A 57,671-nucleotide genomic window follows, 5' to 3' on the forward strand; every position below is an offset into this window, starting at 1 on the left:
GCCGGATGTACTCCTGGGGGATTTTGACTCGATACCGAAGGGGGACTTTGATTGTTTACTGGAGCAGGGGGTGGAGATAGTAAAATACCCCTCCGAAAAAGATATGACCGATGCTGAAATCGCTGCAGAGCTGGCGATGGAAAAAGGGTATGATGAAATAGTATTCATTGGCGCTACGGGTACCAGACTGGATCATTCCCTCTCCAATATCATGATGCTAAAATCCTTGTTGGAGCGTGGTGTAAAGGGTATCATAGTCAATGAGCATAATGAAGTCATGGTTATCGATAAGCATGTGACCCTTATCAGGGAAGAAAACTATAAGGTTACCCTGCTTCCTTTGACTGAAATAGTGGAAGGGGTCAGCACAAAGGGACTTTATTATGAATTGAAGGATGCAACCCTGAAAATGGGTTCGAGCCTTGGAGTGAGCAACGAGTTTTCCGAAGATGCGGCGGAAGTGACGATAAAAAAAGGATTGATGCTGGTGATTAAAGCCAGGGATTAAGAAGGAGTGCTTCCATTATCAGCCGAGTTCATTTCTAAATTAACTCATTGTGCTGCCATTTTTTAAGCATAGATTCCAAGTCCAACATCTACCTGGCACAGTAAATTAAACTTATAGCTTATATGACAAAAACAGCAGCTTTTTTAGCTGCTGTTTTTTGAACAAATCTGCTCATATGCCAATCCTTTGTGTCTGAAACCTTCCAAACAAAGATTATGTCCAGCTGGCTTTATTTGAAATACTCCTTTGCAAGGGCTTCAAAGGCCGGCAGTGAATTTTCGATCGTTTCAAGGCTTATGCAGTAGGACAGCCTTACATGGCCGGGGAAGCCGAATCCGGTTCCGGGTACCAGGAGAAGGTTGTATTTCAAAGCATGGTTTACAAACTCAACATCATCATCTATTGGAGTTTTGGGAAAAAGGTAAAAGGCTCCTTGCGGTTTAACACAGCTAAATCCAAGGCTGACCAGCTTATTATACAGTATATCCCTCTTTTTCCTGTAGGATTCAATATCAACGGCCTCATCGAGGCTTTCGGCGATAACCTTCTGCATAAGGGAAGGAGCGTTGACAAAGCCCAGGACACGGTTGGAGTATATCATCGCATTAATCAGCAAGTCCACATCCTTTATATTGGGGCTTGCTGCTATATATCCTATCCTTTCGCCCGGCAGCGCCAGCGATTTGCTGAAGGAATTTACTATTATGGCATTTTTGAATATCCTGAGAATCCCTGGAACCTTAACCCCGTCATATACTATCTTGGCATAGGGCTCGTCGGAAAGAACAAAGATTTCGGTGCCGAATTCCTTCCCTTTTTGCTCCAGCACATCTGCCAGCTTTTTGAGGATTTCCTCGCTGTATATAACCCCTGTAGGGTTATTGGGAGAATTGAGTATGATCGCCTTTGTAGCAGGAGTGATGGCCTTTTCTATCGCATCTATGTCGGGTTCAAAATCACCAGAATTGGTTTTTACAACGACAGGCTTGCCTCCGCAATTGTCTATATAAAAGAGATATTCTACGAAGTAGGGGGCGAGGACAATAACCTCCTCATCAGGGTTCAATATGGACTTAAGCACAACATTAAGGGCTCCGGCAGCACCAACTGTCATTATTATATTGTTAAAGGGCACTTCCATGCCGTTTTCCCTGCTTATGTATTCTGCTACCTTCCGACGCACATCGGTATGTCCGGCATTGCTCATATACCTGTGCAATCCCGGCTCATTGCTTTCCACCAGATTTTTAAGGGTTTGCCGTACTTTCATGGGAGGCTCTATATCAGGATTCCCTATGCTGAAATCATAAACCTTGTCTGCTCCATATATTTTGCGAAGCTTTTCACCTTGCTCAAACATAGCCCTGATCCATGATGATTTGCTTAGATTCTCCACAACCTTTTTAGAAAACACAAAAACCACTCCTTTATCTAATATATTTATTTATGGTATAAGCTCTCGCAGCTCTCATTATGTTTATATTCAATTCATACCGGTTCTGAGTTTTTCTATTATGCTCTCATCCGGAGTTATATTGATTGTTTTGTAGTTTTCATATATGACCATTCCGGGTTTTGCTCCCCCGGGTTTTTTTACATGTTTTACATTGGTATAATCTACAGGCACATTGGAGGACATTTTCGCCTTGCTGTGATATGCAGCGAGGGCTGCCGCCTCCATCAATGTCCTTTCCGGTATATCCTGGCGGCTCTTTTTTATGATAACATGGGAGCCGGGAATATTTTTCGTATGAAGCCATATATCATTGGGTGATGCCAGCCTGAGCGTCAGGTAGTCGTTCTGCTTGTTATTTTTCCCTACATAAATGTCAATACCGTCACTGGATTTAAAATGCAGAGGAGATGTGGAGGCATCCTTCCCTTTGGTATTAGCCTTTTTCCTGAGGGACATATACCCCTGCTCAGCCAGCTCATTCCTTATCTCATCAATTTCCTGCGGGCTTGTGCAGTTCTCCAGCATCTGAAGCACACTCTCCAGATATTCCAGTTCCCGGAGGCTTTCTTCCAGCTGCTTGCTGGTATTGAGGTAGGTGCTTTTGGCTTTGGCGTACTGCCTGTAATACTTCTGTGCGTTCTGCTGGGCAGTCAGGTTTTCATCCAGAGGGATTTCCACATATTCTCCTTTTTCGCTGTAATAGTTTTGCAGGGACACGCTTTTGGCATTTTCAGGTATGCAGTAGATATTGGCTGTGATCAGTTCGCCAAAAAGCCTGAGCTTTTCCCTGTCGGCGACATCTCTCAGAGTATCCTGCTGTATGGCAATCTTCTTGTTGCATCGGTCAATGCTGTTATTAAGCACTTTGATGATATTGGATTTTTTCTGCTTGAGATGCTCGATTCTGTCCTTTGTGGAGTAATACATGTCCAAAACCTGACTCATTGACGGCAGATATTTTGCATTTTGCCAGTGGGTGATCTTAAGGCAGTGAAAGTCCGCAGGTTCAGACTCAAATCCCTGCTTTTCTCCCAGGAGTATGCAGGGATAAAACTCATCGTGGGCTGCAGGATATATAATATCGGCCAGGGCGGTTTTCAAACGGTTCAAAGCATCCTCGCCGAGTTCCGAAGCAGGCATTTTGCCTTCTACTCCCGCGCGGAAGCATACTTCTCTGCACAAAAGAGGACTGAAGCCTTTTATTCCGTTCAATAGGTATTTTTCAATGTTCATGCCGGAATTTACGGCAGAATTTATGAACTGCTCGACGTCCAGACCTTCCGGACTTTGCTTGTCCTGTGAAGGAGGCAGAACATAAGGCCTTGCAGGCATAACTTCCCTGACTCTGCTTATATCAGAGTCCACGTGCTTTATGGAATCCAGGATTTTATCTTCATTGTTGGTCAAAATAATGTTGCTGTGGCGTCCCATGATTTCTATGATCAATTTTTTTTCCAGCATGTCTCCCAGTTCGTTTACCGATTCTATGCGCAGGACGACTATTCTTTCATAATCCATGAAGTTTACGTCAATAATTCTACCTCCGGAAATATGCTTTCTCAAAAACATGCAAAATACGGGAGGAACAGCCGGATTATCCTTTACCGTGTTGGTTAAATGAATTCTTGGGTAATTTGCGCTGGCGCTAAGCAAAAGCCTGAGATTCTGGCCTTTTGCTCTTATATTCAGTATGATCTCATCCGCTTCGGGCTGAAATATTTTTTCTATACGTCCTCCGGGAAGCATATCCGATAACTCACGGACAATGCATTTAGTTACAACCCCATCAAAAGGCACGGTTCCACCCCTTCTCCAAACAAATATATGTAATTTCGATGTTATACTAAGATAGTATACCATGTTATATAAAGGTTATCAAAGTGTAATAAAACAGTAAAGTTCATGGAAATACCCCGGGAATATGCATGTTACAAGAAGGATTCGGGCATTGCAGGCAATTGGATGCTTCCTGCATATGGAAATAAATGTAATTTACTATGCAGGATTTTCTTGTTACAAGTAGAATAAGTATATATGGATAATATAACCAGTTTGACAAGAAAATAGCATAAATTGCAGCAGAAAATTTTTATGTGAAGTAGGTATGGATATGAAAGGAAAGCAAAAAATTGTTTTAAGAGTTATATTTGTATCATTTATCCCGGTCTTACTCAATTATCTTGCAAAATCAGAGAATTGCCTGGATGATTTACAAAAAAGCGGTTTCATAGGCCAAAATATAAACATTCGTCTATGGAAGGATATTTTCCTGTTAATTTCCGCTCTATTTACAACCATATTCTTAAGCATAAAGCTTGCCTGTTTGGAAGCCAATCAAAAAATTATTGCCAATCAGAGGGAATCGTTAATAAAATATAATAAGGAAATTTTCTTTAAAGCACTGGGCAATAAACTGATGACAACCGATAAAAATATAAATGTTAGAATATTTGTACAAAAGAAGGGAATATTATTACATGTAAAAAAAATACTTGCAAAAATTACTAATGGATATATACAATATAAGGAGATATTTACGATTAGAAATATCGAAGGACTGGCGGATACTGGAATTACCAAAAACCTGTCCTTTGAGGTTTGTCCCGAACCTCAGGGTCTGGTTGGACAATGCTACAAGTTACGCACAATAATATTTGAGGATAACTTTAAAAGAAATTGTATAAACTATAATATTACAGAATATCAGAAAAGCAAATTGAACGACATTGAATTTTGGCTTTGCGCACCTATTTTTAATGAAAAGGGAGAGATAATTTCGATAGTATCTTTTGATAGTGCACAAAAGGTAAATATATCGAAAGCCAATAAATCAGTATGGATAGATATGGTTACAAATTACTGTCAATTTTTGTACGAGTATTTGCCGGAATTGTTTGGGTAGGGGGTAACTATTAGAATGAGACTTTTGCTTAAAAGGATGCATAAGAGAGCTAACAGAAATAAAACTGAGAAATTTATGACGGATCTTGGTATTACAGCTTTTTATGAGAAATCGGACAAAAAGAGCAAGAATGAAATGAACCAGCAAGCACTTTTGGATGAAAAGGAAAAATCCTCGAAACAGTGCATAGAAAAAAGCATCACGATCACTAACTTAAGCACTAAGGCCGGGTTATTAAGTGAAGGATCAAATATAATATAACCTTATAGGCTTAAATTTCATTAACTTGCGCGAATAAAGCAGCTTTTATAGCTGCTTTATTTGTGCTTTCTATGAGGAATTGTTCTTCCGCATGCCGGTGTCAGGACGGCTTAATGCCCAAATAGCAAAGAAGAAACAGACAATGGCCAAAAAAAGACATGTTGCGTGAAGAGGCAACATATCTTACAATAAAGATAAACGGTTTAAGCAATAATATGAGAAATCATGCTTGGAATATTAGAAATATTGCGTTGAAAAGCATATAATAAAACAGCTGGATTTTAATTAATAAGCTGCCAAATTGAAGGGATTTCAAAACCTCAATCAAAGATAGCTTAATAAATGATGCATGCTGCCGGAATTTCAAGCCGTTTTTGGGAGTGATAACATGGTTATAGGTATCTGTAGGATTGTTTTATCAATAGATGAAGCTTTCTCCCTCAAAGAGAAAAGGCATATTGTCAAAAGCATAACAGAAAGATTGAAATCAAGGTTCAATGCCTCGGTGGCTGAGGTTGGGCTTAATGATATATGGAAAAATTCCGTAATTGGAATAGCCTGCGTATCCAACGAAGCGGCGCATGCAGACAGAATGATGTCCGGTATGGTGAACTTCGTAGAAAATGACGGCAGGGCGGAAATAATAGATTACAGCACCGAGCTTATACATGTGGATTAGGCACAATATCAATGGATTATATTCAAGGGTACTGAATTAATACCGGCAAATTTACGATAAAATTGCAAGATGCCTTTTATATTTTTTCTTTACTTCTGCTGCGGTCATTCGAAGGGTTGCTGGCGTTTAGGCAATATATTTCGAAGCCTTGACATTTAAAATTTCCAGGAGTAATATTAAGGTAATACGGGGGATTAACTCAGTGGGAGAGTGCTACCTTCACACGGTAGAAGTCGTTGGTTCGAATCCAACATTCCCTACCAATTTAAGATTATATGCCCTGACATCAGGGCATTATTTTTGCTTTCAAAGGTCAGACAGCAAAGTTTTATAAACAAAGAAACTTTTCCTATTGACTATTATAGCTTTGTGTATTAAAATAAGAATGCAGTTTTTATTAGACAGCTTTGAAATGCAGATATTGCGCAGGTGGAAGCGTATTCTGCATAATGTGTACAACATAGAGAGTAGACAGCTTAATGATGTAAGTTTAGAAAATAAATATAAGAATTTAAAATACGTGGGGGTATAGCTCAGCTGGGAGAGCGCTTGAATGGCATTCAAGAGGTCAGCGGTTCGATCCCGCTTATCTCCACCATAGCAAAAAGTCACAAAGTCAATGCTTTGTGACTTTTTTGCTATTTGGAAATATAATGAGATAAAATGAGATAATATGAAGAATGTGCCGATAGAATACAGCCGCCAGTCCTTATCAATAAGCAAAAAGTGATAAGTAAGTGAAAGACTGCACATACAAGACATTTTATCTGAAAAATGGTAATATTAACATGGGGTGCTCATTGAACACAGGTTGTGGTGAAAAGCATTTTTGAAAGGAGGAGGTCAACACGGAAAAAATATTGGTGATCGAAGATGATGAGAGCATACGGAAGGAGTTGGTGACGCTGCTTCGGTCCAACGGGTATCTTACCGTGGACGAGCCTCCCTGCGATCTTGCCCTTTTGGACATCAATCTGCCGGGGGAAAGCGGCTATGAGATTTGCAGGAAGTTAAGGCAGAACTCTGATGTGCCGGTGATTTTTCTCACCGCCAGGGATTCGGCTGAGGATGAGATCCTAGGCTTTGGCTTTGGCGCGGATGACTATATCCGCAAGCCGTATAATTCCTCCGTTCTCCTGGCCCGCATCGCCCGTCTGCTGAAGAGGAAAAGCACCCAGACGATGACTGTACGGGGCCTTACGTTGAATCTGTCGGATATGACAGTCAGCTACGAGGGAAACATTGAGGAGCTGACAAAAAACGAGACCCGGATTTTGTACTGCCTGATGCAAAAGGAACTGTGCACCCGGGAGGAGCTCATTGAGGATTTATGGAACAACAGTCTGTATATCGATGAAAACACCCTATATGTCAATATTAACCGGCTGAGGGAAAAATTAAAACGCTTGGGCGCTGAAAATTACATCCGCACGGTCCGGGGCGTGGGGTACAGACTATGAAATTAAGGGAGTATATCTATTCTAAAGCCGTAACCTTGTGCTTTATTGCCATTGGCGCCTTGATATCGAGCATCTTCATGCTCCTTGCCGGAACCGATGTATTGCTTATTTGTACGGCGGAGTTGTTTCTTGTGATGATGGTCCTGTTGTGGCTTTTTGTCAGCTATTTTATAGAGCGGGCCAGGTTGAATAAGCTGGAACGGATCATGGAAGAACTGCCGGAAAAATACCTTCTGGGAGAAGTGCTGCCGACCCCCACCAGCGCAGTAGAAAAGCAGTATTTCAGAATTATGAAGACAGTATCCCGTTCCGCAATTGGTGCTGTGGAACAGGCCCAACGGGAAAAAAATGAATATTGCAGCTATGTGGAAAGCTGGATTCATGAAATAAAAACTCCCCTGACAGCTTGCTCCCTGATTTTATCCAACGGCGGTGATGTCCGCAAACTGAAACGGGAGTTGAAACGGGCCGACAATCTTACTGAAAGCATCCTCTACTACGCCAGGATGCGCAGCATTGAAAAGGACACCCAGATCAGGGAAATCCGTGTGTCGGAAGTAATGAATGATGCGGTAAAAAGCCAGATGGAGCTGTTGATCGCAGCAGGAATCAGTGTGGAGCTGCAGGGCGATTTTTCTGTACATACCGACAGCAAATCTTTGGGATTCATTTTGAAGCAGTTGCTCATCAACTGCGCCAAGTATTGCCCCGGATGCCATGTGACCATGACGGCAGAGAATGGTGTGATTACGGTTCAGGACAATGGTATCGGCATCCCTGCCAATGAGCTTCGCCGCGTCACAGAGAGGGGGTTCACCGGGACGAATGGCCGCCGCTTGGGCGGAAGTACCGGTATGGGGCTTTACATAGTCAGCGAACTGTGCCGTCAGCTTGGGGTCATGCTGGAAATAGAATCAGAGCTGTCAAAATACACGCGTATTCGACTTTCTTTCGATAATCTTACAAAATCGTAAGAAAAGTTTTATACATATGTTAGAAATATTAACTCCGTTTAATGCTATAATAAGGGCGAAACGGAGGTATTTTATGAAAGAGGTATTGCAGGTAAAAAATGTGACTAAATACTACGGCAACGGAAGTGTTGTGACAAGAGCCCTGAATGGAATTTCCTTTAAGGTGTACCAAGGAGAGTTCACCGCCATCATGGGTGCATCCGGATCCGGCAAAAGCACGTTGCTGAATGTGATTTCCACAATAGATCGGGCGAGTGCCGGAGACATATATTTGGAAGGCAAAAATCTGGCAGAATTGAAGGAAAACCAACTGTCAGCCTTTCGTCGGGATAAGCTGGGTTTTATCTTTCAGGAATACAATCTTCTGGACACTTTAACTGTCGCTGAGAATATCACCTTGCCTCTGAACTTGAAAAAGATGGATGTAGAGACAACCAATAAGGAACTGATGCGGGTTTCAGACGCACTGGGTATCACCGATCAGTTGAGCAAATTTCCATATGAACTGTCCGGTGGCCAGCGTCAGCGGGTGGCCTGTGCCAGAGCCATCATCACAAGACCTGCACTGGTGTTGGCGGATGAGCCTACCGGAGCATTGGATTCCCAGAACTCAAAGCAGTTGATGAAAACCTTCGTTCAGATGAACGAGTCCCTGGGCTCCACCATTCTGATGGTGACCCATGATCCGGTGGTAGGTTCCTATGCTAAGCGAGTACTGTTCCTGAAGGACGGAAAGATCTGGAGTGAAATAGATAACAGCGGACGAGACAGACAAGCTATGTACCGGGAAATCTTGTCGGTTATGGCAGCACTGGGAGGTGACACGTTTGTTCATTAAACTGGCCTCACGCAATGTCAAACGGCAGATCGGCAATTATATGATATATTTCATCACCGTGTCGCTGACGGTGGCGTTAATGTTTGCAATAAATAATGTGATTTTCTCCAAAAAGCTGCAGGAATATGCCGCTCAAATGGAAATGCTGAGAACAGGCCTTATAGGCATCACCATTTTCATCTCCCTGATCGTGTCCTTTGTCCTGAGCTATGGGACTTCCTTCATTCTTAAGCTGCGAAAGAGGGAATTCGGCACCTATTTGACCCTGGGTATGACCAGAAAGAACATACTGACCATTTTTGTTCTGGAGACCCTTATTTTATGCATTGCTGCTCTGGCGACGGGTATTGTCCTGGGATTGTTCATTTATCAGGGGTTAATGGGGCTTTTAACCTATCTGATGGAAGTCGAGTATGTCTTTGCTGACTATTCCATGGAAGGCATGACTTTTACCATTGTGATGGTGACTGCCGTATTCCTTCTGTCCTCTGTGACATCTGCCATTTATCTGAAACGGGTCAGCATCTATCAGCTAATCCATGGGGACAGGATGGTGGAAAAAAGAGTGAAGCATCCGGTATTCTGGATGACGCTCACCTTGATTTCCCTGGCCGGTATCGTGGGAAGCTGTATAGCTTTTTATAAAGTCATTGAACATTTGTTTTTAAGTGATGGTAATGCATCCGAATGGCCTATCATGGGTTGCATGGTGGTACTGGCCGTGACCGTTGTGACCTTCCATACGGGTTTTGCCCGCAGTGTGGTCAATCTTATGCTGAAGAACAGGAAATTATGTTGCAGGGGTACAAATATATTTGTCCTGAGGCAGTTATCCGGCAAGTTGAGCGCAAACTCCATCATGGCCGGCGCTCTGGCTTTTTTGATAGCTTTTGCCGCTATCGGGGCCAATGTGTCTTTTTCACAGAAAATTACCGAGCAGGCAGTCTTGAATAAATTTTATCCCTTTGATATAAGCGCAATTCTCGATGCATACGAGGAAAACCCCATAGGTTTGGAGGAAGCAAGAGAGATCATCCTTCGATATGCCGGGATTGAGAAAGAGATTGATTTCAATATCTATACCACCGGCGACAATTATCTCCACGGTTTCACTATATGGAGCGGAGAGAATTTTAAGAGGGTGAAGGATTCCTTCATCAGGGAAAGCGATATCAATCGGCTGAATGCTGCTTTGGGATGGGAACCGATAGATTTAAAAGGCGGCTTTGTGATCATGTCCGACATTCCGCAGGTTATGAATATGGATTTTTCCTCCGCTGAGCTGACATTAAACGGAAAGACCTATTCCTGTACCGGAAAAACAGATGTCATGCCCTTGCGCGCCTACTTTTTCTTCGCCGCCATTGTACCGGACGAGGCGGTGGAGGGGCTTGATATCCAGACTCAGTGCGCATCCTTTGATTTGAAGGATGAAAAATTCGATGCTCACGGGCTTCAAAGTGAATTGTCCTATTCCACTAACGGTAATGGCTTTACTTTCATGCGCAGCGATTATAAAATAAAGGAATATGAAAGGCTGCAGCGCAGCAGTTCGACGGCCATCTTCATCATCAGCACCCTTTACATGGCAGTAGTGTTTGTGTTCATGTCCATGGCCATCCTGGCGCTGAAAACTTTGTCCGGCATGTCTGAAGATAGGAGAAGATACGATGTTTTGTTCCGCCTGGGTGCCGGGGAACGGGAGCAAAGCAAAACCCTCTTTTTGCAGATATTCAGCTTCTTCTTCCTGCCTTTTGCGATACCCTTGCTGCTGAACATTCCTGCCGGCATCACATGCTCACGGATTATGGAGCTGGGAGGTCTAATGAAGCAATCAGGTGAAATTCTGGTCACCACCGTTCTCATCACCACCGTAATGGCTGCCATTTACCTTTTGTATTTTGGTGCGACCTACTTGATTGCCAAACACAATATTGTACGTACAAATATCTGAAAGGAACTAATTATGACTGAGAAACAGAAAAAGCAAATAGCAGGAGCCAGCATCATCATATTGGTTCTGCTTTCATTGATCATATCCTGGTTTGTTGGAAAGCCGCTGCTAAAGTTTGTGTCTCAACCGGAACACTTCCGAGCATGGGTAGATCGCCATGGCTTATGGGGTAGGCTGGCTTTTATGGGAATGATGATTCTGCAGGTTGTAGTTGCCATCATTCCCGGTGAACCATTGGAAATTGGAGCAGGTTATGCTTTTGGCGCTGTGGAAGGTACCTTACTGTGCATAATAGGCGCGACTGTTGGAAGCATGCTGGTATTTTTATTTGTACGGAAGTTCGGAGTTAAGGCTGTGGAGATTTTTTTCTCCCGGGAAAAAATAGACTCTGTCCGTTTCCTGCAAAATACAAAAAATTTAAATTTTTTGGTGTTCACTGTGTTTTTTATACCGGGAACGCCGAAGGATATCCTTACTTATTGCGTCGGACTTACAAAAATAAGGTTTCGAACCTGGCTTTTTATTTCCGGCGTGGCAAGAATTCCGTCCATCATAACTTCTACCATAGGTGGCGATGCGCTGGGTATTAAAAATCACGGATTCGCAATCCTTGTGTTTATCGTCACATTGGTGGTTAGCGCCATAGGATTACTGGTTTACAGAAAATTCAGCATACGGCAGGAAGCAAAAGCCGATGAAGAGGTTGGACAAGGATAAATTCTGCGGCTTTCTCATTGCCAGGCAGATTCGGCAGGGAACCTTGAGGGAGCGGAAAACAGGACTTAATCAGCAATCAAAATGAATATATATTGCTCAAAAGTAAGTAAAAATCAAAAATAACAAAATAAGAATCGTTATTGACAATCAAAACTGAATAGAGTACAATTGTGAACAACATTAAAAGAAAAAAGCAATGACCGGGAAATAGTAACAGCAGTTCCATCCTTAAGAGAGCTTTCGTTTGGTGCGAGAAAGTAGGATACGGACGCTGTGAATTCATCCTGATAGCTGCACACTCAAAGGTGAGTGCCGAGTAGGCTGTGCCGGAATCCATCCGTTATAGTGGAGGGGCAATAATTGTTGCTCGCTGAGGTTGCATATGCAACGAAGACAAGGTGGTACCGCGAATAATAATTCGCCCCTGTTATACAGGAGGCGTTTTTTTATACCTAAAAAAGTGCACTTTTACTTGGAAAGGTTTTTTGAATGAATTGAAAATAAGGGGGATTAACCATGAGAAAGTCTTTTAGAATTCTGGCTTTTGTGTTGTCAGGATTATTAATTCTGACTGCAGCAGGCTGTTCAAAGAAAAATGAAGGCAATGATAATAAGAAAGGCACTTCCAAAAAATTAAGCGTCGGTATCATCCAATATATGGAGCATGTGGCTCTTGATGATGCCCGCAAGGGATTTATTGACGCGCTGAAGGACAACGGCTATGTCGATGGGGAAAACATCACCATCGATGTGCAAAATGCCCAGGGGGATCAGTCCAATCTATCCACCATCAGTGACCGTTTTGTCAGCAACAAGGTGGATTTGGTGCTGGCCATCGCTACTCCTGCAGCCCAGTCCATAGCGGGAAAAACCAAAGATATTCCGATTTTGGCGACAGCAGTTACCGATTTTGTAACAGCCAAACTGGTAAACTCCAATGAAGCTCCCGGCGGAAATGTCAGCGGTACAACGGACATGAATCCTATCAAGGAGCAGATCGACCTTCTTGTCAAACTGGTACCTGATGCAAAAACTGTTGGAGTGCTTTACACATCCAGCGAGGACAATTCCATCCTGCAGGCTTCAATTGCTAAGGAAGCGATAGAAAATCTTGGCCTCAAATATGTGGAAGTGACTGTTACCAACTCCAACGATGTTCAGCAGGCTACCCAGTCCATCGTAGAACAATGCGATGCGATATATATACCTACGGATAATACGTTCGCATCGGCTATGCCTGTAGTTCATGGCATAACATCCCAATCCAAAACTCCTGTCATCTGTGGAGAGTCCGGGATGGTTAACAATGGCGGACTGGCTACTCTGGGCATCAACTATTATAATTTGGGATATCAAACCGGCCTTATGGCAATAAGGATCTTCAAAGGCGAGGCTACACCAGCTACCATGCCCATTGAAGCTTCAAAAGAGTTTGACTTTGCCATAAACGGAGCTGTGGCAGAAGAGATAGGCATAGAGATTCCGGAGGATCTCAAGGAGTATATAATCAAGGGCGAATGATTTTATGATGCGACCCGCTTAATTAGACTAAATTACACTGAAATAATCGGAAAACCGGCTGAATTTTATACCTTTCCCTTGTTGAGAAAAAGGTTGGAAGCAGCTGTAAAAATATAGAATTGGGTGGATGAAATGTTGCAGATAATCTTAGGTGCGGTCTCCCTAGGCCTGTTGTGGGCTGTAATGACCATCGGTGTTTATATAACCTATCGCATATTGGACATAGCAGATCTGACGGTAGAAGGCAGTATTGCCATGGGCGCTGCAATCGCTGCCCAGGCCATTACTGGAGGAATAAATCCCTATATTGCCGTAGGATTGGCATTGCTGGGAGGAATGGCTGCGGGGCTTGTGACAGGTTTGCTGCATACACAGCTGAAAATTCCTGCTTTGCTGTCGGGTATCCTTACGATGATAGCTCTGTATTCCATCAACCTGCGCATAATGGGTAAGGCTAATGTATCCTTGCTCAAAATGAACACGGTGTATACGGTGTTTGAAAACCTTGGATTAAGCCGTAATAATGCTGTCATAGCTTTGGGGTTGATATGCGTATTGGCAGTGATATCCATTTTATACTGGTTCTTTGGGACGGAAATAGGCTGCGCCATTAGGGCTACAGGCAATAATCCCCATATGGTGCGTGCCCAGGGTATAAATACTGATATTACTAAAATTCTGGGTTTGGTAATAAGCAATGGTCTGGTGGCGTTAAGCGGTGCATTGATCGCACAAAGCCAGAGCTTTGCAGATGTGCAGATGGGTACAGGATCCATAGTAATAGGATTGGCTTCTGTTATAATAGGTGAAGTGCTGTTCGGCAAGAGAAACTTTTACAGCAGGCTGGTTTCATTGGCATTAGGAGCGATAACTTACCGCATAATCATAGCTTTTGTGCTTAAGATGGGCATGCCTGCCAATGATTTGAAGCTCTTTACGGCAATTACGGTGGCAGTGGCATTAGCATTGCCCACCATAAAGAACTATATTCACCCTGCAAGGATAACCATTAAGGAGGGTGAGTGAAATGCTGCAGGTTAATGGCATATACAAGGTATTCAATCCAGGAACAGTAAATCAAAAGGTAGCTTTGAGAAATGTCAGTGTAAAGTTGGAAGAAGGCGATTTTGTCACATTAATCGGTGGAAACGGTGCAGGCAAATCCACGCTTCTGAATTGCATAGCCGGGGTATATCCGATAGACAGAGGCTCTATCATAATTGATGGTGTCGATGTAACAAAGCTTTCTGAACATAAGCGTGCATCAATCCTTGGCCGTGTTTTCCAGGACCCCATGATGGGTACTGCATCCAACATGGGAATTGAGGAAAATCTGGCTTTAGCTTTTCGCCGTGGCCAGAGGCGTGGCTTAAAATGGGGGATAAGCAATAAGGAAAGGGAAATGTACAGAGAACTGTTAAAACAGCTGGATCTGGGTTTGGAAAACAGATTAAGCACCAAAGTGGGGCTTTTATCAGGCGGCCAGCGGCAGGCTCTGACGCTTTTGATGGCAACATTGAAAAAGCCGAAGCTTTTGCTGCTGGATGAGCACACGGCAGCTCTTGATCCCAAGACCGCGGAAAAGGTGCTGCAGCAGACGGATAAGCTCATAGGAGAGAATAAACTGACTGCTTTGATGGTTACCCATAATATGCGCGATGCCATAAGGCATGGTAACCGTCTGATTATGATGTATGATGGACAGATTATTCTGGATATCAAGGGAGAGGAAAAGCAAAAGCTTACGGTGGAGGATTTGTTAAAACGCTTTGGCAAGGCCAGTGGAGAGGAATTTGCAAATGACCGGGCGCTGCTTTCCTAACATAATCCCCTATAAATATTCATCAAATTAATAATGAAATGATAAAGGGTACCCATCTCTAACGGTTGAGGGTACCCTGCTGTTTTCAAGTCTAAGGGTATACCTCCACTGGATTGAAACCAAGCAAGTGTGAGGGACCTCTCCCGCAACTGGAGACTTCTACCCAAAACCTCCATTTAAACTTCAAAAGAATCAGGTTTGCTAAACCCTCAGCCCAAAACAGCGGTATCAAACCGAAGACTTTTGGTTTTGGCAGCTTTCCCATAACCTTGACTATTGAATACCAGTATTATAAAATATACATAAATAGTCGGCATAAAGCTTGACATGCAGGAAAGAGTAACTCATATAGGCTTGAGAACCATACTGTGACACCTTTGTTCAGTTTAAATTAAGACTGTTCATGGTTTTGCAGGTTTTTTATGAGGCGCTTATTTGTTTTGGTAAGAGAGGTTTGCTTGAATTAAGCAGACTTTTTTATTTGCTGCTTTGGTGGAATGGCTTTTTCCAGAGAACATGACAAATCACTGTATGAAAATCCCGACATGGTATTTATCAATGGTCAATGGGGGGGATTTTATTTTGAAAATCCGAAGGCAATTTGGTTCATTCTTTCGAAAAATCGCACCTCGGGGGATGGCTAACAAATTATTTGCCATTATCAGTGTTATCGGTATATTTCTGGCTTTTTCCCTGGCATACATTGCCACCAGTATTTCAGGCAGCTTTCTATATGAGGCCGCAAAAAACCTGTTGGACAACCAGGCAAAACAGACTGTCAACATATTCGACCAGTACATGGACATCCTTAAAAATACAGTCATGACTACAAGCAGGGAAGGAAGTGTTCAGTCGCTGATAAAAGGCAATTATGACGCATATGGATCCTATCTGGTTCATCATAATTCCTATGCTTATCTGAAGAACATCCATGAATTTTATGATTGGATTAATATTTATGTGATAGCGAAAAAAGATCATTATATTATGTCCTCAAATCCGGAAGACGTCACCTCGGATTTCCGCAAAAAAGGTGTTGAAAAAATGGAGTGGTATGGGAGGATGGAGAATGCCCTGGAGGGAACTTTCATCATGTCGGATTTCATTCCTCCGGCGTCCTCCGATAAAGAGCATTTTGCTTATGCCCTGAAGGTCAGAGATGTTTATGACTGGGAGACCGACGGATACATTATTGCAGCCATTGACAAAGCCATATTGGATGACCTTCTCCGCGGTACCAGCTTTGAGGAAAACGGGTTTTTGCTGGTGTTAAATGATAAGGGCGAGATTGCATATGCTTCTGATTCTTCTGTTTTCAAAAGCGATTTTTCACTGGAAGAACTGCGAAGCGAGCTGAGGAGCAGCGGCAATTATGCCTTTGGCAGCAGCAGGGATTATTATTACTCTTCTTGGAAATCAAAGGCTTCCGGATGGAGTTTCATAGCTTTTGCAGACAAGAACCATGCCAAAGCGCAGATTCTAAACCTCCAACTGCTGGTAATTGTCATAGCCGCTCTGGCAGTTATGCTCCTCATTGTAGCGGCGCGTTTTATATCCAATGCCTATACACGGCCGGTGAAGACCTTGATTAAATTCATTCATGAAGTGGAAGAAAAAGAATTTGCAGGACAAATCGACTTAAAGCTGGAGGATGAGATGGGGGATCTGATCAATTCCTTTAATGCGCTGATCGCCTCCGTAAGGCAGAACCAGGTGCTGAGGAAAAGAGCGGAGATAGATGCGCTGCAAAAGCAGATAAATCCGCATTTTCTATTCAACACGTTCCAGTCCATCAAAGCCCTTGCGCAGCAAAAGGATACCCGAAGCGTGGTTGAGATGATCGAAAAGCTGAGTGACATATTTCATTACAATATCAACAGAAGCAACAGCTCTATGACGGAGATACGCAATGAGATAGATCATATACGGAACTACCTGGATATCCAGAGGGTTCGCTTCGGCAACAGGATGCAGGTTTTCTACGATATCGACGAAAGAGTGCTTTCCTATTGGACGATGCGATTTATCCTCCAGCCGATTGTTGAAAATTCCATAAGCCACAGCATGGAACTGATGGACGGCGGATACAGGCTTGATATACGAGGCGGTTTTGACGATGAAGATATTTTATTTATAATCCGGGATAACGGAGTGGGCATTCCGGAAGAAAAGCTTGAAAAACTCAAGGAATATATATATGATAACGAAGGCACCATATCCAACGACGATTTCGGCATAGGCTTAAAGAACATACAGGAAAGGCTGTACCTACTGTATGGAGAAGGCTATGGACTTACTATCCGGAGTGTGCCGGATGAGTATACGGAAATTCGGATAAGGATTGCGAAAATGACAAAAGAGGAGGCAATTAAAAGATGATAACTGTTTTAGTTGTTGATGATGAGCCGCTGGTGAGAAGCAGCATACGGTTTTCCTTAGAAGAGATAGATATCAGGGCGCGTGTTGTAGGAGAGGCTGAAAATGGCAAAGAGGCCCTGGAATGCTATAAAAAGCTTTTACCGGATGTGGTGATTACCGACGTAAAAATGCCTGTGATGGATGGATTGAGGTTTATCGAGGAAGTGCGGAAAATAGACCGTGTTACCCAGTTCATAATAATCAGCGGATATGCAGAATTTGACTATGCTCAGCAAGCTATGAGATTTGGTGTAAACAGTTATGTCTTAAAGCCGGTTAAAAACTCCGAATTGGAGGAAGCGCTGAAGAAGTGTGTACTTAAGCTGGAAGGCAAATATTCGGAAATGCTGCCGGAAAGCGAACGTATAATCCAATATATCGAGCAGAACTTTTCTTCTCCGCTGACCTTGGAAATATTGGCGGAAAAGTTCAATTTCAGTCCTAAATATATTTCCAGCTTGATCAAGAATAAGCTGGGATACAACTTTACCGATTACCTGACGGCACTGCGGATGAAAAAGGCGGTGGAGCTTATGACCAAAACCAGTCAGAGTGTAAAATCCATAGCCCTTTCCGTCGGATATGAAGACCAGCATTATTTTAACCGAATTTTCAAGAAGAAAACCGGCAAAACACCCTCCGAATTCAGAAATGGCATAGGAAATTAATGCTGCTCCGGCAAAGAACTTTCTTGCTGCAGGGGAACACCGGGAAGGAAATGCAAGGCTATTCTAATGTCAATGCTTTGCTAAAGTTATGTTTAAATAAATAATAAAATATGGAGATTCTCCACATACCTCCTCCCATTGTCCAACTACAAATCAAGTTGACAATGCTATAGTAAAAATAGATATGAGTGCTCTATCCGCTTTTGCTATAAGGGGAGAAGTAAAGGGGAGAAGCTTAATGAAGAAGATATTGCTTTCAGACCAGACAAGACATCTAATGAAGAAATATCGCACACTTTACCTGTTTTTGATACCCGGAGCTATTATAATGATTTTGTTCGCCTACCTTCCCATGGGTGGCCTGGTAATGGTATTTCAGCTATACGATCCTGTATCGGGCTTCTTTGGAAGTAAATGGGTAGGCTTCGAAAACTTTGCCCGAGTGTTCAGTACACCAGTATTCGGCCGTGCATTGCGTAATACACTGGTGATCAGTGGTTTAAAGCTGCTTATAGGTTTTCCCATGCCGGTTATTTTTGCACTGATGCTTAATGAATTGCGCCATCAGCGCTTCAAAAAAACAGTGCAGACTATTACTTATATACCCAATTTTGTTTCCTGGGTTATAGTTTCCGGTATATGGTACAGCATGCTTTCGTCTTCGGGCGTGGTCAATGAAATCCTTTTGAAGCTTGGACTGATCAGTGATCCGATTCTTTTCATGCAGAATAAGGCTCTTTTCTATCCGATCATAATATTTACGGAATTATGGAAATCTTTGGGTTACAATACCATATTCTATATATCTTCAATAGCAACAATACCTACTGAAATATATGAAGCCGCAGAAATAGACGGGGCCAGCCGATTCAAGCAGGCCATATATATAACCATACCGTCTATTTCAGGCACCATTGCCCTTCTTTTTATAATGCAGGTGGGCGGGCTGCTGAATGCAGGATTCGATCAGCTGTGGACCATGGGCAACGTTGCAGTAAGGGATATGGCAGATATTCTGGATACCGCCGTGCTTCGCACACTGACCAGCGGCTCCATATATGACCTTTCCACCGGTGCTGCCCTTGGAATGTTCAAATCCGTCGTAGGCCTGCTGCTGTTTTTCATCACAAACTGGGTATCCAAGAAATTCATTGACGAATCGATTGTCTAGGGGGTGAGGCTATGAAATTGTCTAGAGGGGAAAGAACCTTTGATATATTCAATGTTGTGGTAATGACTTTGTTTGCTGCCATCTGCCTGTATCCTTTCATATACGTTATTGCCCTGTCCTTTAATGATGGTACGGATGCAATGCGCGGAGGCATATATTTTTTCCCGCGGAAATTCACCCTGGAGAATTATGCTAAGCTGTTTGAGGATAACAGAATTATTGGCAGCTTTTTCATTTCAGTTTTCAGAACTGTCATGGTTGCTACCTTCGGAACCCTTGTCAATGCCATGTTTGCCTATGGAATAAGCAAGTCCGATATGCCGTTCAGGAAGTTCTTTAACTGGATGATTGTCATCCCGATGTATTTCGGAGGGGGAATAATTCCTTATTTCCTTATATGCAAGTCCCTGGGGCTGACGAATACAATATGGGTTTATGTGATTCCCTGGCTGGCAACTCCTTTCCATATTATGCTGCTGCGAGTGAGCATAAAAGAATTGCCGGAATCATTGGAAGAGAGTGCATTCCTGGACGGAGCAGGATATTGGATCATATTCGTGCGCATTATACTGCCCCTTCTCAAGCCTGCCCTCGCCACTGTCATACTGCTGGCAGGAATCGGACAGTGGAATGACTGGATGGATGGTACCATTATGGTGAGTAATTCAAAGCTCTGGCCGTTACAGACTCTTCTTCTTAGTATACTGCAGGGAACGGATATGATGGCCTTTTTCAAGGAAAAGAATCTTTCCACCGCCGGCGGCGCTATGGCGAGGAAGATCAGTATTACTCCTGAATCATTAAAAATGGCCATGCTGGTTATCACTGTAGTTCCTATTTTCATGATTTACCCATTTGCCCAAAAATATTTTATAAAGGGTATTATGGTAGGTTCGGTAAAAGGCTGATGCGAAAGCATTGTCTTTTAATAAATTGCCAAAAATAACGGTAAAAGAAAGGAAGAGAACATTATGAACAAAAAGTTTCAACGTGTTGTTGCTCTATCCGCAGCTATGCTGCTGACAGTGGGCGTTTTGGCTTCCTGCGGAAACAAGGGTGAGAACAAGAATGCTCCATCCACCACCCAGGAAACCAACGGAGAGGTTCCTGAGCTGGCATCCCAGTGGCCTGAATTTGCCAAGCACCATAGCATAGAGGTGACCTTTTTCGAACAGGGCTGGACGGGACCGGAAGAGGATAAGGACTTCGTCACTCCTGAAATCGAAAAACGCACCAATTTCGGTATTAAGTATATCCCAATGACTGTTCCCACTTCTGATGACTATACTCAGAAGCTGAATCTCATGGTGGCTTCCGACGAAGTGCCGGAAATCTTCTTTGGCGCAAACGACAGCTATACCAGGACTATCTATGAGAAGCTGGGGCAAAGCGGCAAGATATGGGATGTAGCTGATATCATCAAAGATTATGAGAACATATATAACCTGGTATATCCTGAGCTGAACCTTTTCAAAACCAAGGATGGCAAGAACTATTTTATTCCAACCCAGACGGGACGCGGAAATGATGTGCTGCATGACATCCCTAACGGCTTGTTCGTGCGTAAGGATTTCCTCGACCAATTGGGTATGGATTATCCGGATACTCCCGAAGAATTTAAGGAGTATTTGAAGCGCAGCATAAATGAGATTAAAGTAAACGGTCAGCCTGTAACCGGCCTTGTTTTGGGTGAAAACTTAGACGGTATTCAAAAGCTGTATGAACCTTTCTTCCCATTGGTAGGACAGCATGAAAGCTACAAACTGCCCTTTGATCCCAAGGATGGATATAAGATAAAGAATTATCTGTATAACGACAGCCCTGAACTGATAGAGGCTGCAAAATATATCTACAGTCTGGCTAAAGAGGGATTGCTGGACAAGGAGACCCTTACCTTGAAGCAGGCCATGATTCAGGAAAAAGCATCATCAGGGCTGGCTGCAGCTATCTCCGTCGCATACTGGGATATGAATACTTACGGTGACAATGCAAAACAGACCGTGCCGAACATTATGTATGTAGCACCACCAACAATGTATGCTTCCGAAAAAGTAAAAGAGAGCCGTTTGGCAGACTGGACAAACTGGGTTGGCAGCTGGTCAACGGTCATTATAAACAAAAAAGTGGATGAGGAAGCTCTCCGCCATTTCCTGGCCGTAATGGATTATATGGCAACCGAGGAAGGGCAGCTTCTCGTGCAGTACGGCATCGAAGGAGAGTCCTATGTTTTAAATGCGGAAGGCAAGGTGGAAATGACATCTGAGTTCCTGGAAAAGACCAACAACATGGACTGGAACAAAGCCGCCGCATATGGTGTCGGTTACTATGCCCAGTTGGTATATAATTTGCCTGCCATTCTGGATAAGCAGGGCACTCCGGCATCCCTTTTAAGAGAGGACAATAAGTTAAGCTGGGAAAATCAGAAGGAATATCGCGATCATTATGTTGCAAATATGGAGCCTACCCTGGATTATTATTTCCTCCCGGGCGAGATAGAGACTCAGAAGTTTACTGCCATAAAGGATGGAGAGGTAGAATTGTGGGTTAGGGTATTGACTGCAAATTCCGAGGATGAAGTAGAAAAGATCGTCCATGAATGGGGAGAGACTTGCAGAAAACTCGGAATAAATGAAATAATAGCCGAGAGAGAGCAGTATATTAAGAATTTTAAGGTTAGCAAATAATATATAATTAATAACAAGTAACTTCTCTTAAACATATCCCCCGCCTTGGGCAGGGGATATGTTTTATCACAGGGAAAGGAGATAAAAAGATGAATCTGGTTTACAGGATACGATACAATGCTATGGACTATCTGCATGAGCTGGCAGCGCATACCACAGAAAAGCTGAAAGATGGTTCCCGGAAAGAGTTGTACAGGCGTTTCTTGGAGCTCAACCTGCGGGTGGAAATCATAGCTCTGCGCGATCCGGATTTTGCAGTGACTAAATACACTGCAGTCTTCTATAATGAAACTGACAGGCCGGTGAGGCTGTACCAGTTGGATACCGGGGTATCCATAGCTTCCGATAGTATGAACCTTAGATATTTTACTTCTGATTGGGGCTCTGAGTTTTATCCCCATGAACAGGAGATAAGCGGCGAGTTTTCTTTTGGCTCCGTTTCCGGGCGATCCAGCAAAGGCTTTTCTCCCTGGGCAGGGTTGGTGACTTCCGGTCGCTGTTATTCGGCGGCGCTGGCCTGGTCCGGATCGTGGAACTGTACGGTGACTCCTGAAGAAGGGCGTTTCCATTTTACTATGGGACATTCGTATGACGGATTTTTCACCGATGTGCCACCCGGGGGACGGTTCGAGTCCGCGTCAGTTTATCTGGCTGAAGGTAAAACACTGGAAGACGCTTCGCTGGAAATGCGCCGTTTCTTCCGCAGGCGGTTAAGCCTGCTAAATGACGGCGGGATTGCTGATGTGCCACTGGAATACAATGAATGGTGGCCTTACGAAGACAAATACATCAATGAAAACATATATTTAGAGAATGCAAAGATTGCCAAGGAACTGGGCTGCCGGTATGCAATGATGGACGCCGGATGGTTCGGTGGAAATGAAGACGGGCAAAGCTGGTATGAAAAGCGTGGCGACTGGAGTATAGTGAATAAGAAGGATTTCCCTTCAGGAATGAAATCCCTTTGTGACAATGCGAAAAAGATTGGAATTCTGCCGGGCATATGGTGTGAAATAGAAGCGGTGGGCAAGGATGCAAAGCTCAACGATACCCATGGTCATATTATAGCTAAAAGGGACGGCAAGTCACTGGGCTATGTCTGCTTTGGCAGTGAGGAAGGCAGAGCATGGGCGATGTCTGTGGTGGATCAGATCCTTGGGGAATATGGTGCCAAATGGATCAAATTTGATTTTAACCTGGACCCTGCTCCCGGTTGTAACGCTCAAGGACATGGGCACGGTCCGGGAGATGGATTGCATGCCCACTATGTAGGATATTACCGGCTGCTGGAGGAAATCCATAGGAAATACCCTGATGTGGTTATTGAAAATTGCGCTTCCGGAGGTCTGAGGGACGATATAAAGATAGCATCCCTCACCCACTGGAGCCATTTAAGCGATCCTGACTATACTGAATTCCATTTGCAGGTATATTGGGGAGCCCTTTCTTATCTGCATCAGAGTGCGCTGCTTCATTTCAGCTGGTCTCAAGTACTTCAAACCCACAATTTGGGGATATTGAATCCCATCAGTGAGGACATGGAACGATACAAATTTGATTACATGATCCGGGCGGTTCTGATGGGGGTTCCGGGATTCTCCTATCGCCTGCCGGAAATGCCGGATTGGTGCAAAGAAAGGCTTAAGGAATTAGGCCAATTCTATGAGGAGATATACAAAGACTATATCTTAAACGGGGATGCACACCGCCTTACCCCCCAACCGGTAGTGGGCTGTATGGGTGAGCGGTTTCCGGTATTCCAGTTTAACAATGCCCGGGGGGAGGCCATTGTCTTTGCTTTCAGGCTGCAAAAGGCCAGAGAGGAACAGACAGTATACCCCAGAGGGCTTGTAGGGGATGCGCTCTATGAGGTTGTGTATACGGACGCGGAAAAATCCATGACTGCTTCAGGCAGGGATCTGGAATCAAAAGGACTGGTATTCTCCAATATGCCGGAGGAAAGCTCCGAGGTTGTGCGGATACGTCTAAAGATGGACGGAGAGGAGTAAAAGCATGGAGACTATGAAAGCTGCAGTGTGGACGGAGATAGGTAAAATCAAGGTAATGGATGTGGAAGTGCCGCGGATTACACGGGATCAGGTGCTCGTTAAAGTCATGAGTGCCGGATTGTGCGCCACTGACCTCCATGTATATACCGGAAGGTTTAGGTACGGTGAACCGCCCCACATTCTCGGGCATGAAGTGGCCGGAGAAATTTGTCAGGTGGGTGATGCAGTTGAGGGATGGAATATTGGTGACCGGGTAGTGGTGGAGACTTCCATAGGTTGCGGTAGATGCCGCTTTTGCATCTCCGGGCAGCGGCATCTGTGCCCGGAGATGACGGAAATCGGGTTTACTCCCAACAATGGTGCTTACGCCCAGTATATGGCGGCTCCAGCTAAAAACCTGTTCCGGATACCCGATGAGTTGTCCGACGATGGTGCTGGAATTATGGAAAGCGTTGTATGCCCGGTGGGAGCATTGTACCGCCTTGGGGTGCGCTTTTCCGAGACAGTGGTGGTGTTTGGCGTTGGACCAGCTGGAATCGGTTTTATTCAGGGAGCCAAGGCAATGGGAGCAGGGAAAATTATCGCAGTAGCCAGGAATGACTTTCGTCTTGAGCGGGCGAGGGGATTTGGTGCGGATATTTTAATCAACACAAAAAAGGAAAATGCTGAAGAAGCTATAATGAAAGAGACCGGCGGCATCGGTGCCGACCTGGTAATTGATGCTACCGGATCCCCCGGCATTATTGCGCTGATGCCCGGTGTTACCAGGCGGGCCGGACGCATGATACTTTATGGCCTGCCTGAGGATGATGCCAGCATGGACTATCCTGTTAAGGAGATAATAATGAAGCAGTTGGAAGTATATGGCGCGGTGGGAAACCCGTCAGTGTGGGAGCCGCTTCTTCGTATGGCGGCATCCGGGGTTATCAGGCTGGACGATATGGTGACTCACACCTTTCCGCTGGAGAGAATTGAAGAAGCTTTTGCATGTCTTGAGAACCCGGATGAAAATGTTCTGAAGGCTGTCATCCATCCATGGGATTGACCGGTAAACAAGCCAATCGACGTTGCTTTCCGTATGGAAAGCTTCTGATACCACCGGCGAAGGAATTGATAATTTGCAATTTGGCACCAAGCTTATATGAAAGGTGATGATGAACATAGACCGTAGAGAAAACATGATAAAAACTTTAAACTGCGAAATCACGGAGCAAATTCCTGTCACTCCCCACTGGTGGGGGTTGTATAAGTTTGAATATGCCGGTTTTCTCAAAGACTATGACAGGGAAGCTGAAGCCTGGAGCTTGACCGGTCGTGATTTGGCTGATATAGATAGCCTCTTTTATGAAGAATTCAAGCCCGATATGTTCCATCTTACCACCGGCGCATCAAGAACTGAAGAGAGCGAAGCTGTAAAAAAGGAAAAAAGGCGGATATTTGAAGCCGTATATGAGCTCGAATCCTATTCGGTCATTGACGAATATATTGAATCCAACTATCCCGCCAAGGACGAGATAATAAAAAGCGGAGTTTTTGACCACATACGCATACTTTTTGAAAGGTATGGAAGGGAATGTGTTCTGATGCTCAACGAAGGAAATCCCATCAGCTGGATACTGGATCCCCATGGCTGCGTTGGTTTTGAGAATGGACTCATTTCCCTTATGGATAAGCCGGACAGAATGGAATATCTCATACACAGGAGCTATGAAGCCTTGCTGCCCCGCATGGAAGCCTTGAAGGAGATGGGGGGAGATGGCTATATCGGTTCAGAGACATATTGCTCAGCCGATATCATGTCACCAAGCCTGTATCGGGGCATTATCTTCGAAGCGCAGAAGAAATTTTACACGGCAGTGGCGAAAATGGGGTTGATTCCGGTGACTTATTTTACCGGTGACATCAATCCCCTTTTGGAGGATATAAAAGAACTGGGGGTAAAGGGGCTGATGGTGGAGGAAAGCAAGAAAAACTTCAATCTGGATGTCGGTACCCTATACAGGAGGCTGGAAGGACAGGTTTGCCTGTTTGGAAATCTTGACAGTGTTTACACTTTGCAATTAGGGAGCAAGGAAGATGTTGTGAAGGAAACCCTAAGGCAAATTTCAGCATGCGGACAAGGAGGCTTCGTTATGGCTAACGGTTGTCCCCTTTCTTTCACAACTCCCCCGGAAAATATCCATGCTATGATAGACACAGTGCGAAATAAAAAAGGTTGAAGGCATAAAGAATTAAAAAATTCCTTTATTGCAAAAAAACTCTTGACGGGTATAATTTGATATGTTAAAATCTTATAAAAGTAAATTTTAGGATTAGAAGAGTGGCAACGGCGTTATTCAGAAGAACTGGATAACGCTATTTTATATAGATATATATAATTAAGTTCATACTGATGTTCTTGGTGGTGACGAAGGCGTTATTCGTAAACATTACGAATGACGCCTCTTTTAAATTGAATATTTTTAAAGTAATGACAGCGGCGTTATTTGGATAAACCGGATAACGCCGTTTTTACATATACAGTTTTATATATACGGTCTCCAAAAAACTTCATTAAATTATATTTGCAGGCGGAATTCAGTCCATTGCTGTCAAACCGCGTCATAAAATTACAGCTGAGATGCTGCAATCAGCTTATCATCCTTTGAAAAGGGAGTTATCCCTGCATTGAGCTAAATACCCTTTTGGCAGTGACAACGGCGTTATTCGGAAATATCCCGGATAGCGCTGTTTTAATATAGATACTTTTATTCTATTGATATCCAGATTTTAACAATGATTGATGAATTTAAAAAGAAAGGGATGGTGCTATGAGACAAGTTGCTATTTACGGCAAAGGTGGTATTGGAAAATCCACCACAACACAGAATTTAACGGCTGCCCTGGCTGAAATGGGCAACAAGATCATGATAGTGGGGTGCGACCCTAAAGCGGACTCAACAAGGCTGATTCTTAACGGACTGGCTCAAAAAACCGTATTGGATACTTTGCGGGAGGAAGGAGAAGATGTGGATCTGGACCTAGTTATGAAGGAAGGATTCGGAGGCATAAAATGCGTGGAATCCGGAGGCCCTGAACCGGGAGTAGGATGTGCAGGAAGAGGAATTATCACTTCCATCAACCTGCTGGAGCAGCTGGGAGCGTATACCGACGACTTGGATTTTGTGTTTTATGATGTGTTGGGGGACGTGGTATGTGGTGGCTTTGCGATGCCCATACGGGAAGGCAAGGCTGATGAAATCTATATAGTAGCCAGCGGGGAGATGATGGCCATGTATGCCGCCAACAATATTTGCAAAGGTATTCAAAAATATGCCAATACAGGCGGAACAAGGCTGGGAGGAATAATATGCAACAGCAGAAATGTGGACAATGAGTTTGAAATGCTTAAAGCCTTCGCCAGCGAGCTGGGCAGTCAGTTAATCCACTTCATTCCAAGAAACAATGTGGTTCAAAGAGCGGAAATCAATAAAAAAACCGTCATAGAGTTCGATCCTACCGACAGCCAGGCGGATGAATACAGAGCATTGGCCAGAGCAGTACAGGACAATGATATGTTTGTAATTCCAAAACCGATGACCCAGGACAGGTTGGAGGAGATATTGATGGAATACGGCTTTATAGGATGAGCAATGCCCGCAATACGGCCAAAGGGTGAAATGGGGAATCGGACAGGGAGGTTATCCAAGGCATGCCAGCGCATAAATACCTGGAGAATAGGATCATAAATAAATGAATTTTGGTAGTGTCAAAAGTTCTATGAAAGAATAAAATTTTGACGCCAGAAATGAGAGTATTTACCAAATATGCACATTGGAAACCAAATAAGCAACAAGAAAAACCATGGGAATATAATACCTGTGGATTTGATGGATAACCCGCCCGAGGCATGGATAACAAGTGGATAAAGCATTGGCAACGAAAAGCGTGTTGCCAACACTTTATCACACAAGTTACCCACACCCCTCAAATCAGCGGGTTACCCACAAACTCCACAGGTTCGGCGGCGACTGTTTTGCTATGCTATGCTACAAAAATAAGAGGATGAATTTCGTTCCTTAAGCAGATTGTTGGGCTTTGATGTATTCTTGGGACATTTTAATGAGTGTAACCCACCTGGCAGGCATATTAGGCCGGTCTTTGAGCTCTTCTAAGACCACCGGCACCCTGCCTTCCAGAGAGGAATGAGGCCTTAGGAAGTTGAAGTAGGCTACAAACAGTGTAAGGAAGGATACTGAACCTGCATAGTTGTTAAAACCGTTGGTGGGTCTGTAGTTTCCCTTGAAGGTGCGGTTTAACCTTTCGATGATCTGCTTTAAAGGCCTGTATTCTTCGGAGATAGGGTCGTCGTTGGTAAGACCGATTACCTGCTTTATGTCAAAGTGGATGCCGTACTGGGCGAAATAGTGTTGAGCAAGCATGTAAATAGGGTTCCCGTCAAAGATCAGGGTAAGATCCTCAGGAAGCTTATCGAACTTGGACAATGCTTCGTCAAGAGCATAAATTGCAGCTTTAACATCACGGTTGGCAGAGACGGGGTATGAGAGGATAATCTTCTTTACTGCGTCGAATATAAAGAATACGTAATGCCATTTGCCCAGAACCTTTATGTACGTCTCATCCCCGCAGATGGAATCTGAGAGATCATACTTGTAGTTGTCAATGAAGGGTTTAATGTTTGTGGCAACAGCATCGGCATAATTTGATACCGACTGATGAGAAACACTTACACCATGTACTTCACGCATAAGGGCAGCTGTCATCCGGGTAGAAAGGCCAAAATTGACATGGTATGTAAGTATCAGCCCCAGGACGTGAGGAGAGACATAAAGCCTTGATATATCTACACTCGGAGGCTGGGAAGGCTTTCTTACCAAAGGCTCAAAGTCAATATCAAACTCCCTGTAGATGTAATGGAGCTTGAAATCATGTGGAGAAGACTTGTAGCGCTGCTTGTCTTCCTCGGACATGGAATTGAGCCTGTCAAGGTAATAGGGGCACTTGGAGTTGGTGCACTTATGTACGTTGAAGTCCTTACGCTCTTTCTTAAGTTCCAGTGTCCTTCCACAGTGGGGGCAGAGGAAGATGAGATTTTTTAGGTAACGGTTTTTCTTGTTGAAAGTGCACTTGCAGACTTTGCATAAGTACTGGCCTTTACCACCGGTATTGTCGTAAAGGTATTCATGAGGAGCTCCACATCTTGGGCAGGCCATAGTATCAGGGACTGTAGAAGCTTTTCTCCTTGTAATAGGGGTTATAAGCTTACCGGTTTCCTTGAGATGATTTGAAATAAGCTGCTTATAATCAAGCTTCTCAAGTGTCTCAATAATCGGCATGGTATCCACCACAAGCTTGCGGTAAGGCTTCCTAACAGGCTCATCGTAGTACTTGCGGACGGATCCTTTACTAAAGAGTGCACACATGAGGTAAATGATAATTTTAGCTTGTATTTGAATGTATAGTAGTAAAACTGTTATAATGTTGTTCAAAGGTACTTAACTCCTTTCTTTGGGGGTTGTCCAGCAACAACATTATACCAAAAAAAGGGCAAGTACCTTTGCCTTTCTATACATTCTTAATTTCCAGTTAAATGAGGGTAAAACCCTTAATAATATAAAAGCAAGTAAAACCAAGGGTTAGAGGTCAAAAGCATATCAAAACTTTTGACACTACCTGAATTTTAAAAGGAGTGATTTTATGAAAATGATCAGAGCCATTGTAAGGCCTGAGAAGTCTTCATTGATATTAAACGAGCTGATGGATGCAGGTTATCCAGCGGTCACTAAGATAGATGTGGTAGGAAGGGGAAAGCAAAGGGGGATCAAGGTAGGCAACATTCACTACGATGAGCTTCAAAAGGAGATGCTGATGATGGTGGTGGAGGATGAAGATAAGGACGAGGTAGTAAAAATTATTGCAAAAAATGCCAGAACCGGTGACAGTGGAGCATACGGCGACGGAAAGATATTCGTGAGCACGGTGGAAGAGGTATATACCATCAGCAGCGGCCAAAATAAGTTGTAAAGGGGTTTTGCCAATGAAAGAGATCGTATCCATTATCAGAATCAACAAGATTGGTGATACAAAGCAAGCTCTGGCTGAAGCCGGCTATCCAGCCTTTGTCTGCAAGAAGGTTAATGGGAGGGGCAAAAAGATGCTGAAGCCGGAAATATTCCAGAAACTTGTCGCAGAAGAGGAGATAAGCCCGCCGGAGCTGATGGAGAGCATAGCAGGAAATGACAGATTATTGGCTAAGAGGATGTTGTCCCTTGTGGTAGCCGATGAAGATGTAAAAAAGGTAGTAGACATAATAATTGAGACCAACCAGACGGGCAGTATGGGAGATGGAAAAATCTTCGTCTGTCCTGTCGATGAGGTCATCAGGGTTAGAACAGGAGAAACAGGAATTGATGCAATCTAAAGGGAGGGAACGCTGTTATGAAGGATGATATGAACAAGATTGTTGACAGGATATTGTTCAGATACCCGGCTAAGGTTATGAAAAACAGGAAGGAGCATATTTTGGTCAAAGAACCGGAAGGCCCAAAAGAGATATCTGCCAATACAAGAACCTTGCCAGGCATTATAACAAACAGAGGTTGTGCTTATGCCGGCTGCAAGGGTGTTGTGATCGGGCCCATAATCGATATGGTGCATATTACCCACGGTCCGGTGGGATGTTCCTACTACACATGGGCAGCCAGGAGAAATAAAGGAAAAGCCAGGGAAGGCGGCAAGAGTTTTTTAGAATATGCCTTTACCACCGACTTGCAGGAGAGTGACATAGTCTTTGGGGGCATAAAAAAATTAGCCCAGGCCATCAAGGAAGCGGTGGAAATTTTTCATCCGAAAGCCATATCGATAGCCGCTACCTGCCCCGTAGGCCTAATAGGGGATGACATCCATGCGGTAGCCAAGAAAGCCCAGGAGGAATACGGAATACCCGTTCTGGCCTTCAGCTGCGAGGGGTATAAGGGTGTAAGCCAGTCAGCAGGCCACCATATCGCCAACAACAAACTGATGAAGGATGTGGTGGGAACGGAGGACATACCCGAAGCCCAAAGGAAAAAATACTCTGTCAATATATTGGGCGAATACAACATAGGTGGGGATGAATGGGAGATAAAAAGAGTGCTTAACAAGATTGGTTATACGGTAATTGCAACCCTCACCGGAGATGCGGAGTATGGCGATATAGCCAAGGCCCATAATGCGGATTTGAATCTGGTGCAGTGCCACAGATCAATAAATTATATAGCCGACATGATAGAAATAAAATACGGATTGCCGTGGATGAAAGTCAATTTCATAGGGATAGAAAACTTCTCCAACAGCCTTAGGAACATGGCAAAATACTTCGGAGATGCAGAGTTGATGGAAAGGACAGAAAGGGTTATCCAGGAGGAAATAGAGGATATAAAGGATGAAATCAACCGCTATAAGGAAATGTGTAAAGGAAAAACGGCAGTTTTATTCGTGGGTGGGTCAAGAGCCCACCACTACCAGGGGTTGCTTAAGGAAATAGGCATGGAAACCGTTATGGCCGGTTATGAATTCGGACACCGTGATGATTATGAGGGAAGGGATATCCTCCCGTATATAAAGCTGGATGCGGACACAAGAAACATTGAAGAACTGACGGTGGAGAAGGACGAGAGGAAATATAGGCTGAGGATGTCGCCGGAGAAGCTGGAAGAACTGAAAAAGGAGATACCTATAAACCAATACAAGGGCATGATTCATGATATGAAAGACAACACCATCATCATAGATGATCTGAACCACTTCGAAACAGAAATGTTCATCAAGGCATTGAAACCGGCATTTTTCGGCTCGGGTATAAAAGATAAATACATCGTGGAGAAAATGGGGGTTTACTCCAAGCAAATGCATTCTTATGATTACTCCGGACCTTACGCCGGATTCAGGGGAGCAGTGAATTTTGCAAGGGATACGGCTGCCGGAATCCATACTCCGGCATGGAGCTATATAGTTCCTCCGTGGAAGAAGGAGCCCATATTGAAAGGGAAAATTGAGAAGGAAGGAGTGGAGGAAGCATGCTGAACAATACCCCGAAGGAAATATCCGAAAGAAGCGCCTTAGTAGTAAATCCCGCCAAAACATGCCAGCCCATCGGAGCCATGTATGCCGCCCTGGGAATACACGGTTGCCTTCCTCACAGTCATGGCTCCCAAGGCTGCTGTTCCTTTCACAGGATGCACCTGACAAGGCATTTCAGGGAACCTATTGTGGCATCCACCAGTTCCTTCACTGAAGGAGCCTGTGTTTTTGGAGGCAAGACCAACTTGAAAAAGGGCCTTGAAACCGTATTCGAGATATACAACCCGGAGATAGTGGCTGTTAATACCACTTGCTTGTCGGAGACCATAGGAGATGATTTGAGCGAAATCATTTCCAGCACAAACATACCAAAAGGTAAAACAGTGATATATGCAAACACTCCCAGCTATGTAGGCTCCCATATCACCGGATTTTCCAACATGACCAAGGCAATGGTAACCCATCTGGCAAGCAAGGATGAAAACGGCGGCAATAATAAGCTGGCTATAATACCAGGATTTGTCGAACCCAGTGATATGGCGGAAATAAAGAGAATACTGAAACTTATCGGAATACCTTTTATAATGTTTCCGGACACGAGCGGCGTGTTGAACTCTCCCAACACCGGCAAGTATGTAATGTATCCGAAAGGAGGAGTTACGGTGGAGGAGCTTAAGGATCTGGGCAACTGCTTTGGTACCATCGCCCTGGGAAAGTTTGCATCGGAAGCGGCAGCTTATGAGCTGGAAAAGAAATGCGAAGTGGAAGCTCATGTTTTGAAGGTGCCCATAGGCATAAAAGCAACCGATGACTTTATAATGGAGCTCCTGCAAATGACCGTAAAGGAAGTTCCCAAGGAGCTGGAGGAAGAACGGGGACAGCTGGTAGACCTTATGGTGGACATTCATAATCATTACCATGGCAAGAAGGTGGCAATTTTTGGGGACCCCGATATCGTGACCTCCATGACAGAATTTGCCGTCAGCCTGGGGATGATTCCTAAGTACGTTTTAACCGGTACTCCGGGCAGCGCTTTTGAAAAGGATGTGACAGATATCCTGAAATCCGCCGGCATAGAGGATTTCAGGGTGAAGGCCGCTGGTGATTTGATGGAGCTGCACCAGTGGATAAAAAATGACAAGGTGGATTTGCTTATCGGCAATACCTATGGCAAATACATTTCCAGAGCTGAAAACATACCTTTGGTGCGGATGGGTTTCCCCATTCTGGACAGGGTAGGCCACAGTTATTTCCCTGTGGTCGGATACAAGGGCGCCATGAGGATAATCGAAAAGATAAGCACTGCCCTATTGGATAAATACGACAGGGAATGCCCGGAGGAGGACTTTGAACTGGTTATGTGAGGGAAATTACCTCTATAATACAATTTTCATTTTTGTCCGGCAGTTGCCAAAACACTTTAGAAAGGAGGAGCCGGTATGAAATCATTGGAAGCTTACCCGCTGGAAGAACGAAAAAGCCATATTTTGGTGAAGGAAAAAGATCAGATTCAGGGCATAAGCTGTGATAGGCACAGTGTTTCCGGTGTAGTAAGCCAGAGGGCATGTGTGTATTGCGGGGCCAGGGTGGTGTTAAATCCGATAACGGATGCGTTTCATATTGTTCACGGCCCCATCGGCTGCTCCAGCTACACATGGGATATAAGAGGGAGCCTCAGCAGCGGTTCGGAAATGTTCAGGAACAGCTTTTCCACAGACCTGGAGGAGAAGGATATCATTTTTGGCGGAGAAAAGAAGCTGTCTGAGGCCATTGATGAAATCGTAAGGGCAAAATTTCCGAAGGCGGTATTTGTTTATTCCACCTGTGTTGTGGGGGTTATAGGTGACGATATAGAAGCGGTCTGCAGAGCGGCCGAAAGGAAATACGGCATCAGGGTCATACCGGTGAAGTCCACCGGATTTGCAGGAAGCAAAAAAGATGGCTACAAGGCAGCTTGTGACGCTATTATCAGCCTGATGGATGGCGGAAAATATGAAAGGGGCGTCAAGGACCCCAGATCCTTTAATTATCTCGGAGACTTCAATCTGGCCGGTGAAATCTGGGTGGTGAACAATTACTTCAAAGAGATAGGCCTTAATATGATAACCGGAGTGACCGGTGATTCAACTGTCGAGAAATTGAGAAAAGCCCGGAATGCCTCCTTCAATATAGTGCAGTGTGCAGGATCCAGCATTTATCTGGCTGAAAGGATGAAGGAGAAGTTCGGTATACCTTATGAGAAGGTCAGCTTTTTCGGTATTCAGGATACCGTAAGCTCATTGATAAAATTGGCTGAGCTTTCAGGGGATGAGGAAGTAAAGAAAAAGACGGAAAAACTGATAAGGATTATGGTGGCGGAGGTTGAACCTGTCCTTGAAAAATACAGAAAAAAATGCAGAGGGAAGAAAGTTGCCATATATGTAGGCGGAGGGTTCAAAGCCGTTTCTTTGATAAAGCAGTTCAGTGAGCTGGGCATGAAGACTGTAATGGTAGGAACCCAGACAGGAAGAAAGCAAGAATATGAAACCATCAGGGAGCTGGTGGAGGAAGGCACTGTGATATTGGATGATACAAACCCATCGGAACTGGAGAAATTCATGAAGGAAAAGGGAGCGGACCTGCTGGTAGGCGGAGTCAAGGAAAGACCTCTGGCTTATAAGCTGGGAATGGCTTTTATTGACCACAATCATGAAAGAAAGCATCCTTTGATCGGTTTTGAAGGAGCTGTGAATTTTGCAAGAGAGGTGGATCTTACATTGAACAGTCCGGTGTGGGAGTTTGTCAGGAAAGGAGGGCTGCATGAATAGGAATTATGTGAATTTGGACGTCAATCCATGCAAGATGTGCATGCCGATGGGGGGATCACTGGCATTCAAAGGAATTGAAAGCAGCATGGTTTTAATGCACGGTTCCCAAGGCTGCAGCACATATATCCGGAGGCATATGGCCACTCATTTTAATGAACCTGTAGACATTGCCTCCACCTCCTTAAGCGAGAACGGCACCGTATACGGCGGCAGCAGGAATCTTAAACACGGCCTCATGAATGTGATCAAATTATACAACCCGAAGGTGATAGGAGTTCTCACCACATGCCTGGCTGAAACCATCGGAGAGGATATAGGAAGGATCATAGAAGAGTTTAAGGAAAAGAAGGATATCAGAAATATTGACATAATACCGGTAAATACTCCGGGATACGGAGCTTCCCATTTTGAGGGGTATTTTCATACCATGAGGAGCATTATTGAGTATTATAACCGGAAGAAAGCGAAACCCAACGGAAAGGTAAACATAATCATACCCAATATGACCTGTGCGGATATAAGAGAAATCAAGAGGATTCTGAGGCTGTTTCATGTGGATTATGTGCTGATGCCCGACTTTTCCGATACACTGGATGCCCCGTATAAACCTGATTATGAAAAAATACCCGAAGGTGGTACAAGGATTGATGTTATAAAGAATATGTCCGGAGCCAGGGCTACCATTGAGATGTCTGTCTCCATAGATGACAGGTATAGTCCCGGTAAATACCTGGAGGAGGAGCATGGAGTGCCCTTATACCGATGCCCTATTCCCATAGGGATTAGAAATACGGACTGGCTGATAAAAACTCTGTCCGGCATCACAGGCAAGCAAATTCCCGGAAGCCTTGCTGTGGAAAGAGGCAGGCTGCTGGATGCCATGATTGACTCCCATAAATATAACGGTGAAGGGACGGTTGCCATTTTCGGAGATCCCGAGACGGTATATGCCGTAACAAGCCTTTGCCTTGAAAACGGTATTACACCTTTGATTGCGGCTACCGGTTCAAAAAACCTCAAATTCAGGAATTTGATTGCAGCGAAGGGAACTCAGGCGATTGACGGTACGGATTTTGAGTATGTACATGAACAGGTGAAAAAGCTAAGACCCCACCTGCTAATAGGAAATTCCGATGGCAAAATCATAAGGGAAAAAGAGCACATACCCTTAATCAGAATAGGATTTCCGATACATGACCATATAGGAGCTCAAAGAAAGCTATTTGCAGGCTATCGAGGAAGCATGAGGTTTCTGGATGATATCACAAATACGTTGCTGGATTTGAAGAATGAAAGCTATAGACAAAAATTGTACAGTGAGTTTTTCTGCCGTCAGGGGAACACTTGAAGGGGGGAGGATTATGATAAATTGCAGGGGATGTAAAGCTGGCTCTGAAGGAAAGGATCCGCTTTGGGGAACCGGCTTATCCAATAATACCATAAACAAAACATTAAAACATCCATGTTTCAACAAAAATGCCCATGACTGTGCCAGAATACATCTTCCGGTAGCACCGGCGTGTAATATAAAGTGCAAGTTTTGCAACAGGAAGTATGATTGCCAGAATGAAAGCAGACCTGGGGTGACCAGCAACCTATTGACCCCGGAAGAAGCGCTGAAGATATTTGAACATTACAGAAAAAGATTGAAAAACCTGACGGTCATGGGGATAGCAGGGCCAGGGGATGCACTGGCCAACTTCGACAATGTTAAAAAAACCATTGGATATATAACGGAAGATCATTCCGATATAGCCATCTGCATATCCACAAACGGACTGATGTTGCCGGAATATGCCATGGAGTTGAAAAAGATGGGCATTTCCCACATTACGGTGACCATTAATGCGGTGGACCCGGCCGTCAGTGAGAAAATATATGATTATGTAGACTATAAAGGCAAAAGATTCCGAGGAAGGGAAGCATCGGAGATTTTATTGAAAAACCAGCTGTTAGGGCTGGAAATCATAAAAGATTTGGATATAATGTGCAAAGTCAATATCGTTGTGATAAAGGGTGTAAATTATTTTCACGTGAAGGACATAGTTAAAAAGGTAAAGAGCCTGGGGGTTACCTATACCAACATCATGTCTTTAATCCCGGTAAAGGATACGGATTATGAAAACCAAGAGCCATTGAGCAATAAAGAGATAAGCAATTTAAGAAAGGAATGTGAGGATATAGTGCCGCAGATGTGCCATTGCAGGCAGTGTAGAGCCGACGCTGTGGGAAAGCTCGGGGATGAGCTGCCGCAGTGCGCAATTTAAAGCGCCATTACCTCTGAAATATCCAATTGAACCGGAGGTTTTAAAGATGAAGCTGCATATAGTTGATACTACATTGAGGGACGGAGAGCAGACCCCCGGAGTGGCGTTTGATGGCGATGCCAAGGTTGAGATGGCTATAGCTTTAAGCGATTTGGGTGTTGATATTATTGAGGTCGGCATACCTGCCATGGGGGAGGAGGAAATAAAGGCGATAAAAAGAGTGGAGGAGTTAAATCTTAAAGCCCAACTTCTCACCTGGAACAGGTTGAATATACAGGACATAGAGGCATCACTGAAAACAGGAGTAAAAAACCTGCACATATCTATTCCGTCATCCTCAATTCAAATAGAAAAAAAGCTGCGTATAAACCATGATGAGCTTATTGTCAAAACAAAAGAGGTTATAGGTTATGCGGTGAAAAAGGGTTGTACCGTGTCGGTAGGTGCGGAAGACGCATCCCGGGCGGAGGAAGAGTTCTTGCTGAAATTATTCCGTACTGCTTTGGAAGCAGGTGCCACAAGAATAAGGTATGCCGATACTTTGGGCGTGCTCAACCCGTTTAGCACGCTATCCATCATAAAAAGAATCAGGGATGAATTAGACGTCGATATAGATTTTCACGGGCACAATGATTTCGGCCTGGCTACGGCTAATGCTCTGGCAGCTTTTAAAGCCGGTGCCGGATATATCAGCTGCTGTGTAAACGGGTTGGGAGAGCGGGCTGGAAATACGGCTCTCGAGGAAATAGTTATGGCGCTTTATTATATGGATAAGTGTGAGATAAATATAAAGCCGGATAAGCTGGTGCCGGTTTCAAAACTGGTGGAAAGACATTCGCAAAGGATTGTGAGTCCGGGTAAGCCTATAGTAGGCAGAGATGTATTTACCCATGAATCGGGCATACATGTGGACGGCCTTTTAAAGGATGTGAGGAATTACCAGCATCTCGATCCGCTGCTCTTGGGAAGACAGAACAAGTTTGTGCTGGGCAAGCATTCCGGAAGGGCGGCCAAAAAACTGTTGGATGTTGACGGGGGTGATGGCATTGAAAAAATACCTGGCGATCTTTATGATAATCCTTACAGCAGCAGGGTTTACCGGCTGCAGGGATTTCCATAGGAGCACAAAGAAGGCATGGGATGATGCGAAAACAACCGGTGAACTGGTGGTGGCTGCTGCAGCCAGCCTTACCGATGTGATGGAAGAAATCAAAGTACTTTATATGAAGGAAAACCCTGATGTAAAGGTGAGGTTCACTTTTGGCGCCTCCGGAACTCTAATGACACAGATAGTCGAAGGAGCCCCAGTTGATATATTTATTCCTGCTTCTAAGAAGCAGATGGATATTTTGGAGGAAAAGGGACTGATAAAGACCGATACCAGAGTTGACCTATTATCCAACCGGATTGTTTTGATTACACCGGCATCATCATCGAAGGAAATAAACGGCTTTGAGGACATAGCTGCCCAGAAGGTGGAGAAAATTGCACTGGGAGACCCGGCAAGCGTGCCGGTAGGCCGGTATTCCATAGAGATTCTCACCAGTATAGGAATAATTGAAGAAGCGGAGGATAAAGCGGTATATGCCTCGGATGTACGGCAGATTCTATCCTGGGTTGAAACGGAAATGGCCGACTGCGGTATAGTATACAGAACTGATGCGATGGTTTCAGATAAGATCACTGTTTCAGCCATGGCACCGGAAGATTCTCACAGCCCTGTTGTTTATCCGGCGGCAGTGATCAACGGCTCAGATAATGTAGAGGAGGCAAAGAATTTTATGAAGTTTTTATCGACGGAGGAAGCGCGGACCATATTCGGAAGATATGGCTTTGGGGACTGATACAAAGGGGGTGGCGCAAGTCTTTCTCAAGGCTTTACCTGAAAGCTGCTGCACTTTGACTAAAGCCACTGTTTTATATGCTGTGCGCAGAGCTTATCAATAAATTCGCAAAAAGCCCATGGCTGCTTATACAGGAGGGATTCATATGGATTATTCACCGCTGGTTATATCTTTGAAAACATCTTTCTTTGCAACATTGATGGCTTTTATGCTTGGTTTGCTGGCAGCAAGCCAGGTCAGGAAAACCAAAAGGCTAAGGGGCTTTATTGACGGAGTGCTCATTCTTCCAATGGTTCTGCCGCCTACGGTTTTAGGATTTGCCCTTCTGGTTGTATTTGGAAAAAACGGTATGCTGGGAAGAATTCTGGACACCTTCGGTATGAATATTATATTTTCATGGGAAGCGACGTTGATAGCTGCAACAGTTGCAGCATTTCCGCTTATGTATCGCAGCATCCTGAGTGCCTTTGATGATATTGATGCAAATCTTATATATGCTGCAAAGACTTTGGGGATGAGCAACGTGGAAATTTTCTGGAAGATTGTTTTTCCCAATGCCCTGTCGGGTATAACTGGCGGCATAGTTCTCGGATTTGCCAGAGCAATGGGGGAATTTGGAGCGACAATAATGGTGGCCGGAAATATACAGGGGGAGACCCGGACAATTCCCATCGCAATTTACACGGCGGTTCAGAGCGGGGACAGGGCAACGGCATATAGATGGACCGGGATTATTATAATGATATCTCTGCTGATGATAGTACTGATGAACTGCCTCAACAGGCAAAAGGATCGGAAAGTGAGGTGGTGGTAACTGTGTCCTTGATCGTTGATATAAAGAAAAAGCTTAAGGATTTTAAGCTCGAGGTTAGCTTTGAATCCAAAGACGGAGTCACGGCATTGTCAGGCTCATCCGGAAGCGGTAAAAGCATGACGCTCAAATGCATTGCAGGAATTGTCAAACCTGACTGGGGCTATATAGAACTGGATCAAAAAGTTCTGTTTGATTCCGACAAGGGTATCAATTTGCCGCCACAGCAGCGCCATGTGGGATATCTCTTTCAGAACTACGCTCTGTTTCCCAACATGACTGTGGAAAGGAATATAGGTTGTGCAATTCGGAGAAAGAACAAATCTGAAACCATTAAAGAATATATCAAAAGATTCAGGTTAAAAGGCTTGGAAAAAAGATACCCTTTTGAGCTTTCCGGAGGACAGCAGCAGAGGGCTGCACTGGCACGGGCATTTGCTTCGCAACCGGAAATTCTCATGCTGGATGAGCCTTTTTCTGCCCTGGACAGCTATTTGAAACGGGAGCTGGAGCAGGAAATGATAGAGTTTTTGTCTGACTTTAAAGGAGTTGTATTATTTGTTTCCCACAACTGGGATGAAGTGCTCAGACTGTGTGACCGAGTGGTTTTTATTAGTGAAGGTAAGAGCAGCACGCTTCCGGACAATTGGGGGCTTCCTGGCGCATCCTTGCCATTTTTGTCCTGATTCACCCTTTGGAAGATTCCATGCAAATCAGGGATTGCTATTGCTTATTGCAGGGGTTGCCGGGAATATTGTAATCAGAATTATCCCATTTGTCGGATGGCTGCTTTTACCAATTTTTTCTTTTCTAATATTTATAGCAGCAGTAATGGGCATTGTAAACACACTGAACGGAAAAGCTAATGAACTTCCCGTCATTGGTAAGTTTGAGTTGATAAAATAAAGTATAGTAAGACGGGGATTGATGGAATCAAATGAATAGAGATAAAGCCGTGCTTAAAAGTAAATAAACACGGCTTTTTTACCTTTATGAAATCTATCTACCCCATTTGGTGTCATTGACTTTGCTTTGATAGTGTTTGTACAAAACTCCAAACCTGTTGATATAGCCTTTCTTCCATGGCTTTTGCTTTCCGCAGTAATGCAGGATCACGGTATTTTTCATTACCCAATTGATATCTTTCTGGCCTGATGATGCAATGAAATAAGTTTTGCTTTTTCTTACATCAAAATTATACAGGCTGTCATCCAGCGGCAGGATTAGCTCTCCATAAAGGCTGTTTAGGATATCCTGATCCGGGAGGATAAGTTCATTTCTGTGCTTCCTCACATAATCAAATATATCCTCCGATTTAATCCTGGATCGCTGCATTTCCAAATTCATAAGCAAAACTCCGGAATTATAATATCCGTTTGTGTCATATGTATTTAAGCGAAGCTTATTTATATGTTTTGTGAGGGGTGTCAACCGGGTATGGCTGGCAGCGGCAAACAAATACTGAGAAACGTCTATATCGTATAGCTCGTCAATCGGGTTTATTACCAGGATGTCAGGATCAAGATACAGAATCTTGTCCAGGTTGTTCGGCAAAAGCTCACAGGCGAGCAGCCTGTAATACATCGCCTTAGTATAATGGCTTATAACAGGAGCATCGTCAAAAGTGCTCCCGTCAATCAAGACCGGTATAAGATTTGAATTGTGTTCCCGGACATAATGCTGCAGGCTGCTGATTTGAGCTTCGGACAAGTCCGAATGTATTATGTATATGTCAAAGCTCTTATTGGGTGTATTGATAAACAGCGATTTCAGCATCACTTTTAAAGGTACGATATAATTTGCATCTAGAGTAACAAGTATATTTATTTTCTTCACAGCTCTGGATTTCCTTTCATGCAAAATATCTTATGTTAACGAAATCTTCTGCCGGGAAAAAATAAGGCTTCTCCAACCCTCATATTAATAATTTTATTTATTTGCTTCACATTTTTCAATATATTGCCTTACTTATGATGGTAAAATTTATAAAAACCTTTATACTAATAAAAATGCTTTTTTTAAGATATAAGATATATATCTGTTATTGATGCAAACCTGTTGTGTTCTTCCAGTGGGATGCTATAGGAAGCCTATTTATCAGTATATCTATTTACATAAAATAAAGTTTACAAATTATTCATATAATGTCCATATTTGATTTGATATACTATTCTATACCGAATTTATAGTTATTATATATAGCTATGTAGGAAACAATGCGAAAATACTATATATAAGGAATGATAATGATGGAGGAAAATCTATGGAAGAGCAAAAAACGCCAAAGAAGCCATTAATTTTTTACTATATAGTCGTAATAGCGGTTCTCATGCTTTTGAACACCTTGATTTTGCCGATGCTTACAAACGAACAGGTAACAGAAGTGGATTACGGTACTTTTCTGACAAAAGTGGAAAATGGAGAAGTAAGCGTTGTTGAAGTTCAGGATTCCAAGATCGCTTTTATAGCAAAAGATGAAAACGGAAAGGATACGATATTTGTCACCGGACGCATGGATGATCCGGATTTGGTAAACCGCTTGAAAAGCAAGGGTAATATAAAATATTCCCAGGTTATCCCCCACGAGAATTCTCCTCTTGTTAATTTTATGTTATCCTGGATACTGCCAATTATTCTGTTTGTTGGTGTCGGGCAGCTGTTGTCAAGGAAGATGCAAAACCGTTTAGGGGGTGGAGGCAATGCTCTGGCTTTTGGAAGGAGCAATGCAAAAATCTATGTAAAAGCACAGACAGGAAAGACCTTTAATGATGTGGCCGGACAGGATGAGGCTAAGGAAGCCCTTACGGAGATAGTTGATTTCCTGCACAATCCAGCCAAATATGCCGAGATTGGAGCAAAGCTTCCCAAAGGAGCGTTGCTGGTAGGACCTCCGGGTACAGGTAAGACTTTGCTGGCGCAGGCGGTAGCGGGCGAAGCCAATGTTCCGTTTTTCTCGATTTCCGGCTCTGAGTTTGTGGAAATGTTTGTGGGCATGGGTGCCGCCAAAGTCAGGGATCTGTTCAAACAGGCCGGTGAAAAGGCTCCATGCATAGTGTTTATAGATGAGATAGACACCATCGGTAAGAAGCGCGACAGCGGTGTCAGCATCAGCGGAAATGATGAAAGGGAACAGACCTTGAATCAGCTGCTTACGGAGATGGATGGCTTTGATGCGAGAAAAGGCGTAGTTATCCTGGCTGCCACCAACCGTCCTGACACTTTGGATAAGGCTCTTCTTCGACCTGGCAGGTTTGACAGGCGAATACCTGTGGAGCTGCCGGATTTGGCCGGACGTGAAGCCATACTTAAGGTTCATGCAAAGAAAATCAAGATAGGCAATGACATTGATTTTAATGCTATAGCAAGAGCGACCGCCGGAGCTTCCGGAGCCGAACTGGCCAATATTATAAACGAAGCCGCACTGCGTGCGGTCAGACACGGCCGCTCCTTTGTCAACCAAAGTGATCTGGAGGAAAGCGTGGAAGTGGTGGTCGCAGGCTATCAGAGAAAGGGAGCGGTCATTTCTCCTAAAGAAAAGGAGATAATCGCCTATCATGAGATCGGCCACGCACTGGTAGCAGCAAAGCAGTCGGACACTGCTCCCGTTCACAAAATCACCATCATTCCGAGGACGTCCGGAGCTCTGGGATATACCATGCAGGTTGAGGAAGGCGAACACTATTTGATGACCAGGGAAGAAGCCTTTAACAAGATTGCTACCTTCACCGGAGGCCGCGCTGCGGAAGAACTGATTTTTGGCACTTGCACCTCGGGGGCATCCAACGATATTGAGCAGGCGACGAAGCTCGCCCGGGCGATGGTGACCCGGTTGGGTATGAGCAAGAGATTTGATATGATGGCACTGGAAACATTAAACAACCAATACCTGGGCGGAGATACCACCCTTGTGTGCTCGCCGGAAACCGCAGCCCAAATAGATGATGAGGTATTGGAGATAATCAAGAAGGCGCACCAGAAAGCTATAGACATATTGAAGGAAAACATGCAGAAATTGCACGAGCTGGCCCATTACCTGCTGGAAAAGGAAACTATCACCGGAGAGGAGTTTATGGCAATACTTTCCCGATAGATATTTAAAATAATAATTGGCCGATAGATATTCACAAATAGGTACTCATAAAACAGATGGAAGCTCATAAATAGATACTGATAATTGAGGCTCACAAAAGGAAGGCTGCCGGTTAATTTCCCGGCAGCTTTTACTTTACATGAGTTTAGTAAACGATAGGCGCCAGGAGCATTATCTCTTCGTTTTGCTGGTAAATTTGAGGCAGTTGGGTTATGGGAAGGGGATTTGTGCCCCTGCCTGCCTCGATAGTATATCCAGGTCTCCTGAATTCCTGCAGGAACCAGTCCTTATAACCGGCATAGGCTGCTTCCGGAGTCCCTGCTTCCACAGCATATCCACTGGCCCTGGAGAATATATTGGCTATTTGCAGCGCGATGGGGGGAGCATAGTTTTTAAATTGCCAGAAAATTACCTCGCCCTGAGTATGATAGGCGATTACAAGGCGGAAGTCATGCTGCCTCGTAAAGGCGACCATCGCTCTCGATTCCGGCTCTGATAGTGGGGCTTCTCCTCCATAGTCCCTTGGAGCCGGGCCGGTTATGCCCATCTCCAGTTCATCCTGCTTTTCTGCTTCCCAGTCTGCTGGATAATTCAGATTTAAGTCAACACCTCTGATGTTGGCTTTCCACACCCTGGGCAGAGGCAGTCCGGTTCTGTTCAGTTGCGCTGCCTGGCTGTATGCAGGATTGGTGTAGTTGGGCCACAGGTTAACCAGATCCACGCCGTCAGGGTTTACCATGGGGACAATATATATGCTGCTGCTGTTGAACAAGGAAGGTATGCTGTAGCCTCTTATACTCCTGCCTTCGGAATATGCCCTTGAGTAATTTTCAATGAACTTCATCACCACTCCTGTGGTTATCCATTCATTTGCATGATGGGAAGCGTTGTAGAACACTTCCCTTGGACCTATTCCAAGGCGTATATAATAAAGGTTTTTGCCCATGACACTGCTGCCTATGCTTCCCACTTCGAGAAATGGATATCTGGCCTTCAAACCCTGAATCTGCCGTTCCATAATCTCATAAGTGTAGTAAATATCCATGGGTACGACGTCAATGCCGTAGGGCACGGTGATGCTCTGTCCTATACGGAGATTTGCCGGGTTCAGTCCCGGGTTTGCTGTCAGAATGGCATTAATTGTTGTAAAATATCTCCTTGCAATATTATATAGGGTGTCCCCGGGACGTATAACATAAGTATCATAACCTCTTACGAACTTGTCCAATGCCGCCCAGGTAGCAGGCCCTACAATGCCGTCGGCTGTGAGACCGTTATTTAGCTGAAAGGTGATGACAGCCTGCCGGGTCTGCCCTCCGAATATGCCGTCCACTGCGCCGGCATTGTACCCGATACGGTTAAGTATGCTCTGCAGCAACCGTACATAAGTTCCGGTTGAACCAAAAAAAACAGTATCCATTCCATACCTCCAGTTTTATTTTCTAATATATTCTATTGGAATATGGCAAAAATGAGGCTGTCTGTTTTTTAGCCATTAAGAATATAACCTTCCGGGCGAGTTGGATTTGTATCGGTTCGTCAGGCATACTTTAAAGCTATTCAGGGAACATGAAGGCTTTGTTTTGAATACTATAAAGAGTGCGGCGAAAATTTTACTCTTGCTCTCATATATTCCGGCGATTATCGAATTTTCGCGCTATAATACAAGTTTTATCCGGGGAGGTTTATCATGATAAGAATGAGGTCATACAAGGTGATTCATGGAATAGTTTTTGATGATGCAAACAATAACGGAATCAGAGATAAATCGGAGATGCCACTGGAAGGTGTTGTGCTGAATATTTACCGTGTGGAGGAAGTAAAAAAAGCCAATGCTGATAATGAAGAAGGTGTCATCGTGTATAATGAGAAGCATATAGGCCGTGTGGTAACCAACAGCTGGGGGGAGTACAGCCTGGTGGTAAGTGAAGGCTTGTACTCTGTAAATCTGGATGTCGGGACTCTGCCGGTAGGCAAGGGGGTTGTTGAAGCAAACCGGTTTATCGGAGCAGGCTACAAAAGGAGTATTGACTTTGCTGTCAAAGATGTTGCAGAAATTCAGGTGGGGGATGGTTTCAAAAGCAAAGCATATTTAGGGGATGATATAGTACTTCAACCGGTTTTCAAGGACAGCAGCGGTAGCAAATTGGTTGCTAATGTCAGGCTTGCCTCAGATGATGATGAGGTGGAGGTGGATATGAACAGATGCAGCATAAAGGCCAATGCTTTCAAAGAAAAAGAAATATCCATCAAAATAGACGCCGGTAAAATTAAAGCATCATATCCAATAAAGATAGAGCTTCCTGAAGTTTGTTCCCTGGACAGGATTAATCTGGCCTCAAGGATGGGAGTTGTAGACGAACATACCAGGATACGGCTGCTGCTGCAAGCACTGTCAGCGGACAAAGGTCTTCCGGATGAATACAGATCCAAAATACCCATAAAGAGCGGTACACCAATGATAGAGGAGCTTGTAAGATATACCGGCAGGCAGGATGCTGACAGTGAACTGGTGAAAAGGATAAAGCAATTTTTTTCCAACTCCATTCCAAAACTAGACAGAGTATATACCAGTCCCAGCGGATATTTCAGAATTCACTATACCACCACCGGGCCCAATTCTGTTGTTAGTTCCAGATGGTATAGCCGTACTGCCGTTCCTCTTTATATCCAGTCTATCGGAAAAGCTTTTGATGAAGTTAAGAAATTCACCTGCGAAACCCGGGGATTCAGGACGCCTTTAAGCGATCAGGGCAAAAAAGGGATGGATGTATATGTCTATGACCTTAAGGGCAAATACGGAGTAACTTTTTCTTCAGAGTATCACAATGATAAAAAATACAACACTAGAGTGGCTTCAAGCTACATATGCATAGATAACAACTACTCATCTTCCAAAGGATTTGAAAAAAGCAGGGAAGAATGCATGACGGTTACAGTGGCTCATGAATTTTTCCATGCTGTGCAGTATGCCTACAATGTAGATGCCGACTCATGGTGGAAAGAAGCTTCAGCTACATGGAATGAGGATGAGATTTATACCGGGGTAAACGACTATGTACGCTATCTTGAGAAATTCTTTTCAGCGCCGCAAAAAACATTGGAAAATAGCGGCTATGGCGGGGTAGTATTTGCCAAATTCCTATCTGAAAATTATGGGGGCTATGAAATAATTAAAAGGATATGGGAATATCAGGCGGCCGGCTATAAAAACAGCGTAAGCGCAATAGACAGAGCGATAAAGGATGTTTCGCCGGGAAGCGATTTCGGTGTTGCCTTTGACATATTTACAGCTTACAACTTCAACCCCGAGCAATACTATAAGGAAGGGCGTTTGTGGAAAGCAAAGGTGGCACTTCAGGGAACCTACGATGCGTACCCGGTGGCTGCCACAAAGAACCGTATGGACCACCTTGCAGCCAACTATATCCTTTTTAAAGCAGCACCGGAACTGGACGGAAGAAACCTGAAGATAGCTATAGACGGCAGCGACAAAGCAAGATGGGGCTTTAAAATTCAAAAAAGAAATGCGTCAGACGGAAAATGCAACATCACCAATATTTCTTCAGAAGGATATTATAACAGAACTGAAATCATTGTAGATGACCCGAGGAAGCGGTACAGTGAAATATGCCTGATTCCTGCCAACCTGGAGAAGGAGCGGGATGGGTTGGAATATACATTTTCAGCAGATATCCTGTAGCAAGATAGAAGAAATGAAGTAGCTTATAAAATATGATGTATGTGAAACTTACTTCAATAAATGATGTGAATGCGTTAATCGCTTAAACGATTAACGCATTTATACTATATAAACAATTTGCCGCATGTTATGCGGATTTACTCCGATGTCCATGGAATCTGCTCCTTTATGAGTTGTAACACTTATATGCAAAAATGAATATTATACTGTAGGTTATCTTTGTTGAGGCTTTTCAGGCCTTGTTACAAAGTGTCTCAAGGCAGTTCATTAAAAAACAGGAAGGAGTGAACTCGTATGGCAGATGAAAGAGGATATGGCTATTCCGGATTTAATGAATGGATATGGATTATAATCATTATAATCATCATATTCCTGCTCTTCCCAGGCATATTTGGCGGTTACGGTTACAAAGAGTAAAAACAGATTTTATGTACTTAACACATTGATCAGTACTTATACTTACTTATACTTATTAAAGAGGTGAAGATGTCCACCTCTTTTCTCTTTGATAATACCATTTCACTTGTAACCACATCGCCTATTGCAGAATAGTATGGTAATAGATTGCTCACCAAACGAACAATCAATACCGCTTTAGGATGAAAGGAGGGGCAAGCATGTCTGAAGGAAGAGGCTTTTTCGGTGATAACAGCGAAATTCTATTCTTCATACTGGTGTTCTTGATTCTGTTCTGGTGTAATGGTTTCGGATACGGCTGCAGGGAATAATTGATAAATACTTAAGATGCGATTGACAAAAGAGAGCACTTTCATGCGTGCTCTCTTTTTGTTTATGTAAAGCATTGATCAGATTTATATGCAATAGTATCGATGAAATTTGACCAGGGATAAATTAAGGAATTTATGCTTTAATAATATGCGGATTATAAGCTTGATAAAAGGCCAAGCAAATTACTTCGTTTTATTGCGGAATGCAAAACCTCCGGTAAATCATTTGGAGAAGCTGGTTTTCAACTTAAGCCATCGGATTGGCCGGATGGGCGTGTTGTGCATATTGATTTAAATTGCCTGATAAAAAAAGATTGTGGTTTTGATGGGATTCTATAAAAATCTTCAGAAAGAGAGCTGGCTGACAGGCTTAATTTCCTGCCAGCTGCTTCTTCAATACTCTGTGGCCACTTTTTGAAATGCCGGTTCATACGGATATTTTGACGCACATCCTTTATAGAAGGAGGGCTGGATGTGCAATGCCTATTCTTTGTATCCTCCGTAAAATCCGCCATTGCTCCAGAAAAGAAGCAAAAACAGTATTATGAACCAGAGAAGAGTATCATTTTCGAAAATGCCACCAAAAAATCCTTTCTTTTCGCCCATAACTGAGCCTCCTTTAAGTATTATTTCACTGTAACAATCTAATACCATATTATTCACCTTCAGTTTTTTGTGTTACATATGAAGTGGCTGAAAAAGTTGACTATCGAAACGTGAATAAAGATGCTTTTACCGGCATGTATGCCCCTTTGATGCATTCGAAAGGCCCTGTTTAACAATACAGACATATCTCCACGATAAAAGGCTAATTTTGAATATCGCTTCAAAATAAAGGATTTTTCTGGCTTTGCCGGTAGGATTATTGTATAATAAAAATGGAGGTGAACGGCATGAAATTAATTTTAGCGATTGTAAATGATGATGACTGCCAGAAGGTTATAAATGACTTGAATAAGAATGGTATTGGCGTAACTAAGCTTTGTTCATCCGGCGGATTCCTGAAGTCAGGTAATACTACACTTTTAATCGGTGTTGATGAAAGCAAGTTAGAAGAAGCTATAGATTTAATAAAGAAAAACTCGAAAAGCAGAAAGCAATTTGTAAATGCGTCAATGGTTCCAAATGCCATGGGAGGTATGTTCAGCGCCTATCCTGTTGAAGTGACTATAGGTGGTGCAACCATTTTCGTTTTGAATGTTGAAGGCTCTAACAAGTTTTGAATAATATTTGCAAAATAATAAAAGAATATTCTTATCAAAGTTAAAAATATTCTGATCGAAGGGGATATTGAAATGGCTAAAGATAAGAATAAACGGCGCTTTATGGCAGTTCCAATTGAAAAGCATGATACTGCCGCATGGGCAAACGTTGAGAAGTTGAAACCGGTATCTAACGTAAACATTCCGGACGATGAACAGGTAAGAAATGCGAAGGAATATGTTGACTCGAATGAAAAATAAATTGAGGCAAGAAGCTCATTCAATTTATTGCTCTGCCCCCCAACTTTTTGTTTGGGGGTTTTCATTTTTGCTTTCTAAAATCACAAAAATTCATAACATTTTTTCATGATCCGGGAAATTACTCATTGGGAGCAAGAAGCCGGAAGGCGCAAAAAGACTGGTATTAAATTTCTCACGCCTGCAGGTCTGAGTTGCTATATTCCGAACGATATTTAAGTATTTCACAAAAATGTTCGGAGTTTTATTGTCATTCGTGATTTTATTTGATATTATATTATAGGGTGCAATTGATAAATTAATTTAATTGCAGCAGTATGGATGCAAAATCAGGTATGGCGGTAATTGCCCATAATCACCGCCTGCCGGGATAGGAGGACATGGATAATGGCTACCAGAGTTGTTATTGGAACCCAGTGGGGGGACGAAGGAAAGGGTAAGTATATTGACATACTAGCAGCCGATTCAGACATTGTAGTACGGTTTTCAGGCGGAAATAACGCCGGACATACCATAGTTGCCGGTGGTACAAAGTATGCTCTTCATCTTATTCCATCAGGAATATTGCATGAAGGCACGACCTGTATCATTGGAAATGGAGTTGTTGTTGATCCGGCAGTTTTAATAAAGGAGATCAACGAGCTGAAGGATAAAGGAGTAAACACTGATAAATTATTGATAAGCGACAGAGCCCATGTTATCATGCCTTACCATAAAAGGATGGATGAACTGCAGGAAATTGCAAGGGGCAAGGATAATATCGGAACCACAAAGCGGGGCATAGGTCCGGCATATGCCGACAAGACGGAAAGATGCGGCATAAGAATGTGCGATTTGATAGATGAAGAAATATTTGCCGAAAAAGTTCGGGCTAATTTAAGAATAAAAAATGCGATAATAGAAAAAGTATATGGTGGAGAAGGCTTTGATGCCGACAGCATAATAGCCGAATACTCGGAATACGCCAAGATACTGAAAAAATATATTACGGATACGAGTGTCGTGCTTTTTGATGCTGTTGAAAAGGGTAAAAACATACTGTTTGAAGGAGCCCAGGCAACTTTCCTGGACCTGGATTTCGGAACATACCCCTATGTGACATCCTCCAATCCGGTAGCGGGTGGAGTTTGTACAGGAGCCGGACTGGGCCCGGTATTTATAGATGAAGTTTATGGCGTGTTTAAAGCCTATACGTCAAGAGTAGGCGCAGGACCGTTTCCAACAGAGCAGAACAACGAAATCGGGGACAAAATTAGGGAGCTTGGCTGGGAGTATGGAACTACCACAGGAAGGCCAAGACGCTGCGGATGGCTGGATGCGGTCATGCTTAAGTATGCGGCTAGGGTAAACGGATTGACTGCCCTGGCAATTAATCATGTGGATACAATTGGGAAGCTCGAAAAAATCAAGCTTTGCACGGCTTATATAAAAGATGGCCAAAAGGTGGACTATTTCCCGGCAAGCCTGAAGGAGCTTTCTAAGTGTGAGCCGGTATATGAAGAATTTGACGGCTGGAATGAGGACATTTCAAAGGTGAAAAGCTTTGACGAGCTCCCGGACAACGCAAAAAAATATCTCAAAAGGATTGAGGAACTGGTGGGAGTCAAGATAAAGCTGATTGGAGTTGGCAAGGACAGAGAAAATACCATAGTGGTTGATTAATGAATTAGGTATTTATAAAAAAACATTAAATATAGGTTGACAGAATTAGCATACTATAGTAAAATCTATTCTTGTGTTCGGGAAATAGCAATAAGCATTAAAATCATGCTGTTTCCTGATATTTGGGCCATTAGCTCAGTCGGCAGAGCACTTGACTTTTAATCAAGGTGTCCCGCGTTCGAATCGCGGATGGCTCACCAAACCTCTGTAACTCAAAGGGTTGCAGAGGTTTTTTGTTTTTAGAGGATTTTATAAGCGCTTGATTAGGTAATCAGGATGACGGCATTGGCAATGAACAAGACTAGAAAGCAAGGGAAAATTGACTCAGAAAGCATAACAATTGAGTGAGAATTTGATACGTTTTTTCAGAATATGCAAGTTGAAACCCATCCCCTGCCACTATTGGGTCTTATATTAATGCATTCAAATCTTAAACAATTCTATGCGGGTTTAATATTTAATGGCCATATTTTGCTGCATAAATTCAGCCAAAAAAAACTTAAACTAAGGATGATACAAGGAGGAGTTAAAATGGCAAATTTTTTTGCATTGGCGTCCCTGGCAGTAATACTATTCATAGTAGGCAGAGTTAATGCTGTGGTACTGGAAGATAAATGATTTGATGACTCTCCTCAGAAGTATTGATAAAAAGCTTGGTAATCTTAATCCCAATAATCTTAGCAAAGAATAATCGGCATCAAGGGAGAGGTTAATATACCTCTCTTATTTTATGAATTTTATTTAGGCGTCGCGTGTTCGAATAATATATGGTTAAAATAAAAAAGGGACATTCCCAAATTGCAGAGAGCAGAAAATAGAATCTTTAGAGCTGTAAAAGCCGTAAAGTGACTTCTGATTTTCAGCATCGGACCTCTGATTTTTGGGATGTCCCTTTGCTGCTTTACTAGGAGTAATTCGCTTCTGCAAGCCTCTTATAATTTTCATAGCGTTCCTTAGCATGCTTTTCTGCCGTATTAAACATTTCCTCCGCTATATCCGGGAATACGTTCATCAGGGATGAGTAGCGTATTTCACTGTGCAGGTATTCCTTGAAGGATTCCTTAGGCTCTTTGGAATCCAGTATGAAAGGATTTTTGCCCTGCTCTTTAAGCATCGGATTGTAGCGGTACAGATGCCAGTAGCCTGCATCAACAGCCCTTTTCTCCTGTTTTATGCTGGTTCCCATGCCGGTCTTGATTCCATGGTTAATGCAAGGGGAGTAGGCAATTACCAAAGAAGGACCTTTATAGCTTTCTGCCTCGATAATGGCTTTGATGGTCTGATTCATATTTGCTCCCATTGCAATTTGCGCCACATAGACATAGCCGTAGCTCATAGCCATCAGGCCGAGATCCTTTTTCCTGATTTTTTTGCCTGATGCGGCAAATTTGGCAACTGCAGCGGTAGGAGTAGATTTTGAGGACTGTCCCCCTGTGTTGGAGTATACTTCGGTATCCATGACGAGGACATTCACATCTTCTCCGGAAGCGAGCACATGGTCCAAGCCTCCGTATCCGATATCGTAAGCCCAACCGTCTCCTCCCAGTATCCATATGGATCTCTTGTTCAAGAAATCCTTCTTTTCTACAATTTCTTCCAGCACCTGGTTTCCAGCATAGTTTTCATTTTTTAATGCTTCCAGGATTTTTTCGGTAGCTGCTTTGCATGCTTCGCTTTCATCCATAACGGCCAGCCAGCCGCGGAATGCTTCCTTCAAGTTTTCGCTTATGGGCATGTCCAGAGCCTGTTTCATGAGATCGGACAGCCTTTCCCTGATTTGCTTCACTCCAAGATACATACCATATCCGAATTCAGCGTTGTCCTCAAACAGGGAATTAGCCCATGCAGGACCTTTACCTTCCGGTGTTGTGCAATAAGGGAAGGAAGGAGCGCTGGCACTATAGATGGAGGAGCATCCGGTGGCGTTGGCGATCATCATCCTGTCACCAAACAACTGGGTCAAAAGTTTTACATACGGGGTCTCGCCGCATCCTGGACAAGCTCCGTTGAACTCAAACAGAGGTCTGGCAAACTGGCTTCCTTTCAAAGTGGTCTTGTCCATCAAATGGGATTTTTCAGTAACCTTCAGCCCATATTCCCAATTCTCAGCCTGCTTTTCTATCTGCTCCTCTGCCGGTTTCATAATCAAAGCTTTCCCCGGGGCAGGGCAGACATCCGCGCAGTTGCCGCAGCCGGTACAATCGAGAGGGCTTATCTGAATCCTGTAGCCCAAACCTTCCAGACCTTTGCCGGCTGCAGGTTTTGTTTCAAAGGTATCCGGGGCATTGTTTTGCTCCTCTTCATTCAAGAGGAGAGCCCGTATTACGGCATGAGGACAGACATAAGCGCACTGGTTGCATTGGATGCACTTTTCTATTTGCCATTCAGGCACATATACCGCAATGCCGCGTTTTTCATAGGCGGTGGTGCCAAGAGGGAAGGTGCCGTCCTCCATGCCATTGAAAGCGCTAACAGGAAGTTCGTCTCCTTCATGCCTTGCCATAGGTCTCTGTATTTTCTTAACAAAGTCCGGCTCCTCTTTTGCAGGAGGCATATCATCTTCGGCATTAGCCCAGGATTCCGGTACGTTTACCTTAATGAGGGAAGAAATACCCCTGTCAACGGCCGCTTTGTTCATTTCCACGATTTTTTCGCCCTTTTTGCCGTAAACTTCCTCTATGGAGTTTTTCAAGTATTTAACGGCATCTTCGATGGGTATGACATTGGCAAGCTTAAAGAAAGCAGCCTGCATTATCATATTTATCCTGTTCCCTAGACCTATCTCGCCAGCTATTCCTATTGCGTCGATGACGTAGAAGTTTATGTTATTCCTTGCTATATATCTTTTCATGCTGGCAGGAAGATGCTCATCCAGTTCGCTTTCCTTCCAGGGACAGTTGAGGACAAAGGTTCCGTTTTTCTTTAGCCCTTTAAGTACGTCAATATTATATATGAAGGACCGGTTGTGGCATGCGATATAATCCGCATTGTATACCAGATAAGGAGACCTTATGGGCTTTTTGCCGAAACGCAGGTGTGATACGGTGGAACCGCCGGATTTTTTACTGTCGTAGGAAAAATAGCCTTGAGCATATAAATTCGTGTTATCGCCTATGATTTTTATTGCCGATTTATTGGCTCCTACCGTACCGTCGGATCCCAGTCCCCAGAATTTGCAGCTTATCGTTCCTTCAGGAGTTGTGTCTATGATTTCTTCTTCCGGCAGGGAAGTATAAGTCACATCGTCCACAATTCCTATGGTGAAGCGATCTTTTGGCTTATTGGATTTAAGGTTTTTAAAGACTGCCAGTATCTGGGATGGTCTGGTATCCTTCGAACCAAGGCCATAACGCCCACCTATGATATAAGGCTTGTTTTCGGATTTATCAAAAACTTTGACGACATCGAGATATAAGGGTTCTCCTATCGAGCCTGGCTCCTTGGTCCTGTCCAGAACAGCTATCTTTTTGACTGTGGTAGGCATCACATTCAAAAAGTACTTTTCTGAGAAAGGCCTGTAAAGATGTACCTTGACCATACCGACCTTTTCGCCTTTTTTCATAAGATAATCTATCGTTTCCTCTATAGTATCGCATACGGAGCCCATAGCTACGATAACATATTCGGCCTGCTTGTCACCGTAGTAATCAAAGGGATGATATTCCCGGCCGGATATTCTTTTGTATTCCATCATATAGCTTTCAACGATGTCCGGCACTTTGTCATAGAACTTGTTTGAAGCCTCTCTTCCCTGGAAATATATATCCGGATTTTGAGCAGTTCCTCTGATAACCGGATGCTCCGGGCTTAATGCTCTGTTTCTGAATTCCTTTAGTGCCTCATAGTCCAATAGTTTTTTAACATCCTCATAGTCGGTAAAGGAAATTTTCTGATACTCATGGGATGTCCTGAAACCATCAAAAAAGTGCAAAAAAGGCACCCTTGACTTGATGGCACTCAAATGGGCGATATAGGCCATATCTGCTGTTTCCTGCACATTGCTGGAAGCAAGCAGGGCAAAACCAGTCTGGCGGCATGCCATGACATCCTGATGGTCTCCGAAAATGGAAAGGGCGTGGGTCGCAATAGCCCGGGCACTTACATGAAATACTGCCGGAAGCAGTTCTCCGGCCATTTTATACATATCCGGTATCATAAGCAGCAGTCCCTGGGAAGCTGTATAGGTGGTGGTGAGAGCGCCGGCCATCAAAGAACCGTGCACCGCTCCTGCAGCACCCGCTTCCGACTGCATTTCCACTACCTTTACCGGTTGGCCGAATATATTCTTTTTACCATGAGAAGACCATTCATCAACTCCTTCGGCCATCGGAGAAGATGGAGTGATGGGATAGATGGCAGCTACTTCGGTAAAAGCATAGGACGCCTGCGCGGCAGCAGCATTGCCATCCATGGTTTTTATAGTTTGTGGCATATATAAATCCTCCTTTATTGCGTTGGATAATAAATATTATTTCTCTTAAAAGGATAATCATGTATTTACCGAAAGGTTTATATATGCTACAATGTAATTGTGTGTTTTTGATGTAATTTTCAAATATAGTTATTTTTGCTTATTGACAAATGATCTGTTATATTTTACTATAAACAGGTATATATTATTTTAGAAACTAAAAGCAAAGGAGGTAGGAACATGTTATATATACTGAATAGTATTCTAAGATTTGAAAACAACAGATCTTCTGATAACAAAATAAAGTTCTTTGTATATAACCCTGCCTCGCTGAAAGACTTTGTGTTTTAGAGATTAACAGAAAGTTTAAGGCCGTGGGGTTATAAAAACTCCATGGCCTTTGTTGCTTATGCTAAGGCCACGGAGTTCGCTCTGTGGCCTTTTTGTTTATGGGCTTTAGCCTGTTGAGCATGAAGCGAATTTCTCTGCAGAGAAATGAGCCATGCGAAACAAAAAACCACCCGCTATGCGGGTGCGGAAACGATTGTTATACAAAAAATCACCTTTCCGTTATAATAGAGTTGTTCAGGCTACTATCATAACGAGAGGAAAGGTGATTTCATGGCTAACAAAAGCAACGATATGTCACACACAAAATGGATGTGCAAATATCACATCGTCTTTACACCTAAGTATAGACGAAAAATAATTTATAATCAATACAGGGAAAGTATAAGAGATATCATAAAACAGCTATGCAGCTATAAGGGAGTAGAAATAATAGAGGGACATCTCATGCCAGATCATATACATATGCTAGTAAGTATACCTCCCAAAATAAGTGTATCAAGTTTTATGGGATATTTGAAAGGGAAAAGTGCACTCATGATATTTGACAAGCACGCAAATCTTAAATATAAATTCGGAAATCGTCACTTTTGGGCAGAAGGATATTATGTTAGTACAGTAGGATTAAATGAAGCAACAATTAGAAAATATATACAAGAGCAAGAGAAACACGACATTATGTTAGATAAATTAAGTGTAAAAGAATATGAGGACCCCTTCAAGGGGTAGCTGGTAGTACAAACGTCCCTTAAGGGGCGGCGACGAGTTAAGGGCATAGTGGCTTGAACAAAGTGAAAGCCAGCGTCTTTAGGCGCTGGCCGGTAACATCCCCTTATAGGGGTAGAGCAAACCACCCGTTGGACGGGTGGTTATGATTTTGTTTCTAAAAAAGGAGGAATCATATGAAGAGACTTGCCAGATATATCAGGGGTAATATCTGCTGGTACATAGCAGGAATAACATCATTGGTTGTAGCAATGGCATTGGATATGTTCAACCCTTACATTGTAAAAGTCATTGTGGACGATGTTATAGCAGCAGGAAAATCGGAACTGCTAAAAGGAGCACTGCTTGCTCTTGCAGGAATAACAGTCGTGCGTACCGTACTTGGCTATATCAAGCAGTATGCTTTTGATTACGCCAGTTCAAAAATTGTATTAAAGCTGAGAAAAGATTTGTTTGACCATATACAATCATTATCCTTTTCATTTTTTGACAGCACAAATACGGGAGAGCTGATGTCGAGGATAAAGGATGATACTGAAAATGTCATGGCCGGAGCAGGTTATGGTATTTCCTTGTTTATTGAGCAGGTCATATATTTCGTCGTAGCTTCGGTTATGCTCTTTACTCTTAACTGGAAGCTGGCATTAATCAGCGTGCTCATAATGCCCTTTATCGCTCAGATAGCCGTAAAACTGGAAAAAAAGATAGGTG

The 57,671-nt window shown here is 43.5% G+C and carries 48 protein-coding genes, 3 tRNA genes and 1 other annotated feature (2 of these 52 running past the window's edge); of the genes, 44 read left to right on the forward strand and 7 right to left on the reverse strand.

The genetic code is table 11. The features are described 5' to 3' along the window. A protein-coding gene (locus tag CDO33_RS05035; protein ID WP_274540083.1) for a thiamine diphosphokinase crosses the window boundary here: on the forward strand, positions 1-508 show its 3' portion. The gene continues 113 nt to the left of window position 1, outside the view; only the last 508 of its 621 coding nucleotides appear in the window; its start codon lies off the left edge, out of view; the stop codon is at positions 506-508. A gap of 229 nt (positions 509-737) precedes the next feature. Here CDO33_RS05035 and CDO33_RS05040 read toward each other — a convergent pair whose 3' ends face one another. Both CDO33_RS05040 and CDO33_RS05045 read right to left on the reverse strand, forming a co-directional pair. After that, the gene (locus CDO33_RS05040; protein ID WP_103080869.1) at positions 738-1,922 is read right to left on the reverse strand and encodes a pyridoxal phosphate-dependent aminotransferase; all 1,185 of its coding nucleotides are present in this window, start codon (positions 1,920-1,922) and stop codon (positions 738-740) included. Positions 1,923-1,991: 69 nt separating this feature from the next. Continuing rightward, on the reverse strand, positions 1,992-3,761 hold the full coding sequence (locus tag CDO33_RS05045; protein WP_103080868.1) for an Rqc2 family fibronectin-binding protein: 1,770 nt from the start codon (positions 3,759-3,761) through the stop codon (positions 1,992-1,994). Between the two features lie 313 nt (positions 3,762-4,074). On the opposite strand from CDO33_RS05045, the gene CDO33_RS05050 reads away from it, so the two are divergent. The 22 genes from CDO33_RS05050 (at position 4,075) to nifH (ending at position 27,671) form a co-directional block, all read left to right on the forward strand. Beyond that, the gene (locus tag CDO33_RS05050; RefSeq protein ID WP_133158681.1) at positions 4,075-4,866 is read left to right on the forward strand and encodes a hypothetical protein; all 792 of its coding nucleotides are present in this window, start codon (positions 4,075-4,077) and stop codon (positions 4,864-4,866) included. Between the two features lie 15 nt (positions 4,867-4,881). Then, positions 4,882-5,127, forward strand: a complete 246-nt coding sequence (locus tag CDO33_RS05055) for a hypothetical protein (protein ID WP_103080866.1) — start codon at positions 4,882-4,884, stop codon at positions 5,125-5,127. Between the two features lie 388 nt (positions 5,128-5,515). Then, the gene (locus CDO33_RS05060; RefSeq protein ID WP_103080865.1) at positions 5,516-5,806 is read left to right on the forward strand and encodes a DUF503 domain-containing protein; all 291 of its coding nucleotides are present in this window, start codon (positions 5,516-5,518) and stop codon (positions 5,804-5,806) included. A gap of 188 nt (positions 5,807-5,994) precedes the next feature. Then, positions 5,995-6,069, forward strand: a tRNA-Val gene (locus CDO33_RS05065). Positions 6,070-6,328: 259 nt separating this feature from the next. Continuing rightward, positions 6,329-6,404, forward strand: a tRNA-Ala gene (locus tag CDO33_RS05070). Between the two features lie 265 nt (positions 6,405-6,669). Further along, positions 6,670-7,266, forward strand: coding sequence for a response regulator transcription factor (locus CDO33_RS05075; protein WP_242973863.1), 597 nt, complete (start codon positions 6,670-6,672; stop codon positions 7,264-7,266). After that, positions 7,263-8,240 carry a sensor histidine kinase gene (locus tag CDO33_RS05080; RefSeq protein WP_103080863.1) on the forward strand — a complete coding sequence of 326 codons (978 nt, stop codon included), beginning with the start codon at positions 7,263-7,265 and terminating at the stop codon, positions 8,238-8,240. The genes CDO33_RS05075 and CDO33_RS05080 overlap by 4 nt, the downstream gene beginning before the upstream one ends. A 73-nt stretch (positions 8,241-8,313) precedes the next feature. Next, positions 8,314-9,078 (forward strand): ABC transporter ATP-binding protein, encoded by a 765-nt coding sequence (locus CDO33_RS05085; protein WP_103080862.1) that lies wholly within the window; start codon positions 8,314-8,316, stop codon positions 9,076-9,078. Next, a complete protein-coding gene (locus tag CDO33_RS05090) occupies positions 9,068-11,032 on the forward strand; it encodes an ABC transporter permease (RefSeq protein ID WP_103080861.1) in 1,965 nt (654 codons plus the stop codon). The genes CDO33_RS05085 and CDO33_RS05090 overlap by 11 nt, the downstream gene beginning before the upstream one ends. 12 nt (positions 11,033-11,044) lie before the next feature. Further along, entirely contained in the window at positions 11,045-11,749 is a 705-nt protein-coding gene (locus CDO33_RS05095; protein WP_103080860.1) for a TVP38/TMEM64 family protein, read from the forward strand. 187 nt (positions 11,750-11,936) lie between these two features. Further along, positions 11,937-12,178, forward strand: a binding site (T-box leader). An 87-nt stretch (positions 12,179-12,265) separates the two neighbouring features. Next, a complete protein-coding gene (locus CDO33_RS05100) occupies positions 12,266-13,270 on the forward strand; it encodes an ABC transporter substrate-binding protein (RefSeq protein WP_103080859.1) in 1,005 nt (334 codons plus the stop codon). Positions 13,271-13,402: 132 nt separating this feature from the next. Further along, positions 13,403-14,296: an ABC transporter permease gene (locus CDO33_RS05105; protein WP_103080858.1), complete on the forward strand. Its 894-nt coding sequence runs from the start codon at positions 13,403-13,405 to the stop codon at positions 14,294-14,296. A 1-nt stretch (position 14,297) separates the two neighbouring features. Continuing rightward, on the forward strand, positions 14,298-15,092 hold the full coding sequence (locus CDO33_RS05110; RefSeq protein WP_103080857.1) for an ABC transporter ATP-binding protein: 795 nt from the start codon (positions 14,298-14,300) through the stop codon (positions 15,090-15,092). Positions 15,093-15,728: 636 nt separating this feature from the next. Further along, on the forward strand, positions 15,729-17,471 hold the full coding sequence (locus CDO33_RS05115) for a cache domain-containing sensor histidine kinase (protein ID WP_161496461.1): 1,743 nt from the start codon (positions 15,729-15,731) through the stop codon (positions 17,469-17,471). Beyond that, positions 17,468-18,178: a response regulator transcription factor gene (locus CDO33_RS05120; RefSeq protein WP_103080855.1), complete on the forward strand. Its 711-nt coding sequence runs from the start codon at positions 17,468-17,470 to the stop codon at positions 18,176-18,178. Before CDO33_RS05115 ends, CDO33_RS05120 begins: the two co-directional genes overlap by 4 nt. Positions 18,179-18,416: 238 nt before the next feature. Beyond that, positions 18,417-19,349, forward strand: a complete 933-nt coding sequence (locus CDO33_RS05125) for an ABC transporter permease (protein ID WP_161496460.1) — start codon at positions 18,417-18,419, stop codon at positions 19,347-19,349. A gap of 11 nt (positions 19,350-19,360) precedes the next feature. Next, entirely contained in the window at positions 19,361-20,257 is an 897-nt protein-coding gene (locus CDO33_RS05130) for a carbohydrate ABC transporter permease (RefSeq protein WP_103080853.1), read from the forward strand. 63 nt (positions 20,258-20,320) lie between these two features. After that, positions 20,321-22,033: a type 2 periplasmic-binding domain-containing protein gene (locus CDO33_RS05135; protein WP_103080852.1), complete on the forward strand. Its 1,713-nt coding sequence runs from the start codon at positions 20,321-20,323 to the stop codon at positions 22,031-22,033. Positions 22,034-22,122: 89 nt separating this feature from the next. Beyond that, positions 22,123-24,042: an alpha-galactosidase gene (locus CDO33_RS05140; RefSeq protein ID WP_103102775.1), complete on the forward strand. Its 1,920-nt coding sequence runs from the start codon at positions 22,123-22,125 to the stop codon at positions 24,040-24,042. A 4-nt stretch (positions 24,043-24,046) separates the two neighbouring features. Continuing rightward, complete coding sequence (locus tag CDO33_RS05145) at positions 24,047-25,087, forward strand: zinc-dependent alcohol dehydrogenase (RefSeq protein ID WP_103080850.1); 1,041 nt, start codon at positions 24,047-24,049, stop codon at positions 25,085-25,087. A 133-nt stretch (positions 25,088-25,220) separates the two neighbouring features. After that, positions 25,221-26,261: a uroporphyrinogen decarboxylase family protein gene (locus tag CDO33_RS05150; protein WP_161496459.1), complete on the forward strand. Its 1,041-nt coding sequence runs from the start codon at positions 25,221-25,223 to the stop codon at positions 26,259-26,261. 591 nt (positions 26,262-26,852) lie between these two features. After that, entirely contained in the window at positions 26,853-27,671 is an 819-nt protein-coding gene (nifH, locus tag CDO33_RS05155; RefSeq protein ID WP_103080848.1) for a nitrogenase iron protein, read from the forward strand. 429 nt (positions 27,672-28,100) lie between these two features. On the opposite strand, the gene CDO33_RS05160 is transcribed toward nifH, so the two are convergent. Then, positions 28,101-29,465: a DDE-type integrase/transposase/recombinase gene (locus CDO33_RS05160; protein ID WP_207655289.1), complete on the reverse strand. Its 1,365-nt coding sequence runs from the start codon at positions 29,463-29,465 to the stop codon at positions 28,101-28,103. A 274-nt stretch (positions 29,466-29,739) separates the two neighbouring features. Here CDO33_RS05160 and CDO33_RS05165 point away from each other — a divergent pair, with 274 nt between their 5' ends. From CDO33_RS05165 to CDO33_RS21740, 12 genes are all read left to right on the forward strand, one after another. After that, positions 29,740-30,066: a P-II family nitrogen regulator gene (locus CDO33_RS05165; RefSeq protein ID WP_103082749.1), complete on the forward strand. Its 327-nt coding sequence runs from the start codon at positions 29,740-29,742 to the stop codon at positions 30,064-30,066. A 13-nt stretch (positions 30,067-30,079) separates the two neighbouring features. Beyond that, positions 30,080-30,463, forward strand: a complete 384-nt coding sequence (locus tag CDO33_RS05170; protein ID WP_103082748.1) for a P-II family nitrogen regulator — start codon at positions 30,080-30,082, stop codon at positions 30,461-30,463. A gap of 29 nt (positions 30,464-30,492) precedes the next feature. After that, complete coding sequence (nifD, locus tag CDO33_RS05175; protein ID WP_103082751.1) at positions 30,493-32,106, forward strand: nitrogenase molybdenum-iron protein alpha chain; 1,614 nt, start codon at positions 30,493-30,495, stop codon at positions 32,104-32,106. Then, complete coding sequence (nifK, locus tag CDO33_RS05180) at positions 32,100-33,467, forward strand: nitrogenase molybdenum-iron protein subunit beta (protein WP_103082747.1); 1,368 nt, start codon at positions 32,100-32,102, stop codon at positions 33,465-33,467. The genes nifD and nifK overlap by 7 nt, the downstream gene beginning before the upstream one ends. Positions 33,468-33,542: 75 nt before the next feature. Continuing rightward, complete coding sequence (nifE, locus tag CDO33_RS05185) at positions 33,543-34,910, forward strand: nitrogenase iron-molybdenum cofactor biosynthesis protein NifE (protein ID WP_103082746.1); 1,368 nt, start codon at positions 33,543-33,545, stop codon at positions 34,908-34,910. Beyond that, positions 34,903-36,258, forward strand: coding sequence for a nitrogenase component 1 (locus CDO33_RS05190; RefSeq protein WP_103082745.1), 1,356 nt, complete (start codon positions 34,903-34,905; stop codon positions 36,256-36,258). The genes nifE and CDO33_RS05190 overlap by 8 nt, the downstream gene beginning before the upstream one ends. Before the next feature lie 13 nt (positions 36,259-36,271). Beyond that, positions 36,272-37,177 carry a radical SAM protein gene (locus tag CDO33_RS05195; RefSeq protein WP_161496593.1) on the forward strand — a complete coding sequence of 302 codons (906 nt, stop codon included), beginning with the start codon at positions 36,272-36,274 and terminating at the stop codon, positions 37,175-37,177. 46 nt (positions 37,178-37,223) lie between these two features. After that, on the forward strand, positions 37,224-38,297 hold the full coding sequence (locus CDO33_RS05200; protein WP_161496592.1) for a homocitrate synthase/isopropylmalate synthase family protein: 1,074 nt from the start codon (positions 37,224-37,226) through the stop codon (positions 38,295-38,297). Beyond that, positions 38,224-39,021: a molybdate ABC transporter substrate-binding protein gene (gene modA, locus CDO33_RS05205; protein ID WP_242973955.1), complete on the forward strand. Its 798-nt coding sequence runs from the start codon at positions 38,224-38,226 to the stop codon at positions 39,019-39,021. The genes CDO33_RS05200 and modA overlap by 74 nt, the downstream gene beginning before the upstream one ends. A gap of 145 nt (positions 39,022-39,166) precedes the next feature. Beyond that, positions 39,167-39,835: a molybdate ABC transporter permease subunit gene (gene modB, locus CDO33_RS05210; protein WP_103082741.1), complete on the forward strand. Its 669-nt coding sequence runs from the start codon at positions 39,167-39,169 to the stop codon at positions 39,833-39,835. 2 nt (positions 39,836-39,837) lie between these two features. Then, the gene (locus CDO33_RS05215) at positions 39,838-40,518 is read left to right on the forward strand and encodes a sulfate/molybdate ABC transporter ATP-binding protein (RefSeq protein WP_103082740.1); all 681 of its coding nucleotides are present in this window, start codon (positions 39,838-39,840) and stop codon (positions 40,516-40,518) included. After that, entirely contained in the window at positions 40,409-40,738 is a 330-nt protein-coding gene (locus CDO33_RS21740) for a magnetosome magnetite crystal formation protein family (protein WP_479690688.1), read from the forward strand. Before CDO33_RS05215 ends, CDO33_RS21740 begins: the two co-directional genes overlap by 110 nt. A gap of 93 nt (positions 40,739-40,831) precedes the next feature. Here the strand turns inward: CDO33_RS21740 and CDO33_RS05225 are convergent, their stop codons facing one another. Further along, positions 40,832-41,668: a glycosyltransferase family 8 protein gene (locus tag CDO33_RS05225; protein ID WP_242973954.1), complete on the reverse strand. Its 837-nt coding sequence runs from the start codon at positions 41,666-41,668 to the stop codon at positions 40,832-40,834. A gap of 427 nt (positions 41,669-42,095) precedes the next feature. Between CDO33_RS05225 and ftsH the strand changes: the two genes are divergently transcribed. Further along, on the forward strand, positions 42,096-43,922 hold the full coding sequence (ftsH, locus tag CDO33_RS05230; RefSeq protein WP_103082738.1) for an ATP-dependent zinc metalloprotease FtsH: 1,827 nt from the start codon (positions 42,096-42,098) through the stop codon (positions 43,920-43,922). A gap of 145 nt (positions 43,923-44,067) precedes the next feature. Here the strand turns inward: ftsH and CDO33_RS05235 are convergent, their stop codons facing one another. Next, positions 44,068-45,342, reverse strand: a complete 1,275-nt coding sequence (locus tag CDO33_RS05235; protein ID WP_103082737.1) for a M14 family metallopeptidase — start codon at positions 45,340-45,342, stop codon at positions 44,068-44,070. A 270-nt stretch (positions 45,343-45,612) separates the two neighbouring features. On the opposite strand from CDO33_RS05235, the gene CDO33_RS05240 reads away from it, so the two are divergent. Then, positions 45,613-47,625: an MXAN_6640 family putative metalloprotease gene (locus CDO33_RS05240; RefSeq protein WP_103082736.1), complete on the forward strand. Its 2,013-nt coding sequence runs from the start codon at positions 45,613-45,615 to the stop codon at positions 47,623-47,625. Positions 47,626-47,919: 294 nt separating this feature from the next. Next, the gene (locus CDO33_RS21435; RefSeq protein WP_274540104.1) at positions 47,920-48,042 is read left to right on the forward strand and encodes a hypothetical protein; all 123 of its coding nucleotides are present in this window, start codon (positions 47,920-47,922) and stop codon (positions 48,040-48,042) included. 794 nt (positions 48,043-48,836) lie between these two features. Here CDO33_RS21435 and CDO33_RS21440 read toward each other — a convergent pair. After that, positions 48,837-48,959 carry a hypothetical protein gene (locus tag CDO33_RS21440; RefSeq protein WP_274540103.1) on the reverse strand — a complete coding sequence of 41 codons (123 nt, stop codon included), beginning with the start codon at positions 48,957-48,959 and terminating at the stop codon, positions 48,837-48,839. Between the two features lie 287 nt (positions 48,960-49,246). On the opposite strand from CDO33_RS21440, the gene CDO33_RS05245 reads away from it, so the two are divergent. The 4 genes from CDO33_RS05245 (at position 49,247) to CDO33_RS05260 (ending at position 51,675) form a co-directional block, all read left to right on the forward strand. After that, positions 49,247-49,576 (forward strand): cyclic-di-AMP receptor, encoded by a 330-nt coding sequence (locus tag CDO33_RS05245; protein ID WP_103082735.1) that lies wholly within the window; start codon positions 49,247-49,249, stop codon positions 49,574-49,576. Positions 49,577-49,648: 72 nt separating this feature from the next. Then, complete coding sequence (locus tag CDO33_RS05250) at positions 49,649-49,816, forward strand: CDIF630_02480 family spore surface protein (protein ID WP_103082734.1); 168 nt, start codon at positions 49,649-49,651, stop codon at positions 49,814-49,816. A 384-nt stretch (positions 49,817-50,200) separates the two neighbouring features. After that, on the forward strand, positions 50,201-51,475 hold the full coding sequence (locus CDO33_RS05255; RefSeq protein ID WP_103082733.1) for an adenylosuccinate synthase: 1,275 nt from the start codon (positions 50,201-50,203) through the stop codon (positions 51,473-51,475). A 124-nt stretch (positions 51,476-51,599) separates the two neighbouring features. After that, positions 51,600-51,675 (forward strand) — tRNA-Lys (locus tag CDO33_RS05260). A 704-nt stretch (positions 51,676-52,379) separates the two neighbouring features. Here the strand turns inward: CDO33_RS05260 and nifJ are convergent. After that, positions 52,380-55,907: a pyruvate:ferredoxin (flavodoxin) oxidoreductase gene (gene nifJ, locus CDO33_RS05265; protein WP_103082732.1), complete on the reverse strand. Its 3,528-nt coding sequence runs from the start codon at positions 55,905-55,907 to the stop codon at positions 52,380-52,382. Positions 55,908-56,507: 600 nt separating this feature from the next. Between nifJ and tnpA the strand changes: the two genes are divergently transcribed. Then, entirely contained in the window at positions 56,508-56,963 is a 456-nt protein-coding gene (tnpA, locus tag CDO33_RS05270; protein WP_103083351.1) for an IS200/IS605 family transposase, read from the forward strand. A 173-nt stretch (positions 56,964-57,136) separates the two neighbouring features. After that, on the forward strand, positions 57,137-57,671 hold the beginning of the coding sequence (locus tag CDO33_RS05280) for an ABC transporter ATP-binding protein (RefSeq protein WP_103083261.1). The gene runs 1,202 nt beyond the window's last position; only the first 535 of its 1,737 coding nucleotides appear in the window; the start codon lies at positions 57,137-57,139; its stop codon lies beyond the right edge, outside the window.

The organism is Clostridium thermosuccinogenes, from assembly GCF_002896855.1.
Lineage (GTDB): Bacteria > Bacillota > Clostridia > Acetivibrionales > DSM-5807 > Pseudoclostridium > Pseudoclostridium thermosuccinogenes.

Excerpts from the sequence above, each read along its gene's own strand:
- CDO33_RS05050 (WP_133158681.1), top strand. The coding sequence starts at position 4,075 with ATGAAAGGAAAGCAAAAAATTGTTTTAAGAGTTATATTTGTATCATTT.
- nifD (WP_103082751.1), top strand. The coding sequence starts at position 30,493 with ATGAACAAGATTGTTGACAGGATATTGTTCAGATACCCGGCTAAGGTT.
- nifH (WP_103080848.1), top strand. The coding sequence starts at position 26,853 with ATGAGACAAGTTGCTATTTACGGCAAAGGTGGTATTGGAAAATCCACC.
- CDO33_RS05160 (WP_207655289.1), bottom strand. The coding sequence starts at position 29,465 with ATGTGTGCACTCTTTAGTAAAGGATCCGTCCGCAAGTACTACGATGAG.
- CDO33_RS05195 (WP_161496593.1), top strand. The coding sequence starts at position 36,272 with ATGATAAATTGCAGGGGATGTAAAGCTGGCTCTGAAGGAAAGGATCCG.
- CDO33_RS05115 (WP_161496461.1), top strand. The coding sequence starts at position 15,729 with ATGGCTAACAAATTATTTGCCATTATCAGTGTTATCGGTATATTTCTG.
- nifE (WP_103082746.1), top strand. The coding sequence starts at position 33,543 with ATGAAATCATTGGAAGCTTACCCGCTGGAAGAACGAAAAAGCCATATT.
- modB (WP_103082741.1), top strand. The coding sequence starts at position 39,167 with ATGGATTATTCACCGCTGGTTATATCTTTGAAAACATCTTTCTTTGCA.
- nifJ (WP_103082732.1), bottom strand. The coding sequence starts at position 55,907 with ATGCCACAAACTATAAAAACCATGGATGGCAATGCTGCTGCCGCGCAG.
- CDO33_RS21440 (WP_274540103.1), bottom strand. The coding sequence starts at position 48,959 with ATGGGCGAAAAGAAAGGATTTTTTGGTGGCATTTTCGAAAATGATACT.
- CDO33_RS05165 (WP_103082749.1), top strand. The coding sequence starts at position 29,740 with ATGAAAATGATCAGAGCCATTGTAAGGCCTGAGAAGTCTTCATTGATA.
- CDO33_RS05060 (WP_103080865.1), top strand. The coding sequence starts at position 5,516 with ATGGTTATAGGTATCTGTAGGATTGTTTTATCAATAGATGAAGCTTTC.
- CDO33_RS05190 (WP_103082745.1), top strand. The coding sequence starts at position 34,903 with ATGAATAGGAATTATGTGAATTTGGACGTCAATCCATGCAAGATGTGC.
- CDO33_RS05130 (WP_103080853.1), top strand. The coding sequence starts at position 19,361 with ATGAAATTGTCTAGAGGGGAAAGAACCTTTGATATATTCAATGTTGTG.
- CDO33_RS05100 (WP_103080859.1), top strand. The coding sequence starts at position 12,266 with ATGAGAAAGTCTTTTAGAATTCTGGCTTTTGTGTTGTCAGGATTATTA.
- CDO33_RS05235 (WP_103082737.1), bottom strand. The coding sequence starts at position 45,342 with ATGGATACTGTTTTTTTTGGTTCAACCGGAACTTATGTACGGTTGCTG.
- CDO33_RS21740 (WP_479690688.1), top strand. The coding sequence starts at position 40,409 with ATGAAGTGCTCAGACTGTGTGACCGAGTGGTTTTTATTAGTGAAGGTA.
- CDO33_RS05080 (WP_103080863.1), top strand. The coding sequence starts at position 7,263 with ATGAAATTAAGGGAGTATATCTATTCTAAAGCCGTAACCTTGTGCTTT.
- CDO33_RS05110 (WP_103080857.1), top strand. The coding sequence starts at position 14,298 with ATGCTGCAGGTTAATGGCATATACAAGGTATTCAATCCAGGAACAGTA.
- CDO33_RS05120 (WP_103080855.1), top strand. The coding sequence starts at position 17,468 with ATGATAACTGTTTTAGTTGTTGATGATGAGCCGCTGGTGAGAAGCAGC.
- CDO33_RS05200 (WP_161496592.1), top strand. The coding sequence starts at position 37,224 with ATGAAGCTGCATATAGTTGATACTACATTGAGGGACGGAGAGCAGACC.
- tnpA (WP_103083351.1), top strand. The coding sequence starts at position 56,508 with ATGGCTAACAAAAGCAACGATATGTCACACACAAAATGGATGTGCAAA.
- CDO33_RS05135 (WP_103080852.1), top strand. The coding sequence starts at position 20,321 with ATGAACAAAAAGTTTCAACGTGTTGTTGCTCTATCCGCAGCTATGCTG.
- CDO33_RS21435 (WP_274540104.1), top strand. The coding sequence starts at position 47,920 with ATGGCAGATGAAAGAGGATATGGCTATTCCGGATTTAATGAATGGATA.
- CDO33_RS05055 (WP_103080866.1), top strand. The coding sequence starts at position 4,882 with ATGAGACTTTTGCTTAAAAGGATGCATAAGAGAGCTAACAGAAATAAA.
- CDO33_RS05255 (WP_103082733.1), top strand. The coding sequence starts at position 50,201 with ATGGCTACCAGAGTTGTTATTGGAACCCAGTGGGGGGACGAAGGAAAG.
- CDO33_RS05085 (WP_103080862.1), top strand. The coding sequence starts at position 8,314 with ATGAAAGAGGTATTGCAGGTAAAAAATGTGACTAAATACTACGGCAAC.
- CDO33_RS05250 (WP_103082734.1), top strand. The coding sequence starts at position 49,649 with ATGGCTAAAGATAAGAATAAACGGCGCTTTATGGCAGTTCCAATTGAA.
- ftsH (WP_103082738.1), top strand. The coding sequence starts at position 42,096 with ATGGAAGAGCAAAAAACGCCAAAGAAGCCATTAATTTTTTACTATATA.
- CDO33_RS05095 (WP_103080860.1), top strand. The coding sequence starts at position 11,045 with ATGACTGAGAAACAGAAAAAGCAAATAGCAGGAGCCAGCATCATCATA.
- CDO33_RS05125 (WP_161496460.1), top strand. The coding sequence starts at position 18,417 with ATGAAGAAGATATTGCTTTCAGACCAGACAAGACATCTAATGAAGAAA.
- CDO33_RS05150 (WP_161496459.1), top strand. The coding sequence starts at position 25,221 with ATGATAAAAACTTTAAACTGCGAAATCACGGAGCAAATTCCTGTCACT.
- CDO33_RS05140 (WP_103102775.1), top strand. The coding sequence starts at position 22,123 with ATGAATCTGGTTTACAGGATACGATACAATGCTATGGACTATCTGCAT.
- CDO33_RS05145 (WP_103080850.1), top strand. The coding sequence starts at position 24,047 with ATGGAGACTATGAAAGCTGCAGTGTGGACGGAGATAGGTAAAATCAAG.
- CDO33_RS05105 (WP_103080858.1), top strand. The coding sequence starts at position 13,403 with ATGTTGCAGATAATCTTAGGTGCGGTCTCCCTAGGCCTGTTGTGGGCT.
- CDO33_RS05170 (WP_103082748.1), top strand. The coding sequence starts at position 30,080 with ATGAAAGAGATCGTATCCATTATCAGAATCAACAAGATTGGTGATACA.
- nifK (WP_103082747.1), top strand. The coding sequence starts at position 32,100 with ATGCTGAACAATACCCCGAAGGAAATATCCGAAAGAAGCGCCTTAGTA.
- CDO33_RS05245 (WP_103082735.1), top strand. The coding sequence starts at position 49,247 with ATGAAATTAATTTTAGCGATTGTAAATGATGATGACTGCCAGAAGGTT.
- CDO33_RS05240 (WP_103082736.1), top strand. The coding sequence starts at position 45,613 with ATGATAAGAATGAGGTCATACAAGGTGATTCATGGAATAGTTTTTGAT.